The organism is Reyranella sp. CPCC 100927, from assembly GCF_007859315.1.
Lineage (GTDB): Bacteria > Pseudomonadota > Alphaproteobacteria > Reyranellales > Reyranellaceae > Vineibacter.
On sequence record NZ_VOHA01000007.1, the window covers coordinates 224529 to 281747 of the forward strand.

50 protein-coding genes (2 of these 50 running past the window's edge) are annotated in these 57219 nt (G+C 65.4%); 18 read left to right on the top strand and 32 right to left on the bottom strand.

The genetic code is table 11. The annotated features are described in order from the left end of the window. From rseP to fabZ, 3 genes are all read left to right on the top strand, one after another. Window positions 1–494 carry the 3' end of an RIP metalloprotease RseP gene (gene rseP / locus FQU96_RS20730; RefSeq protein ID WP_146543227.1) on the top strand. 907 nt of this gene lie to the left of the window's left edge, so only the last 494 of its 1401 coding nucleotides appear in the window; its start codon lies beyond the left edge, outside the window; its stop codon occupies window positions 492–494. A gap of 149 nt (window positions 495–643) precedes the next feature. Then, window positions 644–2860, top strand: a complete 2217-nt coding sequence (gene bamA / locus FQU96_RS20735) for an outer membrane protein assembly factor BamA (RefSeq protein WP_146543228.1) — start codon at window positions 644–646, stop codon at window positions 2858–2860. 32 nt (window positions 2861–2892) lie between these two features. Then, entirely contained in the window at window positions 2893–3366 is a 474-nt protein-coding gene (fabZ, locus tag FQU96_RS20740; RefSeq protein ID WP_146543229.1) for a 3-hydroxyacyl-ACP dehydratase FabZ, read from the top strand. Between the two features lie 236 nt (window positions 3367–3602). Here fabZ and gltA read toward each other — a convergent pair whose 3' ends face one another. Together gltA and gltX are read right to left on the bottom strand one after the other, a co-directional pair. Beyond that, window positions 3603–4904, bottom strand: coding sequence for a citrate synthase (gene gltA, locus FQU96_RS20745; RefSeq protein ID WP_146543230.1), 1302 nt, complete (start codon window positions 4902–4904; stop codon window positions 3603–3605). Between the two features lie 168 nt (window positions 4905–5072). Beyond that, window positions 5073–6473 (bottom strand): glutamate--tRNA ligase, encoded by a 1401-nt coding sequence (gltX, locus tag FQU96_RS20750; protein ID WP_146543231.1) that lies wholly within the window; start codon window positions 6471–6473, stop codon window positions 5073–5075. Window positions 6474–6603: 130 nt separating this feature from the next. Between gltX and FQU96_RS20755 the strand changes: the two genes are divergently transcribed. Beyond that, window positions 6604–8772, top strand: coding sequence for a ComEC/Rec2 family competence protein (locus FQU96_RS20755; protein WP_146543232.1), 2169 nt, complete (start codon window positions 6604–6606; stop codon window positions 8770–8772). Window positions 8773–8777: 5 nt separating this feature from the next. Here the strand turns inward: FQU96_RS20755 and FQU96_RS20760 are convergent, their stop codons facing one another. The 5 genes from FQU96_RS20760 to trpD form a co-directional block, all read right to left on the bottom strand. Next, window positions 8778–9539 (bottom strand): LexA family transcriptional regulator, encoded by a 762-nt coding sequence (locus FQU96_RS20760; protein WP_146543233.1) that lies wholly within the window; start codon window positions 9537–9539, stop codon window positions 8778–8780. A 181-nt stretch (window positions 9540–9720) separates the two neighbouring features. Further along, the gene (gene glp, locus FQU96_RS20765) at window positions 9721–10938 is read right to left on the bottom strand and encodes a gephyrin-like molybdotransferase Glp (protein ID WP_146543234.1); all 1218 of its coding nucleotides are present in this window, start codon (window positions 10936–10938) and stop codon (window positions 9721–9723) included. Window positions 10939–10953: 15 nt separating this feature from the next. Next, window positions 10954–11430, bottom strand: a complete 477-nt coding sequence (moaC, locus tag FQU96_RS20770; protein WP_146543235.1) for a cyclic pyranopterin monophosphate synthase MoaC — start codon at window positions 11428–11430, stop codon at window positions 10954–10956. Window positions 11431–11440: 10 nt separating this feature from the next. Then, complete coding sequence (gene trpC, locus FQU96_RS20775; protein WP_146543387.1) at window positions 11441–12277, bottom strand: indole-3-glycerol phosphate synthase TrpC; 837 nt, start codon at window positions 12275–12277, stop codon at window positions 11441–11443. 33 nt (window positions 12278–12310) lie between these two features. Beyond that, window positions 12311–13348, bottom strand: coding sequence for an anthranilate phosphoribosyltransferase (trpD, locus tag FQU96_RS20780; protein WP_146543388.1), 1038 nt, complete (start codon window positions 13346–13348; stop codon window positions 12311–12313). A 177-nt stretch (window positions 13349–13525) separates the two neighbouring features. Here trpD and FQU96_RS20785 point away from each other — a divergent pair, with 177 nt between their 5' ends. Beyond that, window positions 13526–15166, top strand: coding sequence for an SEL1-like repeat protein (locus FQU96_RS20785; RefSeq protein WP_178130611.1), 1641 nt, complete (start codon window positions 13526–13528; stop codon window positions 15164–15166). Window positions 15167–15239: 73 nt separating this feature from the next. Here the strand turns inward: FQU96_RS20785 and FQU96_RS20790 are convergent, their stop codons facing one another. From FQU96_RS20790 to FQU96_RS20815, 6 genes are all read right to left on the bottom strand, one after another. After that, window positions 15240–16877 (bottom strand): DEAD/DEAH box helicase, encoded by a 1638-nt coding sequence (locus tag FQU96_RS20790; protein WP_146543237.1) that lies wholly within the window; start codon window positions 16875–16877, stop codon window positions 15240–15242. 339 nt (window positions 16878–17216) lie between these two features. Next, a complete protein-coding gene (locus FQU96_RS20795; RefSeq protein ID WP_146543238.1) occupies window positions 17217–18005 on the bottom strand; it encodes an alpha/beta fold hydrolase in 789 nt (262 codons plus the stop codon). Between the two features lie 9 nt (window positions 18006–18014). Further along, entirely contained in the window at window positions 18015–18953 is a 939-nt protein-coding gene (locus FQU96_RS20800; RefSeq protein ID WP_146543239.1) for a succinylglutamate desuccinylase/aspartoacylase family protein, read from the bottom strand. 31 nt (window positions 18954–18984) lie between these two features. Continuing rightward, on the bottom strand, window positions 18985–20217 hold the full coding sequence (locus FQU96_RS20805) for an LLM class flavin-dependent oxidoreductase (protein ID WP_146543240.1): 1233 nt from the start codon (window positions 20215–20217) through the stop codon (window positions 18985–18987). Between the two features lie 124 nt (window positions 20218–20341). Then, window positions 20342–20662: a quaternary ammonium compound efflux SMR transporter SugE gene (gene sugE, locus FQU96_RS20810; RefSeq protein WP_146543241.1), complete on the bottom strand. Its 321-nt coding sequence runs from the start codon at window positions 20660–20662 to the stop codon at window positions 20342–20344. 103 nt (window positions 20663–20765) lie between these two features. Beyond that, window positions 20766–21632, bottom strand: coding sequence for an alpha/beta hydrolase (locus FQU96_RS20815; protein WP_146543242.1), 867 nt, complete (start codon window positions 21630–21632; stop codon window positions 20766–20768). On the opposite strand from FQU96_RS20815, the gene FQU96_RS20820 reads away from it, so the two are divergent. Further along, entirely contained in the window at window positions 21569–22474 is a 906-nt protein-coding gene (locus FQU96_RS20820) for a FadR/GntR family transcriptional regulator (RefSeq protein ID WP_146543243.1), read from the top strand. The two genes, FQU96_RS20815 and FQU96_RS20820, sit on opposite strands and share 64 nt — an antisense overlap. 38 nt (window positions 22475–22512) lie before the next feature. Here FQU96_RS20820 and FQU96_RS20825 read toward each other — a convergent pair whose 3' ends face one another. The 12 genes from FQU96_RS20825 to FQU96_RS20880 all read right to left on the bottom strand — a co-directional run bounded on the left by FQU96_RS20825 (window position 22513) and on the right by FQU96_RS20880 (window position 33519). Beyond that, window positions 22513–23379, bottom strand: a complete 867-nt coding sequence (locus tag FQU96_RS20825) for an ABC transporter permease (protein ID WP_146543244.1) — start codon at window positions 23377–23379, stop codon at window positions 22513–22515. A 5-nt stretch (window positions 23380–23384) separates the two neighbouring features. Then, on the bottom strand, window positions 23385–24329 hold the full coding sequence (locus FQU96_RS20830) for an ABC transporter permease (RefSeq protein WP_146543245.1): 945 nt from the start codon (window positions 24327–24329) through the stop codon (window positions 23385–23387). A gap of 97 nt (window positions 24330–24426) precedes the next feature. Then, window positions 24427–26022, bottom strand: a complete 1596-nt coding sequence (locus tag FQU96_RS20835; protein WP_146543246.1) for an ABC transporter substrate-binding protein — start codon at window positions 26020–26022, stop codon at window positions 24427–24429. A 23-nt stretch (window positions 26023–26045) separates the two neighbouring features. Further along, window positions 26046–26504 (bottom strand): RidA family protein, encoded by a 459-nt coding sequence (locus tag FQU96_RS20840; RefSeq protein ID WP_146543247.1) that lies wholly within the window; start codon window positions 26502–26504, stop codon window positions 26046–26048. 3 nt (window positions 26505–26507) lie between these two features. Beyond that, on the bottom strand, window positions 26508–27470 hold the full coding sequence (locus tag FQU96_RS20845) for an NAD(P)-dependent oxidoreductase (RefSeq protein ID WP_146543248.1): 963 nt from the start codon (window positions 27468–27470) through the stop codon (window positions 26508–26510). Continuing rightward, complete coding sequence (locus FQU96_RS20850; protein ID WP_146543249.1) at window positions 27451–28413, bottom strand: ABC transporter ATP-binding protein; 963 nt, start codon at window positions 28411–28413, stop codon at window positions 27451–27453. Before FQU96_RS20850 ends, FQU96_RS20845 begins: the two co-directional genes overlap by 20 nt. Further along, window positions 28410–29444 (bottom strand): ABC transporter ATP-binding protein, encoded by a 1035-nt coding sequence (locus tag FQU96_RS20855; RefSeq protein ID WP_146543250.1) that lies wholly within the window; start codon window positions 29442–29444, stop codon window positions 28410–28412. Before FQU96_RS20855 ends, FQU96_RS20850 begins: the two co-directional genes overlap by 4 nt. Before the next feature lie 203 nt (window positions 29445–29647). Continuing rightward, on the bottom strand, window positions 29648–30490 hold the full coding sequence (locus tag FQU96_RS20860) for an SDR family NAD(P)-dependent oxidoreductase (RefSeq protein ID WP_146543251.1): 843 nt from the start codon (window positions 30488–30490) through the stop codon (window positions 29648–29650). A gap of 104 nt (window positions 30491–30594) precedes the next feature. Further along, window positions 30595–31509: a hypothetical protein gene (locus FQU96_RS20865; RefSeq protein WP_146543252.1), complete on the bottom strand. Its 915-nt coding sequence runs from the start codon at window positions 31507–31509 to the stop codon at window positions 30595–30597. 5 nt (window positions 31510–31514) lie between these two features. Further along, the gene (locus FQU96_RS20870; protein ID WP_146543253.1) at window positions 31515–32693 is read right to left on the bottom strand and encodes a PLP-dependent aspartate aminotransferase family protein; all 1179 of its coding nucleotides are present in this window, start codon (window positions 32691–32693) and stop codon (window positions 31515–31517) included. After that, complete coding sequence (locus tag FQU96_RS20875) at window positions 32690–32896, bottom strand: hypothetical protein (RefSeq protein WP_146543254.1); 207 nt, start codon at window positions 32894–32896, stop codon at window positions 32690–32692. Before FQU96_RS20875 ends, FQU96_RS20870 begins: the two co-directional genes overlap by 4 nt. A gap of 20 nt (window positions 32897–32916) precedes the next feature. Continuing rightward, entirely contained in the window at window positions 32917–33519 is a 603-nt protein-coding gene (locus FQU96_RS20880) for an aminodeoxychorismate/anthranilate synthase component II (protein WP_146543255.1), read from the bottom strand. Window positions 33520–33665: 146 nt separating this feature from the next. Between FQU96_RS20880 and FQU96_RS20885 the strand changes: the two genes are divergently transcribed. From FQU96_RS20885 to FQU96_RS20905, 5 genes are all read left to right on the top strand, one after another. Beyond that, window positions 33666–34568 carry an EamA family transporter gene (locus FQU96_RS20885; RefSeq protein ID WP_178130612.1) on the top strand — a complete coding sequence of 301 codons (903 nt, stop codon included), beginning with the start codon at window positions 33666–33668 and terminating at the stop codon, window positions 34566–34568. A gap of 55 nt (window positions 34569–34623) precedes the next feature. Further along, window positions 34624–35808: a divergent polysaccharide deacetylase family protein gene (locus tag FQU96_RS20890; RefSeq protein ID WP_178130613.1), complete on the top strand. Its 1185-nt coding sequence runs from the start codon at window positions 34624–34626 to the stop codon at window positions 35806–35808. A 95-nt stretch (window positions 35809–35903) separates the two neighbouring features. Continuing rightward, on the top strand, window positions 35904–36554 hold the full coding sequence (locus FQU96_RS20895; RefSeq protein WP_146543258.1) for a hemolysin III family protein: 651 nt from the start codon (window positions 35904–35906) through the stop codon (window positions 36552–36554). Between the two features lie 33 nt (window positions 36555–36587). After that, a complete protein-coding gene (locus tag FQU96_RS20900; RefSeq protein ID WP_146543259.1) occupies window positions 36588–38042 on the top strand; it encodes an amidase in 1455 nt (484 codons plus the stop codon). 26 nt (window positions 38043–38068) lie between these two features. After that, window positions 38069–38827, top strand: coding sequence for a GDSL-type esterase/lipase family protein (locus tag FQU96_RS20905; RefSeq protein WP_146543260.1), 759 nt, complete (start codon window positions 38069–38071; stop codon window positions 38825–38827). 18 nt (window positions 38828–38845) lie between these two features. Here the strand turns inward: FQU96_RS20905 and FQU96_RS20910 are convergent, their stop codons facing one another. From FQU96_RS20910 to FQU96_RS20920, 3 genes are read right to left on the bottom strand one after another with little or no spacing between them, the layout of a single operon-like run. Beyond that, on the bottom strand, window positions 38846–39697 hold the full coding sequence (locus tag FQU96_RS20910) for a WcbI family polysaccharide biosynthesis putative acetyltransferase (RefSeq protein ID WP_146543261.1): 852 nt from the start codon (window positions 39695–39697) through the stop codon (window positions 38846–38848). Between the two features lie 12 nt (window positions 39698–39709). Then, entirely contained in the window at window positions 39710–39946 is a 237-nt protein-coding gene (locus tag FQU96_RS20915; RefSeq protein WP_146543262.1) for an acyl carrier protein, read from the bottom strand. Further along, complete coding sequence (locus tag FQU96_RS20920; protein WP_146543263.1) at window positions 39947–41671, bottom strand: AMP-binding protein; 1725 nt, start codon at window positions 41669–41671, stop codon at window positions 39947–39949. A 409-nt stretch (window positions 41672–42080) separates the two neighbouring features. Between FQU96_RS20920 and FQU96_RS20925 the strand changes: the two genes are divergently transcribed. After that, on the top strand, window positions 42081–43691 hold the full coding sequence (locus FQU96_RS20925; RefSeq protein ID WP_146543264.1) for an AMP-binding protein: 1611 nt from the start codon (window positions 42081–42083) through the stop codon (window positions 43689–43691). A 152-nt stretch (window positions 43692–43843) separates the two neighbouring features. On the opposite strand, the gene FQU96_RS20930 is transcribed toward FQU96_RS20925, so the two are convergent. Next, a complete protein-coding gene (locus FQU96_RS20930) occupies window positions 43844–44779 on the bottom strand; it encodes an aldolase/citrate lyase family protein (protein WP_146543265.1) in 936 nt (311 codons plus the stop codon). A 263-nt stretch (window positions 44780–45042) separates the two neighbouring features. Here FQU96_RS20930 and FQU96_RS20935 point away from each other — a divergent pair, with 263 nt between their 5' ends. Next, window positions 45043–49476, top strand: a complete 4434-nt coding sequence (locus tag FQU96_RS20935; RefSeq protein ID WP_146543266.1) for an ATP-binding protein — start codon at window positions 45043–45045, stop codon at window positions 49474–49476. Window positions 49477–49838: 362 nt separating this feature from the next. Here FQU96_RS20935 and FQU96_RS20940 read toward each other — a convergent pair whose 3' ends face one another. Next, the gene (locus tag FQU96_RS20940) at window positions 49839–50273 is read right to left on the bottom strand and encodes a hypothetical protein (RefSeq protein ID WP_146543267.1); all 435 of its coding nucleotides are present in this window, start codon (window positions 50271–50273) and stop codon (window positions 49839–49841) included. Window positions 50274–50458: 185 nt separating this feature from the next. Here FQU96_RS20940 and FQU96_RS20945 point away from each other — a divergent pair, with 185 nt between their 5' ends. The 5 genes from FQU96_RS20945 to FQU96_RS20965 all read left to right on the top strand — a co-directional run bounded on the left by FQU96_RS20945 (window position 50459) and on the right by FQU96_RS20965 (window position 55420). Then, window positions 50459–51664, top strand: coding sequence for an acyl-CoA dehydrogenase family protein (locus tag FQU96_RS20945; protein WP_255468423.1), 1206 nt, complete (start codon window positions 50459–50461; stop codon window positions 51662–51664). Continuing rightward, the gene (locus tag FQU96_RS20950; RefSeq protein ID WP_146543269.1) at window positions 51661–52350 is read left to right on the top strand and encodes a glutathione S-transferase N-terminal domain-containing protein; all 690 of its coding nucleotides are present in this window, start codon (window positions 51661–51663) and stop codon (window positions 52348–52350) included. The genes FQU96_RS20945 and FQU96_RS20950 overlap by 4 nt, the downstream gene beginning before the upstream one ends. An 81-nt stretch (window positions 52351–52431) precedes the next feature. After that, window positions 52432–53931: a PAS domain S-box protein gene (locus FQU96_RS20955; protein ID WP_255468424.1), complete on the top strand. Its 1500-nt coding sequence runs from the start codon at window positions 52432–52434 to the stop codon at window positions 53929–53931. Window positions 53932–54051: 120 nt separating this feature from the next. Beyond that, a complete protein-coding gene (locus FQU96_RS20960) occupies window positions 54052–54234 on the top strand; it encodes a CsbD family protein (protein WP_146543270.1) in 183 nt (60 codons plus the stop codon). 40 nt (window positions 54235–54274) lie between these two features. Continuing rightward, window positions 54275–55420, top strand: a complete 1146-nt coding sequence (locus tag FQU96_RS20965; protein WP_146543271.1) for a sensor histidine kinase — start codon at window positions 54275–54277, stop codon at window positions 55418–55420. A 12-nt stretch (window positions 55421–55432) separates the two neighbouring features. Here FQU96_RS20965 and FQU96_RS20970 read toward each other — a convergent pair whose 3' ends face one another. Continuing rightward, window positions 55433–55747 carry a DUF1971 domain-containing protein gene (locus FQU96_RS20970; RefSeq protein WP_146543272.1) on the bottom strand — a complete coding sequence of 105 codons (315 nt, stop codon included), beginning with the start codon at window positions 55745–55747 and terminating at the stop codon, window positions 55433–55435. Window positions 55748–55758: 11 nt separating this feature from the next. After that, window positions 55759–57219: the 3' portion of a cytochrome c oxidase subunit I gene (gene ctaD / locus FQU96_RS20975; RefSeq protein ID WP_146543273.1), read on the bottom strand. The gene runs 159 nt beyond the window's last position; the window shows 1461 of its 1620 coding nt (coding positions 160–1620); its start codon lies off the right edge, out of view; the stop codon is at window positions 55759–55761.

Below are 57219 nucleotides of genomic sequence, written 5' to 3' on the forward strand. Positions count from 1 at the left end.
AAGTCACGGGTGCCGATGGCAAGCCACGGTTCGAGGGCCGGTTGGGCTTTTCCAGCAGTTCCGCCTCGATCGTGCGGACCATGGGGCCCGTGGACGCGGGGGTCGAAGCGACCGTTCAGGTCTGGCGCATGACGGGCACCATCTACACGGTGATCCGCCAGATCGTGCTCGGTTTGCGGCCGGCCAATGAAATTGGCGGGCCGATCCGCATCGCCAAGACGGCAGGCGAGGTCTCACAGATCGGCTGGAGCGCTGTATTCTACTTCATCATCGGACTGTCGGTGACGCTGGGTGTTTTCAACCTGCTGCCAATTCCCATGCTCGATGGGGGCCACCTGCTGTTCTACGCCATCGAGTGGATTCGCGGCCGTCCGCTGTCGGCCCGGGCCCAGGATATCGGGTTCCGGATCGGCCTGGCCGTCATGGGCAGTCTGATGGTGTTTGCCACCTTCAACGACATCTCGTTGTTGATCGGCCGTATCCTGCCGCTATGAATAGTATGAATCGAGGGTGGCATGAGAGTCCGCTGTCGGTTAAACAAGGAACCTGTCAGTTGGAAAACAACCCCGACAGGGCAGGGGGAGCTTTGCTGCGTCTGAAACGCGTTCTGGGCGTCGCCGCCCTCTGTATTTCGTGCGTGGTCATGACGGTTCCGCCGGCTTCGGCTCAGCGGGGCGGCGTGATCTCGACCATTGTCATCCAGGGCAACAGCCGTGTTGAGCTGGAGACCATCCGTTCCTACATCGCTATTCGCGAAGGGCAGGTTGCCGACCCGGAGGCGATCGACCGATCGCTGAAGGCGCTGGTGTCGACCGGGCTGTTCGCGGACGTCACGGTCCAGCAGGATGGCCCGCGACTGATCGTCAAGGTGGTCGAGAACCCGATCATCAATCGCGTTGCCTTCGAAGGTAACAAGAAGCTCGACGACGACCAGCTGAAGCAGGAGATCCAGACCAAGCCGCGCACGGTCTTTACCCAGGCCAAGGTGCAGTCCGACGTCAGCCGCCTGGTCGAAGTTTACCGTCGTGCCGGCAAGTTCAACGCCCGGATCGAGCCCAAGACGATCCGTCTGGACCAAAACCGCGTCGACCTGGTCTTCGAGATCGACGAAGGCGCCACCACGGGCATCCGTCGCATCACCTTCATCGGTAACGAGCATTTCAGCGACGGCAAGCTGCGCGAGATGATCCGCACCACGGAGTCGGCTTGGTTTCGCGTCTTCTCGTCGGATGATCGCTACGATCCCGACCGGGTGAATTTCGACAAGGAGCTGTTGCGCAAGTTCTATCTGTCGGAGGGCTATGCCGATTTCCGTGTCGTGTCGGCGGTCGCCGAGCTGGCGCCGGATCGGGACGGCTTCTTCGTGACCTTCACGATCTCGGAAGGCGAGCGCTACAAGTTCGGCAAGGTCGACGTCACCACGCGGTTCGAAGGCCTCGACGTGGAGGCGGCGAAGGCGCTGGTCACCACGCGCGAAGGCAGCTGGTACAACGCGGACCAGGTCGAGAAGACGGTCACCGCCATCGCGGAGGCGGTCGGCACTCTGGGTTACGCCTTCGTCGACGTGCGCCCCAACATCAAGCGCAACGCCGATACGAAGACGATCGACATCGAATACGATATCCAGGAAGGGCCGCGCGTCTATGTCGAACGCATCAATATCACCGGCAATACGCGCACCCTGGACAAGGTGATCCGGCGCGAATTCCGCCTGGGTGAGGGTGATGCGTTCAACACCGCCAAGCTGCGCCGCTCGCAGCAGCGGCTGCAGAATCTCGGCTTTTTCGAGAAGGTCGACGTGTCCAATACGCCGGGAACGGCACCGGACAAGACCATCATCGAGGTCAATGTCGTCGAGCAGAGCACCGGTGAGATTTCGATCGGTGCCGGCTATTCGACATCGTCGGGCGTCCTGGGCGACCTGTCGGTGCGCGAGCGCAACCTGCTGGGCCGCGGCCAGGATCTGCGCGTCGGCCTGTCGTTGGGTACGCGCAGCACGCAGATCGACCTCAGTTTCACCGAGCCGTACTTCCTCGATCGCAACGTATCGGCAGGGTTCGATCTCTTCCGCATCACCCGCGACAACCAGAGAACGAGCTCATACGACGAAAGCGAACTCGGTTTTGCGCTGCGCGCCGGCTGGAGCATTTCCGAGAACACCCGGCAGACCGTGCGGTACTCGCTGAAGCGCGATGTCATCAAGAACGTCGGCGACAACGCCTCACCGCTGATCAAGGCTCAGGCGGGCAAGACATGGACCTCCGAACTCGGGACGGTCGTCGCCTGGGATACGCGCGACAATCGCCTCAACCCGACCAAGGGTTGGGTGCTGCGGTACTCGTTCGATATCGGCGGCCTGGGTGGCACCGAGCACTTCTATCGCAACAAGCTCGAAGCCCAGTGGTACTATGAGGTCTTTGACGAGGTCGTGTTCTCGATGTCGGCGCAGGGCGGCATCGTCAAGCCGATCAAGGACGACCTGAAGATCGCCAACCGCTTTTTCCTGGGCGGCGACAACTTCCGAGGCTTCCGAACCGGCGGCGTCGGTCCTCACAGTGGCGGCGACGCGCTGGGCGGCAAGTATTACTACGTTGCTTCTGCCGAGTTGAGTTTCCCGCTCGGCTTGCCGCGCGAGCTGGGAATTCTCGGCAAGGCGTTCGTCGATGCCGGCAGCTTGTGGGGCGCGCAGGAGAAGGACCCCTCCGTGCAGGACTCGAGCTCGATCCGTGCGTCGGCGGGTGTCGGTCTGCAGTGGGTGTCGCCCTTCGGGCCTATCCGGGTCGACTTCGCCGTGCCGATCCGGAAGGAGAAGTTCGACAAGACGGAGAAGTTCCGGTTTAGCTTCGGTACGCGACTGTAGTCCGTGTCCGGCCGAGCCTTTGGACGACGACAATGAGCGCAACAGAAACGACAACGCCCGGGATCATCGAGTCGCTCGATATCCAGCGCATCATGCAGATGATCCCGCATCGCTATCCGATGCTGCTGGTGGATCGCATGATCGACCTGAAGCTGGGAGAAAGCGCGATCGGCATCAAGAACGTCTCGATCAACGAGCCGTTTTTCCAGGGCCATTTCCCGGCCTCGCCGGTCATGCCCGGGGTGCTGATCGTGGAGTCCATGGCGCAGACCGCCGGCATTCTCGTCGTTGCCACCATGGGCGCCGAAGCCGAGGGCAAACTCGTCTACTTCATGTCGATCGACGGCGCGCGGTTCCGCCGCCCAGTCGTGCCTGGCGATCGAATCGAAGTCCACGTCCAGAAGCTGCAGGCCCGGCAGGCCGTGTGGAAATTCTCCGGCAAAGCCATCGTCGACGGCAACGTGGCGGCCGAGGCGACGTTCGCGGCGATGATCCGCGGCATCTGACGCCGCGATCCTACTGTATCAAGGCTACCACAACACCGATCACGGCCAGTACGGCGGCCAGACGGATGAGCCAGCGCGCCGCCCGCGCATAGCTCGGTCCGTTGTCATTCGCCGGGGCGGAGACGCGCACAATCCCCGATTTGCCGCTCCCGGCGGTCCGGCGGCTGTCGCCGCCCGCCGGGCCGAAGGATCGAGGCTTGTGCGCCGTCATGGCGGCCAACTCGGAGCGGCCGACGTTATTTGCGGGCATGGATGGGAACGTAGGGCCGCTCGGTCTGGCCGGTGTAGAGCTGCCGCGGGCGGCCGATCTTGGACTGCGGATCCTCGATCATCTCACGCCACTGGGCGATCCAGCCGGTGGTGCGGGCAACGGCGAACAGCACGGTGAACATGCTGACCGGGATGCCGATGGCCCGGAAGATGATGCCCGAGTAGAAGTCGACGTTCGGGTAGAGCTTCTTGGAGACGAAGTACTCGTCCTTCAGCGCGATCTGCTCCATCTCCATCGCGAGATCGAGCAGTGGGTCGTCCTTGATGCCGAGCGACGCCAGGACCTCGTGGCAGGTCTTGCGCATCACCGTGGCACGCGGATCGTAGTTCTTGTAGACGCGATGCCCGAAGCCCATCAGCCGGGTGTGATCGTTCTTATCCTTCACCCGCGACAGGAACGTTCCGATGTTCTTCCGATCGCCGATGTGCTGCAGCATGTTCAGCACGGCCTCGTTGGCGCCGCCGTGGCTGGGTCCCCAAAGCGAGGCGATGCCGGCGGCAATGCAGGCGAACGGGTTGGCGCCGGACGAGCCGGCGAGCCGCACGGTCGAGGTCGAGGCGTTCTGCTCATGGTCGGCATGCAGCATCAGGATCCGGTCCATCGCCTTCTCGATGACCGGGTTCATCACGTATTCTTCGGCCGGCACGCCGAACAGCATGCGCAGGAAGTTGCCGGCATAGCTGAGGTTGTTCTGCGGATACATGAAGGGCTGGCCGGCGGAATACTTGTAGGCCATGGCCGCGATGGTCGGCATCTTGGCGATCAGCCGGTGCGCCGAGATCATCCGCTGGTGCGGATCGTTGATGTCGAGCGAGTCGTGATAGAAGGCCGACAGGGCACCCACCACGCCGCAACACACTGCCATGGGGTGCGCGTCACGGCGGAAGCCACGGTAGAATGTGGTGATCTGCTCGTGCAGCATCGTGTGGCGGCTGATCGTGTGGATGAAGTCGGCTTTCTCCTCGGCCGTCGGCAACTCACCGTTCAACAGCAGGTAGGCGACCTCCATGAAGTCGCTGCGTTCGGCCAACTCGGCGATGTTGTAGCCACGATGCAGCAGGATGCCCTCGTCGCCGTCGATGTACGTGATCTTCGATTCGCACGAACCGGTCGAGGTGAAACCCGGATCGTAGGTGAACATGCCGGTGTCGCCGTAGAGCTTGCGCACGTCGATGACGTCCGGGCCCGTCGAGCCGGCCAATACCGGGAACTTCCAGGTCTTGCCGTTGCTGTCGTCGGAAAGTGTAACGGACCTGTTGCTGCTCATGGCGTCACCTGCTGTGGAAAGCCGACCGTGACACAGCGCATAGGGCGGCTTCTCCGAACACCGTCGGATCATGTCCGCTTCCACGCGCCGCGCCGGAAATCAGGGGCACCCTAACAAGCCCCTTCGATGGGCGCAATTCTGTCAGCTGTACTGACACGATGTGCCGCGTCAGGCCGCCGCAGCCCGCAGCCGCGACAGCGATTCCTCGCGGCCCAGAATGGCCAGGACTTCGAAAATGCCGGGGGAAACCGTGGAGCCCGTCAGCGCCACGCGCAGCGGCTGGGCGATCTGGCCCAGCTTCATGCCGCGCGTTTCCGCGAACGATTTGATCGCACCCTCGAGGTCGGCTTCCGTCCACGTTGCCGGCTCCAGCGCTTCCGCCGCGCCGCCCAGCACCGCCTTGGCGTCGGCCGTCAGGATCGCCGCGGCCTTGGCATCCGTCGGCGCCGGCATGCCCGTGCGTGCATAGAAGGCCAGGCCCGCCGCGAGTTCGACCAGCGTGCGCGAACGCTGCTTCACGCCGTTGATGCCGCGGGCGATACGGTCGCGTGCCACATCGGACAGCGGACCGCCGGTCGCAGTCTCGACGGCGGGCAGGACGAAGGGCAGCAATTCGGCGTCCGGCGTCTCACGCAGGTAGTGCGCGTTGAGGCTTGTCAGCTTGGTGACATCGAAGCGGGCAGGCGACTGCCCCACATGCTCCAGGTCGAACCAGGCGATCGCCTGTTCGGTCGGGATGATCTCGTCGTCGCCGTGGCTCCAGCCCAGTCGCAGGAGGTAATTGCGGAGCGCGGCGGGCAGGAAGCCCATGTCGCGATAAGCGTCAACGCCCAGCGCGCCGTGGCGTTTGGACAGTTTGGCACCGTCGGGACCGTGGATCAGCGGAATATGGGCGAACGCCGGCACCTGCCAGCCCAGCGCCTCGTAGAGCTGAACCTGGCGGAACGTGTTGGTATGGTGGTCGGCACCGCGGATGACGTGGGTGATGCCCATGTCATGGTCGTCGACGACCACGGACAGCATGTAGACCGGGGTGCCATCGGAGCGCAGCAGAACCATATCGTCGAGCTGGCTGTTCTGGAGGGTCACCGACCCCAGCACGCGATCCACCACCGTCCTTTCACCGGTCTGGGGCGCCTTGAGACGGATGACGGGTTTCACGCCGGCTGGCGCATCTTTGGGATCACGATCCCGCCAGCGCCCGTCGTAGCGCATCGGCCGCCCATCCTTGCGCGCCTGCTCGCGCATCTGCTCGAGCTCCTCGGGCGTGGCGTAGCAGTGGTAGGCCTTGCCCTCGGCCAGCAACTGGTGGGCCACCGCGGCATGCCGTTCGGCGCGGCTGAACTGGTAGACCGCATCGCCGTCCCAATCGAGGCCGAGCCAGGCCAGGTCGCTCAGGATCTTGTCGATCGCCTCCTGGGTCGACCGTTGCCGGTCGGTGTCCTCAATCCGCAGCAGATAGGTGCCGCCGTGGTGACGGGCATAGAGCCAGTTGAACAGCGCCGTGCGAGCGCCGCCGATATGCAGGAAGCCCGTGGGCGAGGGGGCGAAACGTGTAACGACAGTCATCGGTCCAGGTCGGTGCGAGGGGCCAAACAACAGCAGCCGTCACATCGGCCCCGCTTTGGTCACAAAGGGGGGCGTAGCATAAGAGCCGTGGCTGTCAACCCGCAGGGCAGGGCCACGGCCGGGGCGAGGCGTGGGGACCATCGGCATTGCAGCACCGTCTTCCGGGGAGCCTGCCACAGGCCTCCTGCGGCGTACCTGTGCCGATCTGCTGCGGCGTCTGGAAGCCGAACGCGATCGCTGGATCCTGTGGCTGCCGGTAGCCCTCGGGGCGGGCATCGCGCTCTATTTCGAGCTGCCACTGGAGCCGCCGCTGTGGGTTGCATTCGCCATGATCGGCGCCGGCCTCGTGCTGCTCGGCGCCAGCATGGCCGGCTTGCCGGTCCGGCCGATGGCGATCGTCGTCATTGCCGTCGGCGCCGGCTTCGGCGCCGTGACGTGGCGCACCGCCCAGACCACCGCGCCGGTTCTGGCACGAAACTATGGCCCGGCAGCCGTGGAGGGGCGCGTTGTCGAGGTGACGCTATTGCCGGAAGGGCGGCGCCTCGTCCTCGACAATGTCGTGCTGCGCAACCTGCGGCCGGAAGCGACACCGGCGCGCGTGCGCATATCGCTCAAGGGCGGCGCTGGTGATCGGCTGGTCACAGGCGATCGTATCTCCATCGTCGCGACGCTGTCGCCGCCACCAGGTCCCGCCGCGCCCGGTGCCTTCGACTTCCAGCGTTTCGCCTGGTACGCGCGCCTGGGAGCTGTCGGCTACGCCAACGGCACGCCGACCGTTATCGCCGCGGGGCAGCCCTCGGGCATCGTCATGTGGGTCGACGAGCTGCGCCGCCGCCTGTCGGCCCGTCTGGTCGCGGCGTTGCCCGGTGATGCCGGCGCCCTGGCCGCGGCGTTGATCGCCGGCGATCAGAGCGGCATCTCCAAGGATACCATGCAGGCCATGCGCGACTCGGGTCTGGCGCACCTGCTGTCGATCTCGGGCCTGCACATCAGCTTCGCGGCCCTGCTGGTCATGGGACTTGTACGCTACGGGTTGGCGACCGTGCCGCTGCTGGCGCTGCGCTTCCCGATCAAGAAGTGGGCGGCGGTCGCCGGCGTCCTGGGCGCGCTGTTCTACACCGTGCTGGCCGGCGCGCCGGTGCCGGCCCAGCGCTCGTTCCTGATGTTGGCGATCGTGCTGCTGGCCGTGCTGACGGACCGCACGGCCGTGACCATGCGCCTGGTGTGCTGGGCGGCCGTCATCATCCTGCTGGTGCTGCCGGAAAGCCTCGTTGGCGCCAGCTTCCAGCTCTCGTTCGCCGCCGTTGTGGCGCTGGTGGCCGCATGGGAAGCGTGGCAGCCCTGGCGGGCTCGCCATGCCGATCTGGCACCGACCCTTGCCGGCCGGGTCGCCAGGCACGTCGGCGCTTCTCTGTTCACCACGCTGGTTGCCAGCATCGCAACGGCGGGCTTCTCGGCCTACCATTTCAATCGCCTCAGCCTGGTGGGTGTGTTCGCCAATCTCATTGCCGTGCCGCTGACCGGCATCTGGGTCATGCCGTGGGCATTGCTGGCGCTTCCGCTGTTGCCGTTCGGCGGCGAGGCGATCGCTTTGGTTCCGATGGGATGGGGCATCGAGGCGATCATGTGGGTGGCGCGCGAGGCGGCGTCGTGGCCAGCGGCGGCGACGGTCACGCCGGCCCTGCCGGGAGCGTCGCTGTGGCTGCTGACCTTGGGAGGATTGTGGCTCTGCCTGTGGCGTGGACCGTGGCGCTGGTGGGGCGTGGCACCCGCCGTGCTGGCGCTGCTGCTGGGGCCGCTGCAGCGACCGCCGGACATCATGGTCAGCGGTGATGCGCGGTTGGTCGGGGTTCGCACCGCCGACGGCGGCATGCTGCTGTCATCGGGACGCATCGAGCGCTTTACCGCCGACAGCTGGGTACGGCGTGCCGGCGCCGAGCAGGCCGGCCTGTGGCCTGTAGGCACCGAAAGCGCCGATGGCCGCTTGCGGTGCGATGCGCTGGGCTGCGTTTACCGTCGCGCCGGTGGTCGGATCGCCATCGTCAGCAAGGTCGAGGCCTTGGTTGACGATTGCGGTGCCGTCGACATGCTGGTCTCGCTCGTGCCGGTGCGCCGTCGCTGCCCCACCGTCCAGCAGGTCGTCGATCGCTTTGACATCTGGCGCAACGGTGCCTACGCCATCTGGATGGATGATGCGGGTGTCGTACGGATTGAAAACACGCGCCACGCGCGCGGTGATCGTCCGTGGGTCCCCAAGCCGGAAACGCGGCCGCGTGCGGCGGACGTGCGAGCGCCCTAGGGGATTCAGAACTTGCGGTAGAGGCCGACCAGACGTCCCTGGACCTTGACCCGATCCGGCCCGAAGATCCGCGTCTCGTAGCGGGCATTGGCGGGCTCGAGTGCGATCGAGGCGCCCTTGCGCCGCAAACGCTTCAGTGTCGCCTCGGCATCGTCGATCAGGGCCACGACGACGCTGCCGTTGTCGGCCGTATCGCCGCTCTTGATGATCGCGATGTCACCGTCGTTGATGCCGGCTTCGATCATCGAGTCGCCTTCGACCTGCAGGCAGTAGTGGGCGCCTTGGCTCAGCAGCGACACAGGCACGTCGATGGTCGTGGTGTTGTCGCGCAGGGCCTCGATCGGGGTACCGGCCGCGATCTTGCCGTAGAGCGGCAGCGCCAGCGCGGCAGCCTCGTTCGCCGGTACCAGCACGCCCGGCAGGTTGGGGCGGAAGTCGCCCTTGATGACCTGCGGAACGAAGGTCGAACCGGGCTCGCGCATGCCGATATTGGCTGCGGCGCGGCCCGCTGCCGGGGCGAAGCCGGGGTCGGGCAGGTGCGGCACCGCCGCGGCTTCCGGCAGCTTGATGACCTGCAGCGCGCGCGCCCTGTGTGCCAGCCGGCGCAGGAAGCCGCGCTCTTCCAGGCCGGTGATCAGCCGATGGATTCCCGACTTGGAGCGCAGCCGCAGCGCCTCCTTCATCTCGTCGAATGAAGGTGAAACGCCATCCTCATTGAGCCGCTTGTTGATGAACACGAGCAACTCATACTGTTTGCGGGTCAGCACGTCGGCCCTCACTCCTGATGATCAACCTCATCTGGAATAAAACCAGAACAGGCGCCTATGTTCTAGTTTGGTTCGCGGAAAATATCAAGGGCTGAAATAGGGGTATAGAGGCGGCCTCCCTGGAGGCACCCTACCAAGCTACTGTGAATGCTGAATTTCTCGCGGTTTGTTCGCGACAGGATCAGAATGCGGCACCGAAATCGGCGAAATCGATGACCTCGACTGCAGCGCCGGCCTGGCGGGCCGGATCGTGTGCCGGCCGTACCAGCAGGCCGTCGGCGCGGGCCAGGAACGACAGCATCGAACTGTCCTGCACAGAAAACGGTGTCGCCGTCGGCGGCTCGGCGCCGTTGCGTTGCAGCCGGCTGCGCACATAGTCCTGGCGATTGTCGTTGGCGCCCACATCGCTGCCCAGGATGGCGCGGCGGGTCGCCACCGGATCGCCGGGCAGGCCCGACAGGCGCTCGATCGCCGGCTTCAGGAACAGCAACGCACAAACCATGGTCGACACGGGATTACCCGGCAATCCCAGCGCCGTTTGTGTGCCGCGTTCGGCGAACATCAGCGGTTTGCCGGGACGCATGGCGATGCGCCAGAAGTCGAGCGTGAAGCCCTGGGCTTTGAGGACGTCCTGGACGAGGTCGTGATCGCCGACCGAGGCGCCGCCCAGGGTCACCAGCAGTTCCGACGACAGGCCAGCGTCGATGCGCGCGCCGATGTCCTCGCGCGTATCGCGCGCGATGCCCAGCAGGGTCGGCTCGCCACCCCAGGCGCGCACCAGCGCCGCCACGGCCAGGGCCGACGAGGAGAGGATCTGATTGGGGCCGATCGGCTCGCCCGGCATCACCAGCTCGTCGCCCGTGGCCAGGATGGCCACGCGCGGGCGGCGATGGACCGACAGCCACGGCACGTTCATGGCCGCCGCCAGGGCGATGTCGCGCGGTCCCAGCCGCCGCCCGGCGTCCAGGCCCGTGGTGCCGGTCGCGAAGTCGAGGCCGCGTTTGCGGATGTGCCGTGACGGCTGCATGCCTTCGACGATGGTGACCGTGCCCGCTGTCGCGGTCTTGGTGTTTTCCTGGATCACGATGGTGTCGGCGCCGGCGGGCAGGGGACCGCCGGTGAAGATGCGCACGGCTTCGCCGGCACCGAGCGTGCCGGCGTAAGCGCCACCGGCGGGTGCTTGCCCCACCACGGTGAGGGTGACCGGCAGCGTGGCGCAGTCGGCAGCGCGAACGGCATAGCCATCCATGGCCGACAGGTCGGCGAACGGCTGGTCGAGGCGCGCCACGACGGGGGCGGCCAGCACGCGTGTGGCGGCATCGGCGATCGATACCGTCTCGGCCGGCAGGGCCGCATGCCGCGCCACGATCCGGGCCAGTGCCGCGTCTACGGTGAGCATGTAACGATCCTCGTACTACGGTGCTTCGTAGGTGCCGGATTTACCGCCCGACTTGCGCACCAGGCGCACGTCGCCGATGGTCATGCCGCGATCGACCGCCTTGCACATGTCGTACACGGTGAGCGCCGCGACCGAGGCGGCGGTCAGCGCCTCCATTTCCACGCCGGTCTTCCCGGTGAGTTTGCAGGTCGCTTCGATGTCGACGGCGGCACGCGCCGCATCGCAGCTCAACGTCACCTGAACCGACGTCAGCGCCAGCGGGTGACAGAGCGGGATGAGATCGGGCGTGCGCTTGGCGGCCATGATGCCGGCGAGCTGGGCGACGGCCAGCACGTCGCCCTTCTTGACCGCCTTGTCCTGGATCAGCCGCAGCGTTTCCGGGCGCATGGTGATGGTGGCACGGGCGACGGCAATGCGCTCGGTCGCGGCCTTGTCGCCGACATCGACCATGCGTGCATTGCCTTCGGAGTCGAAATGGGTGAAGTCGGCCATGGGGCCTCCGTCAGCCGGCAACGGGCGGCAGCGGATCGGCCAGCATCGCGCGCACGGCCGCGGCGACGTCGGGCTTGCGCATGAAACTCTCGCCGATCAGGAAGGTGCGCGCGCCGACGCGGGCCATGCGCGCGAGATCGGCCGGGCTGTCCAGCCCGCTTTCGCAGATCAACAGGCGATCATGCGGCACGGCGCGCGCCAGCGCTTCGGTCGTGCCGAGATCGACCTGCAGGGTCTTGAGGTTGCGGTTGTTGACCCCGATCAGCGGCGTGTCGAGCCGCAGCGCACGCTCCAGCTCGGCGCCGTCGTGGATTTCGGCCAGCACGTCCATGTCCCAGCGGCGCGCCAGCGTGCACAGCTCGGCGGCCTGCGCATCATCGAGGCAGGCCAGGATCAGCAGGATGCAGTCGGCGCCCAGCGCGCGGCTTTCGACGATCTGGTAGGGATCGATCATGAAATCCTTGCGCAATGCCGGCAGTGACGGTGCTGCGGTGCGCGCCGCCACCAGGTAGGTGTCGTCGCCCTGGAAGTAGGGCGTGTCCGTCAGAACCGACAGGCAGGTGGCACCGCCGGCGGCATAGGCTGCCGCCAGGCTGGGCGGATCGAAGTCGGCCCGGATCAATCCCTTGGATGGGGAGGCCTTCTTGATTTCCGCGATCAGGCCATAGCGGCCGTCGGCGACCGCCGCACGCAGCGCCGCCGTAAAACCGCGCGGCATGTCGGCCCGGCGGGCATCGGCCTCGACCTGATCCAGCGGCCGCGCCGCCTTGCGCTGGGCCACCAGCGCAGCCTTGTCGGCATTGATGCGGTCAAGCGCCGTGCCGGTAGCGGCAAAGCCGGCGATCATCTCGAGAGTGCGGGCATCGGCCATGGTTCGACCTCACGCCTTGACGCCGCAGATCGCGACCAGCTTGTCGAGCGCGGCCATCGCCTTGCCCGAGGCGATGGCCTGGGCAGCCATGGCGGCGCCTTCCTTCAGGGTGACGACCTTGCCGGCCACGGTGAGGGCGGCGCCGGCATTGAGCAGCACGATGTCGCGGAAAGGACTGCGTTCGCCGGCCAGCACGCTGCGGATGGCGGCGGCATTGTAGGCGGGGTCCCGGCCCTTGAGCTGGTCGAGCGTCGCACGTGGCAGATCGGCGTCTTCCGGCGCGATCTCGAACTCGCGCACGGAAACCTGGCCGCCATCGCCGGCCACCATCTCGGCCGCGTAGGTCGTGGTGGTGGTGGTGATCTCGTCCATGCCGTCGGCGCCGTGCACCACCAGGGCGCGCTCCAGGCCGATTTGCCCGAGCGCCTCGGCAACAGGCCGCACCCATTTGCGATCATACACGCCCACCAGCTGGCGGCGGACCAGCGCCGGGTTCGACAGCGGCCCCAGCATGTTGAAGATGGTACGCGTCGGCGCCAGTTCGACGCGGGGGCCGGCCACGTTTCGCATGGCGCTGTGGTGGCGCGGCGCCATCAGGAAGCAGATGCCGGCCTCGCGCAGCGACCGCTCGAGCGTCTCCACCGATAGTTCGAGGCCCACGCCCAGCGCACCCAGGACATCGCCGGCACCGGATTTGGATGTGAAGGCGCGATTGCCGTGCTTGGCCACCGGCACGCCGCAGCCGGCAACGACGAAGGCCGAGGCGCTCGATACGTTGTAGGTGCCATGGTGGTCGCCGCCGGTCCCGACAATGTCGATAGCGCCGACAGGAGCCTCGACCTTCAGTACCTTGGCACGCATGACGGCTGCGCCGCCGGCCAGTTCCTCCGCCGTCTCGCCGCGTACCCGCAAGGCCATCAGGAAGGCACCCATTTGCGCTGGCGTCGCGTTGCCCGCCGTCATGATGTCGAACGCACGCTCGGCCTCCGGCCGCGTCAGGCCGGCGCCCGTGCCAACCTTGGCCAGAAGCTGCCGGAACTCGTCGATATCGCCACTCACCGCGCCATCCTCGAAAAACCGATCGCGGCAGCTATAGCCATTGCGCCGGGGCAAGTCGACTCGGCGTGTCCGGCCCAAGCGCAGGAATGCAATCTACAACTGTAGATTAGTATAAATATACAAATACTATACTAATATGAGAGAATTCTCTCTTGGCAGGATATGATGACCCGGCAACCGATTCATCGCGCCACCATCGTGGCAGCCGCAGGCTTTTTGGCCATGACCGTACTGTCGTGGGCGTCGGGGCCAGCCGCGGCCGGCCCGTATGAAGACGGGATTGCGGCCTATCGGCGGGGTGATGGCGCGACCGGCAATCGTCTGCTCCGTCCCATGGCAGAGCGCGGTGACATGCAGGCCCAGCTGATCGTCGCGTGGGCATATCACCTCGGCAAAGGTGTCGAGAAAGATAGCGAGGAGGCGATCAAGTGGTATCGACGTGTGGCCGAGCAAGGTCACGCGAGCGCTCAGGAGGCTCTCGGTTTCATCTATGCGGAGCGGCTCGATGGTGAGCCGGATTTCGTCGAAGCGGCCACCTGGTTCCGCAAGGCAGCGACGCAGGGCAACGTCGGCGCCCAATATTACCTCGGCGTTCTCTACTTCGCGGGACGTGGCGTGCCGCCCGATCCCGTGCGTGCCTATCTCTGGTTCGAAAGTGCCGCGCGGCGGCTGGCCAGCGACCCCGAGCTCCGCACTGCGGCGCAGCGACTGCGCAACCTGGCTGCGCGGAGCATGAACCCGGCTGAGATCGCCGTGGCACGAATGGTGGTTGATGCGGCGCCAGCAGGTCTCGCTTTGCTGCCGGGGCGACCTTCCATGCAGGATGCCATCGCCGCTTTTCGCCATGATGATGACGTCACGGCAGTCGAGCGCCTGCGGCCGCTCGCGGAACAAGGCGTCGCCGACGCTCAAATCTGGTTGGCGATGGCCTATCTGCGTGGGCGGGGCATTCCGCGCGACAGCGTCCTGGCCGCCGCCTGGTTTCGCAGGGCTGCCGAGCAGGGAGACGCCCGTGCTCAATGCGAACTTGGGTTCCTGTACCACCGTGGCAACGGCGTACCACAGGACATGGTTTTGGCGGCGGCATGGTATCGCAAGGCGGCCGAGCAGGGGCTCGTCGAAGGCCAGCTGTGGCTCGGCAACATGTATGCCGGCGGTCATGGCGTGGAAAAGGACCCGGCCGAGGGCGCGCGGTGGCTTCGTCGGGCCGCTGAACAAGGCTATGCCAACGCCCAGTACTATCTCGGCACAATCCACGAGTCCGGCCGTGGCGTTGAGCGCAGTGATACGATGGCGGCGAACTGGTATCGCAAAGCGGCTCAGCAGCACTATCCCGAGGCCCAGTACAACCTCGGCATCTTGCACCAGGCTGGCCGTGGCGTGGTTCAGGACAACAAGGCTGCCGCTGACTGGTACCGTCAAGCGGCGGAGCAAGGTGACGCCAGAGCGCAGGCCCACTTGGGTTGGATGCTGAGCAGGGGCACCGGCGTGCTCCAGAACGATCAAATCGCGGCTTACTGGTACAGCCGCGCCGCCCGTCAGGGCCATCCGGTCGCCCAACATAGCCTCGGCCAAGCGTACACCGATGGTCGAGGCGTCGTGCAGGACTTTGTTCAGGCGTACCAATGGTTGGAGCTGGCGGCAGCGTCACAGGCGGTGGCCAACGACCTGATGCTGCAACACCGGACGCGCCAAGCGCGTTCGGAAGCGGCGAGTCGGATGACCGCCGATCAAATCGAGGAGGGACGACGCTTGGCTGCCGACTTCAAGCCGGCATTGGAACTGCAAGCGTGGCCATCACCATAGGACACAGCGAGGCATCTTTCCGGAGGGTATTCGCGGTCGAGAAGAAACCCCGCTGCGTTTAGCGGACGTTGGTCTACCGACCATCGCTCCCGCGGCCGCTCAGGGACCGCATCCAGGAACCGCCATGTGATCGCGACGGGCTGCGCGAGGCTCCGGGCGTCCGCGATGCGCCGTCAGCACCCGCATGTCCTTTGCCGGGACCGTTGCCACGGCCCTGATGTCGCTCGCTACGCTGTCCGTGTGCGCGCGCACCATCGTCATGGTGGCGGCTGCCCTCACGCCGGCTGTCGCCGTGGGCGGGGCGCTCCCGCTTGTGTCCGGGCTGATTGCGGCCGGCGTGGTCGGCACCACCGCGCACGCCGTCACCGGCGCGATGGGGATGGCGCGACGGCCGGTCCTCATGCCGTGGTGCATCGCCGCGTCCGCCCGCGCCGTGACCCCGGGGGCCGCGACCGTGACCATGACGCTCGCCGCTGTGCTGCTCGCGTCGCCCGCCATGACCACCACCGCCGTGGCTGCGGCGGCCCTGCATGCTGGCCGGCGGCGGCGCCGTGACGGTGCCGTCGGCGATGCCCGCGTGATGGAACGGGTGATCGATCAAGACCGGGATCTTCTGGCGCGTGGTGCGCTCGATGTCGCGCAGATAGCCTCTCTCGCCGGCATCGCAGAACGCGATCGCGGCGCCATCGGCGCCGGCACGCGCCGTGCGGCCGATACGGTGCACGTAGCTCTCCGGCTCATTGGGCAGGTCGAGATTGAAAACGTGGGTCACGTCGTCGATGTCGATGCCGCGGGCGGCGATGTCGGTCGCCACCAGGACGCGCAGCCGACCATCCTTGAACTGGGCCAGCGCCTTCTGACGCGCGCCCTGCGACTTGTTGCCGTGAATGGCGGCCGACGGAATCTCGGCCTTGTCCAGCGCGTCGGACACCTTGTTGGCGCCGTTCTTGGTGCGGGTGAAGACCAGGGCACGCCGGATCGTCGGATCCTGCAGCAGATGGACCAGCAGCTCGCGCTTGCGGGTGCTGTCGACGAACAGGACCTGTTGTGTGATGCGTTCGACCGTGGTGGCCGGCGGTGTCACTTCGATCTTCACGGGTTCGCGCAGCAGATCGCGCGCCAGCGTGGCGATATCGGCCGGCATGGTGGCCGACAGCAGCGCCGTCTGGCGCTCGGCCGGCAGCAGTCGCACGATGCGGCGCACGTCATGGATGAAGCCCATGTCCAGCATCCGGTCGGCTTCGTCGAGAACGAAGACCTCGAGGCTGTCGAGCGACAGCGCCCGCTGTCCGATGAGGTCGAGCAGGCGGCCCGGCGTGGCGACCAGGATATCGACGCCACGCTGCAACGTCTGGATCTGCGGCCGCTCGCTGACGCCGCCGAACACGCAGGCCGTGCGCAGCGGCAGGAAGCGGCCGTAACGGCTGAAGCTCTCGCCGATCTGCACCGCCAGTTCGCGCGTCGGCGCCAGGATCAGGGCGCGGCACGTGCGTGATGCCGGGCGGCGGTGGTTGCTTGCCAGCCGATGCAGGATCGGCAGCGCGAAGGCGGCCGTCTTGCCGGTACCGGTCTGGGCGATGCCGAGCAGGTCGCGGCTGGCGAGCAGCGGCGGGATGGCCTTCTGCTGGATCGGGGTGGGGGTCTCGTAGCCATCGGCTGCCAGCGCGCGCGCGAGGGGTTCGGCGAGCTGGAGGTCGGTGAACGTTGTCATTTTCTGAAGATGTCTTTCAAACAGACGCGCCCCGCCCGATTGTGAGCATGCAGGCGCACGCAGACATCCCTCGCGCCCAACGCAGTCAGGCGCATGCGGAACGTCCGCAACTCAAACCCTGGCTCGCGACGGCGGGTTCTGGGGGGTGTCTCAGCAGCGCGTTGATAAGCCAGCTTGAAAGCGGCAGGCACGCGTTACCGCGAGAAGAGACCAAACGTCTAACGTTTGATGACGAACGATATGTGCGTTTTGCCGGCCAAAGTCAACCACGCTGATGACGCAGGGCGGGAGGCTGTGTTGTCCTCCCGAGCGCAGCGGGGCGCTCGGGAGGACGAGATCTCAGTTCAACGTCGCCAGCGCCCGCAGGACGGCGTCGGGCTTTTCGTGACCGACCAGATGTCCGGCTTCCGGAATGGTCACGACGCGGGCGTCGGCGATGCCGGCGCGGAAGGCCTCGGCGTAGGGCAGCGGGATGAGCTTGTCGTTCTCGCCCCAGACGATCAGCGTGCGCGCCTTGATGCGGTAGAGCCGGTCCGACAGGCCGCGGTCGGGAATCGGGAACAGCATCTTGCCGGCCATGCCCAGGCGTCGGGCGTTCATCACCATGAAGTCGGCGAGGAACTTGATGTCGTTGAGGTCGCCGCCCGGCGCCATCAGCTTGCTGCCGCGCTCGACATCGTGGAAGAGATAGCCGGGGAACTCTTGCGGCAACATCGCGAACAGATCGGGCAGGGGATGCTGGTCCAGCCAGAGGCCGGCCGAGGCGACCAGGCACAGCCGTTCGATCTCGTTGGGCGCCAGCGCCGCCATTTCAGCCGCGATCATGCCGCCCATCGACAGCCCGCAGACCAGCGGCTTGGACAGATCAAGCGCGTCCCAGACGTCATAGGTGTGCAGCGCGATGTCGAGCATCGTGCGCAGCCGGTCTTCGCCCGTCGAGTCCTCGTAGCCGGGCAGCAACGGCGCATGCACGCGGTAGCGTGTCGCCAATGCCGCCAGGAACGGATCCTCGCGCATCAGCCCGCCGGCACCGTGCAGGAACAACAGCGGTGGGCCATCGCCGCCTTCATGCACGCGGATCCTGGCGCGGCCGCCGGCAACGTCGATCAGGCGGGAGGTGAGGGGCATGGTGTGTTCCTAGGGTTGCGGGAAACGCGCGCTGGCGATGCCGAAATAATAGAATTCAACCAGAGGCTTCGGCTTGGCTTGCGGGAAGATCACGAAGCCGTCGCGCGCCGCCGTCAGGATCTCGCCGTCGGCGCGGCGTGCGATGATGTCGCCGTGCTTGACGGCATCACCCGATACGAACGGCCGCTCCAGACGGTCGTCGGCGGCAAGCGCATAGACCGCGTCGATCACCTCGATGGCGCGCCGCGCACTGCGCGCGGGAGCCGGCACGTCGATCAATCCCAGATGCGCCATCGCATTGTCGATCGCGCGGCGCGCCACGTGCGGCGCCTGGCTGTCGCGGTGCTGGCCGCACTCGATGGTGACGCCGTAGCCGCCGGACTGGCGCATGTATTCGGTGGTGCCGACGCCCTTGGCCCACGACGTGCCCGGCAAACCGCGCTGCGCGAGGCCCTGCTGGGCGCGCACATGGGCGGCAAGAAAGCCATGCATCAGCAATGATGGTCCCAGGCAGGCGGCGAACGCCCCTTCCTCGGCAGCCCAGCGAAAGGGTTCGATCGGGCCCGCGTTGTTCGAGGGGCCGACGAAGACGAACGGCTCGCCGGTGCCGCTGAAGGAGTGGATGTCGAGCAGGACGTCGTGCTCGCGCAACAGCGGACAGAGGACGTTGGCGACCCGATCCTCGTAGCATTGGGGCGGGATGTATTCGTGCAGATCGCGATTGAGGTTGCGATCGCCTTCGCGCGTGCCCTGATCATAGGCCTTGCGGTTGGCGATCGGCACGAACGTGACGTGGCCGCGTTGAACGGCCAGCCTGCCATCGCGGCAGTCGGCGATCGTCGTGCGGATCGCTTCGGTGCCGCAGGTTTCGTTGCCGTGCACGGCACCCAGGACAAGAAGCTTCGGGCCGGGTTCCAGGCCAGCGAAACGCACGATCTCCACGGTCATCGGCGAGGTCCTGCCGGTTTGCGCTACACGATCACTCGGCAGCCTGCCGGCGTTCGGTGTCGTGCATCGGCTTGATCCAGAAGCGGTCCTCGTTGCGCCATTCCGGGAACATCTCGGCCTTCAGGCGCGGCATCACCTTCTCGGCGAAGAGCTGCGTGGAGTGCCGCACCTTGTCGCCCGGCATGTCGCCGACCTGGAACAGGGCGAAGATGTTGCCCACGCGCAGCGTCTTGGCGAGGTCGACCATGCGGTCGTAGACCGTCTGCGGCGAGCCCGCGATGACATAGCCCTGATCAACCAGGTCCTTCCAGGTGAGCGTCGGATAGTTGCGCAGCTGTGCCTGGGTCAGCTGCGTGATCATGTTGGCCTGCAGGGTCTTGATGGTGCGATAGCCGGGCGCGTCGGCGAAGCCCGGATACACGTGCAGGCAGCGATTGTAGAAATAGTGGACGTGCGGCGCGTAGAGGCGTTCGGCCTCGGCATCGGTTTCGGCAACGCAGATCACCTGCGCGAAGCCGCCGCGATAGGGGCTGTCATCCTTGCCGCTCTTGGCGACGCGCTCCCAGTAGCCGTCCATCAGCTGCTTGGCGCGCAAATAGCCCGAGTAGCTGAGGTAGCAATAGGTGTAGTCGAACTCGAGGCAGAAATCGTAGGTCTCCAGCGACCCGCCGCCGGGAATGAAGATCGGCGGCCGCGGCCGCTGGATCGGCTTGGGCCAGCAGTTGACGTAGCGCAGCTGGGTGTAGCGGCCGTTGAAGGCAAACGGCTCGTCCTCGCGCCACGCCCTCATGATCAACTCGTGCGCCTCGGCGTACTTCTCGCGCGTCAGCGCCGGGATCTGGCCATAGGCATAGTTGGTGTCCATCGACGTGCCGACCGGGAAGCCGGCCACCAGCCGTCCGCCGGTGATCACGTCGAGCATGGCGAATTCCTCGGCCACGCGAATCGGCGGGTTGTAGAGCGCGATCGAATCGCCCAGCACCATGATCGCCGCTTTCGACGTGCGTCGCGACAATGCCGCCGCCATCAGGTTGGGCGACGGCATCAGGCCATAGGCGTTGGCGTGATGCTCGTTCACACCCAGCGCATCGAAGCCCATCTTTTCGGCGAACTCGAGCTGGTCCAGGTACTCGTGATAGACGTGATGGCCGCGCTTGGCGTCGTACAGCGTTGAGGGGATGTCGACCCAGACCGATCGATGCTTCTCGCGAAAGTCGTCCGGCAGATGCGGCCACGGCATCAGGTGGAACCAGGTGAACTTCATCCCGTCCTCCGGCGGTCCATGATTTTTCGCCGGCAGCCTAATGGCTGCCGGCGATCATGAACAACTGTTCATCCGGTGCTATCCGCGCTGCGGAACAACGCAGCCGCGCGATAAAAGCGGGGCTCTAGGTCGGCGTCAGCAGCTTCAGGCCGGCAATGCCGGCGACGATGAGTCCGATGCAGGCCAGTCGCAGGACGGCCGCCGACTCACCCAGCAGCAGCATGCCGATGATCACCGTGCCGACCGTTCCGATGCCGGTCCATACGGCATAGGCCGTGCCCAGCGGCAGGGTACGCACCGCCAGCCCCAGCAAGGCGATGCTGGCGACCATGCTGACGACCGTTAAAGCCGTCGGCAGGGGACGCGTGAAACCATCGGTGTATTTGAGGCCGACGGCCCAGCCGATTTCCAGCAGGCCGGCCAAAAGAAGCATGCCCCAAGCCATGGTGACCTCCTCAGGTCCATGACAGGGCCGTCCCCGTCGGCGAAAAAAGAAAACGCCAGGTCGTCCTGGCGTCTAGTGCAGATGGGAACGCTGCGGCCTCGTTTCAAGAGCCCTGGTGGTGATTCCGGATCGCCCGGACCACGGTCGAGTCGGGTGCCAGGTATTCATTCATGATGTCGAAGTGGTTGTAGCCGGGTAGCACGTGGACGATCGGGTCGTACTGGTGGCGCCGCAGATGGTGCGAATAGCGGAATGACAGGTCGATCCAGCGCCACGGTTCCCGGCCGCCGGCGAAGATGGCGACGGGACACGCGACCATCGGCGTCCGCTGTTCCATGTTGTGCCGGGCCGCGATGTCGGGCGTCAGGTGCAGGTCGGCGTTGACCGTCGTCTCGATCGCTGGCGTGGGATCGAAGATGCCGCTGGTCAGTGCGGCGCCGCGGATGAAGGCGGGATCGATGCCGCGGGCGCGCCAGTCGGTGGCCAGCGCTTCGGCCCCCAGGTGAGCGCCGGCGGAATGCCCCGACACGGTCAGCCGCATCGGATCGCCGCCGAAACGGGCGATGTTGCGGTGTGTCCATTCGACCGCGGCGATGGCGGACGTCGCGACGCCGTCGAGCGTCGATGCCGGGCAAAGCTCGTAGTTGATGACAACAGTCGTGATGCCCAGCGCGACCAATGTGCCGGCGACGAAGGCGAAGTTCTCCTTGTCTTGCGCCCGCCAGTAGCCGCCGTGAATAAAGACGTGCACCGGCGCGTTGCCGCCGGCGCCCGATGGTGCCGGGAAGATGTCGAGCTTATGCAGGGCATGCGTGCCGTAGGCCACATCCAGCGTCGCCGTCGGCTGGGCGCGCGCGGCACGGTTGATGTCGGCACGCTGCGCGCCATAGGTCTGGAAGTGCGGGAATGCGCGCTGCGGGTTGTAATGGAACTCGTATTCCTCGTTCGAGAGGGTCGGCTCGCGCGTCATCGCGATCGTTCTCCAGCCAGTTGATCCAATCTCGACCCACTTATGGATCAATTGCGCGCCATGGGGCAATAAGGCAAGCTGGACGCTGTCGTCCCTCCTTGCCAGGCACCATTTGCGCCGTGCGCACCGCTGCCACTTCAGAGCTCGCTTCGCAACCACCGACCCCGAACATCCGTGCGCGGTCGGAGGCGGAAGGAGGGGCGCTCTACGCCCGCATCAAGTCGGCGATCGCGGAGGGGCGCTTTATTCCTGGCGCGCGCCTTCCCACCGAACGGGCTTTGTCCGCACAGTATCGCGTGGCGCGCAACACGGTGCGCAAGACCATGGTCAAGCTGGTGAGCGAAGGCCTGATCGTGCGCGAGATCGGGCGCGGCACCTTCGTGGCCAAGCGGCGTCAGCCGGCACCGTCGCGCGAGGCCGAGTTCAGTCTGCCGGAACTGCTGGAGGCGCGGTTGCTGTTCGAGCCGGCCCTGGTCGAACTCGTCATCGATCGCGCCGGCGAGCAGGACTGGGTGGCGTTCGATTCGGCGCTGGAAGCCATGCGCGCTGCCGACACGTGGGTCGCTTTCAAGGAGGCGAAGTACGCGCTGCATTTTGCGATCGCGCACGCCTCGCGCAATCGCTTTGTCGTGCGCATGTTCGAGCAGATCATCGCGTCTCGCCGCGCCGCCGGCTGGGGACGGCCGGGCGGCCATCCTGCGCCGCTGGCCCTGGTGCGCGAAACCGCCTGTCGCGACAATGCCGCCATCGTCGCGGCGCTGCGGGCGCGCGATGTCCCGCGTGCCCGCGCCCTGATGCACGATCATCTGGTACACACGCTGTCGTCGGTCAGCGGCGCTTGAAAGACTGTCATCCCTCGCTACGCTCGGGGTGACAGTCGTCACCGACGATCGACGCTGCGCTGCAGTGCGCGGCCGGTCAGCATCAGGGCGAAGGCCGTGATCAGCACGGCCAGCCCCGGGAACAGCGAGATCCACGGCGCCAGCAGGATGGCATCCTTGCCCTGCTGGAGGATGGCGCCCCAGTCCGGCGTCGGCGGCTGCACGCCCAGCCCGAGGAAGCCCAGCGCGGCCTGGATCTGCAGCACCAGCGGGAACTGCACGATGTACTGCATCAGGACCAGCGGCAGCACGTTGCGCAGCACATGGCGGCGCAGGATGGTCGCTTCGGGTAGGCCCAGGCAGCGCGCGGCCTCGACATAGGTTTTGCCGACTTCGCCCACCGCGCCCGAGCGCGCGATGCGGAAGAAGACCGGCAGGTAGATCACACTCAAGGCCAGGATGAGGTTGGATGTCTCCGGACCCAGCACGCCGGTCACGATCACGCCCAGGATGATGGGCGGGAAGCTCAGGACGACGTCGATGAGGCGCCCCAGGCCCTGATCGATCCAGCCGCCGAAGAAGCCCGAGACAGTGCCGCCGATACCGCCGATGACGGCGGCGATCAGCAGCGCGCTGGCACAGATCGCAAGCGTCATGCGCGTGCCATGGATGACGCGCGCGAAGATGTCCCGTCCGGTGTCGTCGGTGCCGAAAAGGTGAGCCGCGGACGGCGGCTGCAGCGCGTTGGCGACGTCGATCGCATAGGGTGACTGGCCGGCGAACAGGCCGGGGACCGCCGCTACCAGGCACAGCAGCGCCAGGACCAGCACGCCGCCCGCCATGGCGGGTTCGCGGCGGGCGGTGCGCACCAGCCGATGCCACGGCGGGAGTGCTTGGGGCAGGGACGCGGTGTCGGCTTGGGCCATGACCGTCACGCCAGCCGCACGCGCGGATCGATGACGCGATAGAGCAGATCGACGCCCAGGTTGACCAGCATCGCCGCGATCACGACCACCAGCAGGGCACCCTGCAGGACCGGATAGTCGCGGGTCTGGATCGCCGTCAGCAGCAGCCGCCCGAGGCCGGGAATGGCGAACAGCGACTCCACGATCACGACGCCGCCCAGGATCTGGGTCAGCATCAGCCCCATGAAGGTGACCAGCGGAATGGCGATGTTGCGCAGGATGTGCTTGAAAAAGACGATGCGTGCCGGCACGCCCTTGGCGATCGCGGTGCGCACATAGTCCTGGTGCAGAGCCGACACCACGTTCTGGCGCACGAACTGGCTGTAGGCCGCCGCCTGCAGCAGGCCGAGCGCCAGGATCGGCAGGAAGAGAATGGCGAGGTTGTCGGCAAGCGATTCACCGGGCGCGGCGTAGACCAGCGGCGGCGACCAGCCCAGGGCGGATGACACCAGTACCAGCAGCATCAAGCCCGTCCAGAAGACGGGCGCCGCCAGGCCGAGCAGGTTGAAGGTCTGGATCAGCGTGTCCGGCCACGTGCCCTCGTAGATGCCCGAGAGCAGGCCCAGCGGCACGCCGACCACGGTGGCCAGCACCAGCGTCAGCAGCGCGATCTCGAGCGTCACCAGGAAGGCGTCCACCACCATCATGGATACCGGACGGCCGCCGGTCCAGCTGATGCCGAAGTCACCCTGCAGCGCCGCACCGATCCAGCGGCCGTATTGCGTCCACACCGGTTGATCCAGGCCGAAGAACGCCCGCAGCGACTGGGTCGAGGCCGGATCGCTGGTCTGCCCCAGCATCTGGGCCACCACGTCGCCCGGCACCGCTCGCACGATCAGGAAGACAACGATCGATGCCAGCACCGCCGTGATGATGGAGGCTGCGAAGCGTCTGGCGAGGTAACGACCCATGGGCGACTCTTGCGATTGTCATCCCGAGCCGAAAGCGAGGGATCTAGGCCATCCGTCGTTCACCTAGATCCCTCGCTACGCTCGGGATGACAGACCTTCACTTCTTCAAATACGTGCGCGCGAGGCCGTAGAACCAGCCGGTCGGGTGCTGCTGGTAGTTCTGCACCGCCTCGTTGCGCACGCTGACATGGTCGGCGCTGAACAGCATCACGGTCGGCACCGTCTCGGCGAGAGCCTTCTGGAACTGCGCATACGCCTCCTTGCGCTTGGCGCTGTCGGTCTCGGCAAGGCCGCGATCGAGCAGGGCGCTGGCATCGGCGTTGGCCCAGTTGCGGAAGTCGGCGCCTTCGGGTGCCTTGTGGAAGTGGCGATAGAACAGCAGGTGCGGATCGGGCTGCGTCGCCCAGTCGTTGAACGTCAGCCCCATCTGCTTGGACTGGAAGTTCTTGATCCAGACGCCGAGGTCGACGCGGCGGATGGCGAGATCGATGCCGGCCCGCGCCAGCTGCTGCTTCATCGTGACGGCGGCCGGATCCATCCAGTCGTAGCCGTTGATGGTGGTGAGCGTGAGGCTGAGCCCGTTGCCATGCCCTGCCGCGGCCAGCAGCGCCTTGGCTTTCTCGATGTCGGCCTTCTGGTTGGGCAGGCTGTCGAGCGGTACCCCCCAGCGGTCCTGCATGGCGGCCACCATGGTGCCGATGACCTTGCCGTAGCCGCCGACGGCGGCGCGCATGATCTCCTCGCGGTCGATGGCGAGCGCCACGGCCTGGCGCACGCGCACGTCGCCCAGTGGCGACAGCTCCGAGCCCAGGTCGAGCGCCTTCTGGTTCAGCGACGGCCAGCGCTCCAGCACCAGGCCGGGCGCCTTCTCGACCTGCTGGATGTCCTGCGGCCGGGTCAGCAGGGCAAGATCGGCGCGCTTGTTGCGCAGCGCCACGATGAGGCCGGCGCTGTTGGGCACGAACAGGATGTTGATGCGATCGAGATAGGGTGCATCCGGCTCCCAGTAGTGCTCGTTGCGCACCAGTGCGAGGTGGCTGTTGGGCTTGAACTCGGCCAGCTTGAACGGACCCGTGCCGACGCTCTTCTGGTTCAGCGCCTGCTTGGCATCCGGCGCATCGAAATAGCCTGCCGGTACGACGCCGCCATACTTGTTGCCCAGGGTCATGGGCAGTGCCGCGTTCGGCTTCGACAGCGTGATGCGCACCGTAGTGTCGTCCACCGCATCGATGGCGGCGATCAGCGCCAGGTCGCCGGCGCCGGGCGAGCCGTTCTTGGGATCGCGCAGGTAGTTGTAGCTGTACGCCACATCCTTGGCGGTCATCGGCTGGCCGCTGTGGAACTTCACGCCGGACCGCAGCTTCACGGTGTAGACCAGGCCATCGGACGACACGGTATGGCTTTGCGCCAGCAGCGGCAGCGCTTCACCCGATGCGGCCTCATAGAAGAGGCCCTGATACATCAGCACCGTGAAGCGGATGCGTGCGTCCGCCGCCTGATGGTAGGGATCGAGTGCCGGCGGTTCGACCAGCGAGCCGAAGGTGAGCGCGCCGCCCTTGGTGGCCTGCGCTGCCTTGGGGCCGTAGAGGTCTTGCGCCGCCGCCGGCACAGCCATGCCGGCGAGGCCAACGACGGCCGCCGCCGTCAGCGCCCAGCGCCGCCAGCGTGCCCATGGGTTCGATCCGGGCCTCATGATCTTCTCTCCCTTGTCCTGGTTCATTCACGATAGGCGACGACGAACTCGATCTCGACCGCGGTGTTGCGCGGCAGTTCGGCGACACCGACGGCGGACCGCGCGTGCCGGCCCTTGTCGTCGAGCAGTTTCACCAGCAGGTCCGAGGCGGCATCGATCACCTTGGGTTGGTCGTTGAAACCGGGTGCCGAGGCCACGAAGCCGGTGACCTTCAGCACGCGCTCGATGCGCGCGAGGTCGCCCAGCGCCGCGGCAAGACAGGCCAGGCCCTGCAACACGCAAATGCGGGCCTCCTCGCGGGCCGTCTCGAGCGACACCTCGCCCCCGACCTTGCCGAAGACGCGCACCTCGCCGTCCACCTTGGGCAGCTGGCCGCTGACATAGGCGACACCGCGATGCAGCGTGACGGGCGTGTAGTTGAACGTGGGCTGCGCCGCGGTCGGCAGCGTCAGGCCCAGGCTCTTCAGTCGTTCGGCGATCATGCATCACTCCTTGGCCGAGGCGATATCGTCGATCAGGCCGGCCAGATCGATGGCCGGCGCAAATCCTGTGTCACGCCGGAAGTGGGCGTCGCTGATCAGCGGGAAGAGATCACCCGATGGCGCGATCGTATGCGTGACGTGCAGGCTGGGTTGGCGCACGGCGAGCAGCTTCACCATGTCGCTCACCGACGCCGTAAAGCCGTTGATATTGTAGATCCCGCCGAGCGGCGCGTTGTGCCTCAGCGCCATCAGGCACGCGGCCGCGACATCGCGCACGTGCATGAGGTCGATCGGGTCGTTGTGGAAGCTGACGTGATGATTGCCGGCGGTGCGGGTCGCACGCAACAGGGTCATCAGCGCCGCCGCGGCGCCTTCGTACCAAAGTCCCGGTCCCAGCACGAGCGGCAGGCGCAGGCCGACAACCTCGATGCCATGCCGCCGCATGGCGAAGGCCGCCACTTCTTCCGCCAGATGCTTGGTAAGCCCGTAGATCGTGCGCGGCCGCTTGATCGCAGCCTCATCGACAGGCGACGCGCCATAGTCCGTCGCCGGGCCGTAGACGACCGTCGAGCTGGTCCAGACGACGCGCCGCACGCCAGCCGCCGCCGCGGCCTCCAGCAGATGGCGGAAGCCATCGACGTTGATGGCGAAGGCACGATCGGCGTCGCGTTCGCCCGAGCGCATCAATCCGTCACGTCCGGCACCGAAGGCGGCGCAGGAGATGACGGCGGCGGGTTTCGCTCGTGCCAGCACGTCGCGCACCAGGGCTGGATCCTCGACGCTGCCTGTCGTCTCGCCGATCGCGCCGGCGACGTCCGCCAGCAGATCGCAGTCCATTGCCGGACCCAGCAGGTGCGGGTGGTATCCGGCGTCCAGCAAGGCGCGCGTGATGTGCGAGCCGACGAAGCCGCGCCCGCCGACGACGAGGATGGTCTGGTGTGCGCCGTCAGAGGGTGAGGTCGTCACGGATACAAGCCTTCAGTTGGCCGGGTCGGACGGTTGTGAGGGGCGGCACATCGCGGGCGCAGTCGGCAATCGCAAAGGGACAGCGGGTGCGGAACACGCAACCCGATGGCGGCGCCGATGGACTGGGAATTTCGCCCTTCAGCAGCAGGCGATCGCCGCCGCGCTTGCCGCCGCCGGGCGCGGCCTGCAGCAGGGCGACGGTGTAGGGATGCGCCGGGCGGCTGTAGAGGTCGTCGATCGGCGCGATCTCCATAATGCGGCCGAGATAGAGCACCATCGCGCGGTCGGAGATCACCTCGACCACCGAGAGGTCGTGGCTGATGAACATCAGCGCCAGCCCGAATTCCTCCTGCAGGCTCTTGAGCAGGTTGACGACCTCGGCCTGGATCGAGACGTCGAGCGCCGACACGGCTTCGTCCGCTACAAGGAACCGCGGCGATGGTGCCAGGGCACGCGCGATGGCGATGCGCTGTCGCTGGCCGCCGGAAAAGGCGCGGGGATAGCGATCGAGATGTTCGGCGCTGAGCCCGACCTGCCTCAGCAGGGCGGCCGCGCGATCGCGCGCCTCGGTCTTGCCGAGGCGATCATGGAAACGCACGGCCTCGATCAACGCATCGCCGATGGTCATGCGCGGATTGAGGCTGGCGAAGGGATCCTGGAAGACCATCTGCATGTGACGCCGGAACCGTCGCAAGGCCTGTGGCGCCATCGTCGTCAGTTCGGTGCCGTCGAACGCCACCGTGCCGGTGGTCGGTTCGATCAGGCGCAGGGCGAGCCGGCCGAGGGTGGACTTGCCGCAACCCGACTCGCCCACGACGCCCAGCACCTCGCCACGCTGGATGTCGAACGAGACATCCTCGACCGCGCGGACCGGCGGCCCCTTGGCGGCGAAGTGCCGGGTGATGCCGCGCACAGCCAGCAGCGGTGCCGCGGCTTCCGTCACGACCAGATCTCCCGCCAGCGTATACAACGCGCCGTCCGTTGCGGCGCGATCGATTCGAGCGAGGGAAGAGCGGCGGCGCAGCGATCTTCGGCGAAGGCGCAGCGCGGATGGAAGCGGCAGCCGTGCGGCGTGGCCAGCGCGCTGGGCATCGTCCCCGGAATAGGCGTCATGCGCCGGCGCGGCTGTCCGTGCTGCTGGCGCGGGATGCAGGAGAGCAGGGCGCGGGTGTAAGGATGCGCTGGTCGTGACAGCACATCGGCGACCGGTCCCTCCTCGACGACCTGGCTGGCGTACATCACGGCGACACGGTCGGCGACGTCGCCCACCAGGTGCAGGTCGTGGGTCACGAAGATCATCGCCATGCGCCGGCGGGTCTGTAGCTCGCGCAGCAAGGCAATGATCTGCGCCTGGACGGTCACATCGAGTGCCGTCGTCGGCTCGTCGGCGATCAACAGGCGCGGCTCGCACGCCAGCGCGATGGCGATCATGATCCGCTGCCGCATGCCGCCTGACAGCTGGTGCGGAAAGGTATCGACCCGCTGCGCCGGATCGGAGATGCCGACCAGCTCGAGCAGCTCGATCGCCGCCGCGCGTGCGGCGCGGCGCGACAGGCCCTTGTGCAGCCGCAGTGGCTCGGCGATCTGGTCGCCCACCGGGAACACCGGGTTCAGGCTCGACATCGGGTCCTGGAAGATCATGGCGATCTCGCTGCCGCGCAGGCGCTCCATCGCCGCTTCCGGCTGCCGGGCCAAGTCGACCCGCTGGCCATCGCCGCGCGTGAGCCAGATCTCGCCCCCGGCGATCTCGGCACCGGTGCGGCCCAGCAGACGCATGATGGTCAGGCCGGTCACCGACTTGCCCGAACCCGACTCACCGACAATGGCTAGTGTCTCGCCTTCGCGTACGACGAAACTGACGCCGTTCACCGCCCGAACCGTGCCGGCATCGGTCGGAAAGAAGGTCTTGAGATCCCTGACGTCGAGGACCGGTCGCTGGCTGTCGCGTTCAGGCAAGGGCGCGCCTTTCGCCATGAGCCTTGCCGCACGGTACGCGCTGCGGCAGCAAGACGAAACGGATGTCACGGGGGCGCGACATGCACTCTTGAACCAATTTCAAACCAATTCCGGATATCCCGTGAGCCAACTTTGCGGCTTTCACGGGGCCCGTCAAGCCTGGGAGCGCGGGCCTCCGGCCCGCTCATATCTTGTTGCGGACGGACGCCCGCGCTCCCAGGTCAGCGCCGTCCCGTAGAGCCGTAGTTGACGCCGGGTGCGCGCAGCAGTGGATTGTCGGCGCCGGCGCCCCACAGTGTGAGACCTTGCGCCAGCAAACCGCCATCGACCTTGACCGTCTCGCCGGTGATGAAGCGCGCGTCGTCGGAGCACAGGAAGGCGGCCACCGCGGCGATGTGCTTGCCGTCGCCGCGCTCCGGCCACGGCTGGCGCGTGAATTGCGCCTCGTACTTCTCGGGCTTGCCGCGATGGAACAGCGGTGTCGAGATGATGCCGGGCGCGATCGCGTTGACCCGGATGCGGTGCGGTGCCAGTTCGGCAGCGACGTTCTCGGTCAGGCTGATGACGGCAGCCTTGGCGGCGGAGTAGGCGTGCGAGCCGGCACCGCCGATCATGCCGGCAATCGAGGCCGTGCTCAGCAGCGCACCGCCGCGATCATGACGGCGGATGGCGAGAGAGGCATGCTTCATGCCCAGGAACACGCTGCGCACCAGCACGGCAAACGTGTAGTCCCAGCCCTCCACCGCGGTCTCGCCGATCGGCCCGAAAGCGCCGCCGACGCCGGCGTTCATGTAGGCGATGTCGAGCGTGCCGAAGGTCGCTTCCGCGGTGGCAACCATCGCGGCCACATCGCGCTCCTCGGCCACGTCGCAGCGCGTGAACGCCACGTGATCGCCGTGTCCCTGCGCCTTGCCCAGCGCGACGGTTTCACGGCCATTGTCCTCGTTGATGTCGGCGACCAGGACGCGAGCGCCGTCCTCGAGAAACCGTAACACGGTGTCGCGACCCATGCCGCTGCCGCCACCGGTGATGATCGCGACCTTGTCCTGCAGGCGCCCCGCCATGGCTTTCTCCTCCAATTCGTGCCGCATATGAACGGCCGTTCATATGGAACGTCGCGCATGACGGCGCAGGAGGCAAGCGGTAAGCGCAGCGGCGGCGGTGCTCCCTAAAATGGCCGACCAGCGGGTCGGCGCGAGAGACGCAGAAGGATGAAGGGGATCAGCAAGAAAAATGCGAAGTAATAGGCGGTGCCGATGCGCAAGAAGATGAGATCTGTACCGTCAGGACCATGAAAGCCAAGAAACACAAGCACCAGCAATGTTATCGCTAACACGGTGCACGACAGTCGCCACGCCCAGCGCATTGAACTCGTGCGCAAGATGTCTGCGCGAACCCAGGGCCAGATCAGCGGCACGAGCATCGCGGCGAACACTCCGGTGACGCCCGCCAGCGCGCCAGGTAGGGCTCGCGCGATGCCGAAGAAGGGCAGCCAGTGGAGCGGCGGGATGAGGTGAGGCGCGTAGAATGGCCTTTCGGCGCCTGCGGGTGGGGGCGGCCCCGACAGCAGCCAAACCAGGGTGACGGTGAAGAAGCCAGCGCCGGCGATCATGAGGGCGAAGAGCCAGAACGACCGCCGGCGCCACGCAGGATAGTGCATGACGGCGAGATCGAACCCGAGCAGCACGATCACCGGGATGGACGAGGGCCAGGTGCCCAGCAGCCACGAGAGGTTGCTGGCGGAATGCCAGTCAACCCTGGTGCCGATGCCCGGGATACTGGCCTGCCAGATAATGCTCCAGGGCGAGACGTAGCCGGCAAACTGGATCAATTCAGATCCGGCCCAGGTCGCGATCAGTAACAGCCAGGTCGCGGTGCGCAGGGAACCAACAATCCCGAGATAGAGCGACACCCCGATATGGATAAAGAACGCCAAAGTGAGCATAAATTCCGCTGGAGGCGGCTGCCATGGGAACGGGCCGAAGCTCCTGATCAGAATCACAAGAACGATGAACAGGCTGACGTCCTGCGCCGCTGGCGTGAGGGGAGACGTGGTTGCCGAAGCGGGTTGGCCGGTCGGCATCCGACTCAAGGTGTGTTGCGGCGATGCGCGATCGCCAGTGCCTGCTCGAGATCGGCGAGCAGGTCCTCCTTGGCTTCGATGCCGACGCTCAGGCGCAACAGGTCGGACGGGGCGGGCGTGCCGTCACCCTCGACGCTGGCGCGGTGTTCGATCAGGCTCTCGACGCCGCCGAGCGAGGTCGCCCGCTTCCACAGGTTCGTATGGGCGGCCGTGGCGATGGCGGCGTGTTCGCCGCTGATGTCGGCATCGCCCCTGACCCGGATCGACATCATGGCGCCGAAGCCGCCCCGCATCTGCTTGGCGGCGACGGCGCGGCCGGCGAACGTCGCCAGGCCGGGATAGAGAACGGCAGCGACGTGGGGATGCGCCACCAGCCGCTCGGCCAGCCACTGCGCGTTGGCGCTGGCCGTGCGCACGCGCGGGAACAGCGTGCGCATGCCGCGCAACAGCAGGTAGGACTCCAATGCCCCCAGAACCGTGCCGAGCTGGCCCCGGATCATCCGGACGCGCTGCCAGTAATCATCCTTGCGCGCGCTCACCAGGGCCCCGGCGATGACGTCGCTGTGGCCATTGAGGTACTTGGTGGCGGCGTGCATGACGATGTCGGCGCCCAGCTCGATCGGGCGGGTGAACACCGGCGTGGCGCACGTCGAATCGACGCCGAGGCGGGCGCCGGCGCGATAGGCGAGGTCGGACAGCGCCGCGATGTCGCTGATGGTCCACAGCGGGTTGGCCGGCGTTTCGATCCAGATCAGTTTGGTCTGGCCGGGCTGGATCGCATCCCTGACGGCGTCGATACGATCGGTGTCGACGAACTGGACTTTCAATCCCCAGTGCGTTGCGAAGTTCATCAGCCAGTTGCGCAGCGACCAGTACATGACCTTGGAGACGATGACATGGTCGCCGGGCGCCAATGCCAGGAAGCAGGCGCTGGCCGCACTCATGCCGGACGAGAACACCAGCGCATCGGCGCCGTTCTCCAGCTTGGCGAGCAGTTCCTCGGGCTGGTTGTAGTTGGGTGAATCGGCGCGGCTGTAGACACGGCCGGAGCGGTACTGGTTGTCGGGGTCTCGCAGGTACGTCGTCGATACATGGATCGGCGGCACGACGGCACGCGTCGTTTCGTCGACCCAGCCCAGCGCTTGCGCTGCCAGCGACTCGGGAGAAAGAGACTTGGATGTCATGAAAGTGCTGCCGTCAAGCCGGCCATGGGTGATGACCGCGCATGGCGCTGAGATTGCCATTTCCCGTCGTCCTGGGCGCAGCGAAGGACCTTGCGGTGTTTGATCACAGATTGTCGGTGCGGAGGATCGCCCGCGCCAGCGTTCTTCGGCAGCAACACCGCAGGATCCTTCGCTTCGCTCAGGATGACGGTAAGATCGTCCATGCCAAGGCGCGGCTGCCAGTCTAGGCCGCGCGCTTTTGCTGGCTGGGGTGATCGCCGCAGATCTTCAGGAAGTTCTCCAGGATCTTGTGGCCATGCTGCGAGGCGATGCTTTCCGGATGGAACTGCACGCCATGGATCGGCAGCGTCTTGTGCCGCATGCCCATGATGATGCCGTCCGGCAGGCGGGCGGTGATCTCCAAGCAGTCGGGCAGGCTGTCGCGCTCGACGATCAGCGAGTGGTAGCGCGTGGCCGAGAAGGGTGAGGGCACATCCTCGAAGACACCCTTGCCGGTGTTCGTGACCTGCGACAGCTTGCCGTGCATGGGCACCGGCGCGCGCACGACCTTGCCGCCGAACGACTGGCCGATCGCCTGGTGGCCCAGGCAGACGCCGAACAAAGGCATTTGCGCCTTGGCCGACGCCGCGATCAGGTCGAGGCAGATGCCAGCCTCGTTGGGCGTGCAGGGACCGGGCGACAGGACGATCCCGGCCGGCTTCAACGCCAGCGCCTCGTCGACCGAGATCTGGTCGTTGCGCCGCACGATGCAGCGCCCGCCGACGTCACCGATGAAGTGGACGAGGTTGTAGGTGAAACTGTCGTAGTTATCGATGACGAGAAGCATGGCCGAACTCCTGTGGGCCGGCACCCTAGACGGTGTTTTGCGGGTTGTCACGGCCTCTACAACCGGGGCACCTGTTGTTCATGACGCTTGGGGCGGCAGGACGTAAATTGGCTGCCCAAAATAGAAGCGACGCACCATTCCCCTCGATGTCCACCGTCCTTGATCCGCTGGTGATCGGCTTGCTGCTGGCGGCCGGCCTGATGCACGCATCGTGGAACGCCATCCTCAAGTCGGACGCCACCGACCGCATCACCACCTTCGGCATCATCATGATGAGCGGCATGGTGATGGGCGTCCTGCTGGCGCCGTTCCTGCCCTGGATCGAAGCGCCGGCCTGGAAGTGGTTGCTCGCCTCGGCCGTCATCCATCTTTTCTATTATTTCTTCCTGCTGCAGGCCTATGCCCACGGCGATCTCAGCCACACCTATCCGATCGCGCGCGGCATGGGGCCGCTGCTGGTCGCCCTGGTCTCGGGTCGGCTGTTGGGCGAGGCTCTGCGGCTGCAGGACGTCGCCGGCGTGCTGCTGCTCAGCGTCGGCGTGATCACCTTGGCACTGCCCACCCGGCGCGCGCCAGGCAAGGCGACGCTCGACGCCGTGCGCCGCCATCGTCTGGCGACGCTGTTTGCCGTCCTGACCGGGTTCAGCATTGCCGGCTACATCATTGCCGATGGACTGGGCGTGCGCGCTGCCGGGCCGACCCTGGAGCACAAGATCGCCTACATCGCGTGGCAGAACATTCTCGAGGGGCCGTGGCTGTTGCTCTTCGCGCTGGCCACGCGCCGCGAATCGGTAAGCCGCTATCTGCGGGGCGGGTGGTGGCGTGGTGCGGCGGGCGGTGCCATTGCCGCCGTCGGATACGGCATCGCCATTTGGGCGATGTCGCAGGGGCCCATGGCCCACGTGGCGGCGCTGCGCGAGACTTCGGTTCTTTTCGGCGCGCTGATGGGCACGCTGCTGTTGGGCGAACCGTTCGGCCCGCGCCGCGTCGCCGCAGCGTGTGTGATCGTTGCGGGCCTGGTGTTGATGAATGGTCCACGACTCTTCTGAGGCCCGGCCGCGGCGTGCTATAGTCGCCGCAACGATAACGGATATTCCCCCTCTGATGACGCAAGGCGCGAAGCGGGCCGCCAAGACGGGCCGCAAGACGACACGTTCCAGGAAAGGCACGCGCGGCCGTGGCAGCAAAGCGCCGGCCACCGCCGGCGCTCGTCTCGATGCCGTCCTGGCATGGGGCGTCGTGCGCTGGCAGCGCCTGCGCCAGGCGGCGGCCTCGCGTCGCATGTCGGTCGGACTGGCTGGCCTGACCGTGCTGATGATCGTGGGCGTCGGCGGCGGCTACTATCTGGCGCAGCTTTTCGTCGGCAACCCGCAACCGCGCGTGGCGGCGACGACGCGGCCGACCCCGCCGGCGGGCACCAAGAGCACGCCGCCGCCGGCACCGAAATATGCCAGCATCGACGAGCTGCCCGACCTGCCGCGCTATACCGAATCGGAAGGTCGGCCGCGGCCGGTCTTCGAGGAGCGCCCGCCGACCACCGTGGCCTCACGGCGGGCGCCGCCCGACGCCACATGGGCGCGCAACGCCATTGCCTTTCAGGACGATCGATCGCGACCGCTGATCGTGATCGTCATCGACGACATGGGGTTGGACCGGCCACGGTCGCGCCGCGTGCTCGACCTGCCGGCGCCGCTGACGGTGTCGTTCTTGCCCTATGCACGTGATCTGCAGGATCAGGCCCGGGCAGCGCGTGGCCGCGGGCACGAGTTGATGCTGCATCTGCCGATGGAACCGATGTCGAGCGGCATGGATCCCGGGCCCAATGCGCTGCTGACGACGCTGGCGGAGGATGCCATCCGGCGGCGGACGGTGGCGGCGCTGGAAAGTTTCAGCGGCTATGTCGCGGTGAACAACCACATGGGCAGCCGCTTCACCACTTGGCGGCCCGGCGTCGAGACGGCTTTGAAGCAGATGCATACGCGTGGCTACGCGTGGCTCGATTCGCGCACCCACGCGCAGAGCGTGGGCGGCCTGGTGGCCGAGGAACTCGGCATGCCGCATGTCGATCGCCACGTATTCCTGGATGACGTCGACAGCTCCGACAACGTGCGCCAGCAACTCGCCGAGACCGAGCGGGTCGCGCGTCGCCAGGGCATCGCCATCGCCATCGGCCACCCGCACGATGCGACCATCAAGGAGCTCGCCGAGTGGCTGCCCGGCCTGCGCGCCAAGGGCTTCATCCAGGGTCCCATCAGCATCGCCATCAAACGCCGCGGCCGCTGGGAATAGGGGGCTATCACCCAGGGCTCGGCCATGATCTTGTGCCCGCAAAGCACCGTTTCATGGTTCGACAAGCCCGGCATGAAGTCGTCATACTGCCGCGCATGAGCTCTACCCTCGCGCGCCCCTATCGTCCGGCCGAGCGTTTGGCCGACAACATCATCCACATCGTCGGTGTTGCGTCGGGACTGATCGCCTGCGTCGTGCTGGCGGTGTTGGCGCTGCCGTCGGCCGGCGCGCGCATGGCGGTCAGCGTCAGCCTCTATGCCAGCGGCCTGATGAGCATGCTGTCGTGCTCGGCGCTGTACAACATGGCGCGCGACGGCACGTTCAAGCGCGTTCTGCGCCGCCTCGATCATTCGGCGATCTTCGTCATGATTGCCGGCACCTATACGCCCTTTGCGCTGCAGGTGATCGGCGGCACCTGGGGATTCGGTCTGCTGGCATTCGTGTGGACAGTCGCCGTGGGCGGCGTGGTGATGAAGCTGGTGTGGCCACACCGGTTCGAGCGGCTGTCGATCGTCGCCTATCTGCTGCTGGGCTGGTGCATCGTGGCGGCGCTTGAACCGTTGCTGGCCGGCATTTCGATCCCGGGCTTCGTGTTGCTGATCGCCGGCGGGGCGCTCTACAGCCTGGGCGTCGTCTTCCACCTGTGGACGCGGTTGCCATTCCAGAATGCGATCTGGCATGGCTTCGTCCTGGCGGCGGCCGGCTGCCACTATGCAGCCATCGTGTACGAGGTCGTGCCCGGCTGAAACCGCGACGGCCAGAAACCCGGAGGAACCGCGATGGATCTCGGCTATCGGACGGCGACGGCGCTGCTGTCGGACCTTGAGGCGCGCCGTGTCGGCTCGCTCGAACTGCTCGACCACCTGCTCGCCAGGACCGACCGCCATAACCCGCCGCTCAACGCCGTCGTCGTGCGTGACACCGAGCAGGCACGCGAGCGCGCCCGGCAGGCCGACGATGCACGCCGGCGCGGCCAATCGTGGGGCCCTCTGCACGGGCTGCCGATGACGGTGAAGGAATGCTTCGATGTCGCCGGCCTGCCCACGACGGCGGGCTCGCCGGGGCTCAAGGCCAATGCCGCGCAGCGTCATGCCGATGCCGTGCAGCGCCTGGTCGACGCCGGCGCCATCATCTTCGGCAAGACCAACGTGCCGTTGTTCGCCGGCGACCTGCAGACCTACAACGAAGTCTACGGCACCACCAACAATCCCTGGAACACGGCATGCGGTCCCGGCGGTTCGTCCGGTGGATCGGCGGCGGCGCTGGCCGCCGGGTTGACGCCGTTGGAACTGGGCAGCGACATCGGCGGCTCGATCCGCAATCCGGCGCATTTCTGCGGCGTCTATGGCCACAAGCCGAGCTACGGACTGGTCTCGATGCGCGGCCACGTGCCGGGTCCGCCCAACTCGCTGCTGCAGGTCGATATCGCCGTCGTCGGTCCGATGGCGCGCTCGGCCGATGATCTCGATCTGGCGCTGTCGATCGTTGCCGGACCGGACGAGTTCAATGCGCCGGCTTGGCGGGTCGACCTGCCGCCGCCGCGGCAGGTGCGACGGCAGGACTACCGGATCGCGGTCTGCGCCGACGATCCGTTCTGTCCGGTCGACAATGAAATCACCGATCTGATCCGGGCTGCCGCGCAGGCGCTGTCCAAGGCGGGCGCCAAGGTCGCCGACGCCAAGCCGGCCCTCGATTTCGGTCAGAGTTTCCGCACCTACTACCAGATGCTCGCGGCGACGATGTCGGCTGATTTTCCGGAGCCGGTGATGCAGGGCCTGGAGGCGAAGGCCGTCGCGGCGGGGGACTCGACGGCCTATCGCGACCTTTTTGCGCGCGGCGCCACCATGCGTCATGCGACCTACATCAAGGCCAGTGCCGTGCGGCAGAAAGAGCGGGCGATCTGGGGCACCTTCTTCCGCGACTGGGATGTCTTTCTGTGCCCGGTGCTGATGACCGCTGCATTCCCGCATGATCATGCGCCCGACATGCTGTCGCGGCGGCTCACGGTCAACGGTCAGGCCCGGCCTTATGTAGACGCGATGCGCTGGGCTGGGTTGATCGGTAACGTGCGGCTGCCGGTGGCAACCGTGCCGGTCGGCCGCACCAAGGCCGGCCTTCCGGTCGGCATGCAGATCGTCGGACCCTACCTGGAAGATCGCACGGCGATCGATGTCGCCAAGTGGCTCGCCGACCTCATCGGGGGCTTCACGCCGCCACCGGGTTATGGCGACTGATACGCCAACACGCGAGGAGTAGAGTCATGGTGTGGCGTTCCTGTCTCGCATGGGCAGCACTGGCTTTGTCGGCCGCCGGCGTTGTCGTGCCGGCGGGCTACGCCCAGGAGCGGGCGCCCCTTTGTCCGGCACCGGCGGGCCCCGTGGTCACCACGACGCCCGCGCCGCGATCGGGCGATGCCAAAGGCATCGGCGACTGGCGCCGGCACGTGGAGCGTCAGCGCGAGACCATGGCGAAGGCGCCTTTCGACACCTACCTCGTGGGCGATTCGCAGGCCTACAATTGGCCCCTGGATATCCTGCAGCGCCGGCTGCCGGGGCGTACCTTCAATTTCGGCGTCAACGGCGACCGCGCCGAAAACGTGCTGTGGCGGCTTCAGCAGGTCGACTTTCCGGCCGACCTGCGGGCCGACATCATCAATCTCATCGGCACCAACAATCTCGACCGGCCGGCCTGCGAAGTGGTTTGGGGCATTGCGGCCGTGCTGGCCGAAGAGCGACGCCGCGCGCCCGCGGCCCGGCTGGTCGTCATTTCAATGCTGCCGCGCGGTGAACGCCTCGCCAGCTTCGTCGACAAGATCAAGACGGTGAACCACGACCTGGCTCTGCTGTCGGCGGCGCAGGGCTATACCTTCGTGCCGGTTCACGACAAGCTGCTCTGCGAGGCATACGACAAGGCGCGGTGCCACTACTACACCGGCGACCACCTGCACTTGCGCCGCGAGGGCTACGAAGTGGTCACGGACACGCTGGCAGCGACCCTGTCGCGCGGCGGCAAGCGCTGATGCGGATGCGGCGTTAGCTCATGCCGTGACGGTTGCCGGCTGAGCGGCCTGCGCCTGGCGCTGCAGCAGCCAGTCGATGTACTCAGAGCACAACTCGCGCTCGCTCACCTGCGTGCCCGCGCGCGACAGGTAGGTGGTGTCCGGATGGATGAACTTGACGCCGAAGAACGCCGCGACGCTGCGGTGAATCGGCAGTTCGGCGTCGCGCAGCAGATTGCCCTGGGGTAGCTCGTCGTCCTGCAGCGTGCGAAGCCCGAGCGCGGCGAACATGCGATTGGAGATTGCGTTCACGATGTAGTTGGCGGCGTGGTAGGGCGAAAAAAACGTCTGCCGCTCGAAGATGTTCTGCGCGTAGATGTCGGAAATGGCGACGTCGCATTCGGTCTCGAGCTGCTGCATGCCACCCAGCGCCAATCGATAGAGGCCCTTGAGGTCGAACTTCTCCGCCAGATTGGCGGCGAGGTACTGCTCCAGTATCGCCGCCTTGGATCCGCCCTGGCGCACAAGATTGATCAGCAGCTTGTCGCCCCAGGGAAAGCGCCCGTGCTTGTAGCCGGGTTCCGGTTTGACCGTGTAGTCCTGGAAGAACTGGGGCCACAAGTGGCTGGCGTGCATCGCGGGGAAGCGTACGGTTCTCGCATCCGGCGGCAGCGCCGAGACAATGGCGGCGAACCTCTTGCGGAATTTCTCGCCGTGGACCATCTGCGCCAGCACCAGATCGCAACTGGCGGCAACCTCCTGGACGGCCGGATCATCCTTATAGTTCTCGACGATCCGGATGTCCGTGGTGGCCAGGTCCGGGTGAGCGCGCACGGCTTTTGCCACCACCAGGCCCTGGCAATTGGCGTAGATGAGGATCCGCTTGGCCATGTCGGCGCCCTGTCACAGCGATTGCAGCAACTCGACGAGTGCGCCGACATTGGGCACATCGAAGGCGCGGTCGATGGGAATCGTCTTGCCGAAGATGCCCTCCAATCCGACGATCAGCGAGGCATGCGCGACCGAATCCCAGCCGTTGACATCCTCCGCCGATGTCTCCGACGTGATGGTTGCCGGGTCGACACCGAAGGTGTCGGCAATCACATCGCGGACGCGTTCGAAAGTGAGGTCCTGAGACATTCAGCGAGATTCCCGATTGAGGTAGCGCAGGCGGTTGAGTTCGCGGCTGATCTTGCCGCTCGTCGTCTTGGTCAGCGTACCCGGCGTCTCCACCACGACCGCGTTGATGACCAGTCCCATGGCGGCGGCGACGCGGGTTTTGACCTGACGCGGCAGGGTTTGCACAGCGCCTTCATCGCGCGTTTCCAGCATGACGACGATCTGGTTCGTGCCGAGTTCAGCTGCCGGGACGTCGATGGCGACGCTACGGCCGGGAATGACTCCGGGGACGTCGTTCACGGCGTCCTCGATCTCGTGCGCATAATAGTTCCGGCCGTAGACGGTGATGAGATCGTCCGTGCGACCGGTGACGTAGAGGTGGTCCTGCCACAGGAACCCGAGATCGCCGGTGTGGTACCAGCCGTCGCGCAGTTTGCGTGCCGTCTGTTCGGGCAGGCGATGGTAGCCGGCGAACAATGACGTGCCGCGGATGACGATCTCGCCGACAGCGCCGTCGTCGAGTTTGGCGCCGTCCTTGCCGACGATCCGTATCTGGGTGTTGGCGATCGCCGGACCGCAGGACAGGAACTCGATGGCATCGCCCTGTCCCGACACTTCCTCGATACGGTCGTGTTGGGCAAACGCGGCACGATCGGCCCGCAGGGGCTTGAAGGGCTGGGAGAGATCGGTCTGCGTCACGGCGAACACGTTCTCCGCCATGGCGTAGGAAACCTGCAATGCGTGCTCGTGTACGCCAGCGGCATGAAAGCGCTGCAGGAATGTACGGAAAGTGTTGGCCTTGCACGGTTCCGAGCAGTTGATGAACGCGCGCATCGACGACAGATCGAAGGTGCGGGTAGGGGGCACGACGCGGGCGAGATGACTGAAGGCGAAATTCGGCAGCCAGCAGAACGTGGCACGATTGGTCTCGATGACATCCAGCAGAGACTCGGGCCGTACGACCCACTCGAAGGGATCGAGGAACACCACGCGCGAACCCACGATGAGCGGCATCATGAGCGTCGCGATGAGACCCATGTCGTGGTAGAGCGGCAGCCACGAGGCCACGACGTCATCCGGCCCGAAGTCGAGCTTCTGCGCATACGTGGTGACCTGATCGAGGATGGTGTGATGTGTCAGCATCACGCCTTTCTTCAGCGATGTGGTCCCCGAACTGTGCTGCAGCAGGGCGACCTGATCGGGGTCGATCTCCTCCATGGCAGCGGCGGTCGCTGGGTCTGTGACGGCTTCCGTCAGCAGCAGTCGATCGAGGTACTCCGGGCAATGCGCGGCGAACTTGTCGCGATTGGCGGGAAACGTGATGATCAGCTTCGGTTCGATGCGATCGAACAGTTTCTTGTGCGACGTCCAGTAGTACGCGGCGTCCTGCTTCGGCGTCGCGTAGGGCATGAAGGAGGGGATGGCGCCCAGTTCCATCACGCCGCAAAAACTTGTGGCGAGGTCGGGGCCGTGGTCGAGGATGATGATGACGACGTCACCGGGACCAACACCATGGCGCGCGCAATGCGTTGCGTACCGGCCTGAACCCGCGAGCAGATCGGCGAACGTGAGCTGATGCGATGCGCCGCGCGCGCGAAAATCGGCAAAGACATCGTGCGGACGCTGAGCAGCGTGCTGCCGCATGGCATCATTGATCGTGCGAATGGGCCTGCCGCCTGCTGCGATCACGTCGTGGGCGCTGCGATCAACCGTCGGGCGCGTGCGCTCGATATTTTCATACGCCATGGTCGACTGTGGAACTCCGGCGCTGCTGCGAATATCGCAGCTCAATTACTGGACGAAGATTATGACTGTTTTCTTGAAATGCCGGCGTTTTCCATGATCCGGAAGTATATTTATTGATGTTTCAAAATAGTGATAAAACTTTATTGTAGCCGGTTCTGTTGACACTTTAGGTAACGTGCACGCTGGTGTCAACGCGCGGGCGTGCGATCACGCTGCCGTCGATCGACTCACACTGGTGCACGCAAGTTCTGAAATTGCAGATGCGGTTTGCGAGCGTGTACGGCGCGGCGCCTCGGTTTTTTGTTTAGCGGAAATATCGAGCGTTGGCGCGGCCGCTCATGTGGAAGTGCTGATGCAGATGGTTATGATGCAGTGTTCTGAGGAAACACCACGGACGAAAGTGTCGCTCATGTCTTCGTTTACACCCGCCGATTCGCGCGGTCGCATCGTGAATCCTTTTTCTGGCCGCGATGTCAGTTGGCTGCTCGATTTCCGTGCCGAGACGCGGCGCGATCACCCTTATCTGGTCTGGGAGCCGTTCGACGGCGAGCGCCAGGTGTGGACCTATGGCCAGTTCCGCGACCGCGTGCTGCGTGTCGCGGCCGGCCTGCACAAGCGCGGCATCAAGGCCGGCGACTCCGTGCTGGTGCACCTCGACAACTCGCCCGAGATGGAATTCCTGTGGTTCGCGTGCGCCCGGCTGGGTGCTGTCGTGGTGACCACCAACACGCGCTCGGCCGGTGCCGAGCTGGAATATTTTACCGAGCATTGCGGCGCCGTCGCCGCCATCACGCAGCCCGAGCTGGCCGAGGTCGTGGCCAAGAATGCCAGGAACATCCGCTGGCTGGCCGTGACGGAGCACCTGGTCGAGGGTGGCGCGCCGCCGGCTGGCCTGGCGCCCGATCGCGCCAGCGCGTTCTCGTCGCTCGATGGCGATCCGGCCGACCTGCCGGCACTGGCCGCCGATCCCTGGCGGCCGGGCTCGGTGCAGTACACGTCGGGCACCACGTCGCGGCCCAAGGGCGTGTTGTGGACGCAGGGCAACGCGCTGTGGGGCGCCCGCACGACGGCGGCGCACCAGATGCTGACCCAGGACGACGTTCATCACGTCGTGATGCCGTCATTTCACACCAACGCGCGTACCTATTCGATCCTGCCCACGATGTGGGCCGGTGGCACCGTGGTGATGCAGCCGAAGTTCTCGGCCCGGCGCTGGTGGGACGTGGCGCTGCGCAACAAATGCACCTGGGCCTCGACCTTGCCGTTCTTCCTCAAGGCGCTGATGCAGAACGGGATCCCGAAGCATCATTTCCGCATGTTCGGCAACGCCGTCAACGAGCCGCCCTTTGACCAGGTCTTCGGCGTGCGCACCATCGGCTGGTGGGGCATGACCGAGACCGTGAGCCAGGGCATCATCGGCGACGCGCTGCTGCGCAATCGGCCGATGTCGACCGGGCGGCCGGCGTCGGGTTACGGCATCCGCATCCTGCGCGATGACATGCAGACGCCGGTGGCGCCGGGCGAGACCGGGCATCTGCAATGCCACGGCGTGCGCGGCATCCAGATCTTCCTGGAGTACCTCAACAACCCGCAGGCCACGCAGGACAGCTTCACCGACGACGGCTGGTTCATCACCGGCGATCGCGTGACGCTCGATGCCGATGGCGCGATCACCTTCGCCGACCGCGACAAGGACATGCTGAAGGTCGGCGGCGAGAACGTCGCAGCGTCCGAGATCGAGCGCGTAATCGCCCTGGTGCCGGGTGTCGGCGAATGCGCCGTGGTGGCGCAGAAGCACCGCATGCTCGACGAGGTGCCGGTGGCCTTCGTCATCCCGATCGAGGGCACGCCAGTCGAGGGCAACAACGAGCTACCCGAGCGGATCATGGCCGAATGCACCGCGAAGCTCGCCGACTTCAAGCGGCCACGCCAGGTGTTCCTGGTCGCCGACATGCCGCGCAGCACCTTGGAGAAGGTACACAAGGTCGAACTGCGCAAGCGCCTGCCGGTGGTGGGTTGAATCTCCTCTCCCGCGAGCGGGAGAGGAAGGGGCCCATCGTGCGCAGCACGATGGGAAGGTGAGGGATCAAGGACAGGGTGCCTCGTGTGTAGCCCCTCACCCGCCGGGCGCTCGCGCGCCCGTCGACCTCTCCCGCCAGCGGGAGAGGTTAATCACACCGCCATCGTGCGTTTCTGGTGGGCGCGGCCGATCTTGGCGGTGTCCTCACGATGGCCGGCGATCACGCGCACGCCTTCGTCGATCCGGGCGACGATGTTTTCCGGCGCACATCCCTCGAGGAACGCCAGCCCACGCCGGCGGCAGGCGGCGAGAATGCGATCGCGCGCGTCTTGCATCTCGGGCGGGTAGGGATCGCGCGGGATCGTGGTGTAGCCCAGCGACAGGCTGAGATCGCCGGGTCCCATCTCGGCGAAGCCGAGCCCCGGCACGTCGAGGATCGCCTCGCAGTTGGCGACGCCCTCCGGGCTTTCCAGCTTCACGCCCAGCAGCAGTTCTCCCTGCGGGTTGAGCGGCCAGGGATCGCAGCGCTGCATGTAGTCATCCGGCGCCAGGCCCCAGACCGGCGCCGCTGTCGGCTCCGAGCCGCGCCCGCGCGTGCCGACTCCGAGTCGCGCATGGTCATCCGGACGGCGCGCACCCCGGAGGCGTTCCAGCGGCGAGGGCAGGGCGGGATCGACGCCCGCCAGCTGGAACGGGTAGCGGCACGACTCGACGAACGCGCGCACCGCATCGGCCGTTTCGGCCTGGCACAGCAGGATGCCATGCACGCCGCGGCCCAGGATCTGGCGGAACTGCCAGGCGTTGAACCGCACATTGGCGGCGTCGGTGCCGTTGACCGGTGCCTCGACGATCACGCCGGGCGTGCGGTGCCCCGACCGCGTCGGCCCGCCGTCGACCAGGCCACGCATGTATTCGGCCAGCCCCGCCATGTCGAAGGCGCCATGCTCCATGCCGACATTGATGTAGTCGGCCCAGGTACCGGCGTCGTGCCGGCCCTGGGCGTAAGTCAGCACATGGCCACTGTGCGGGCCGTCGTAGTAGATCGCCTGGCCCTGGGCCAGCAGCTCGATCGCGCGGTTGATTCGCATGGAGCGTCCCCGGTTGGTATTTTGACCACATGGTTGTCGCTCTGGCCATCTTCTGCAAGCTTCTGGATCCCACAGACCGTATTGCTGCTCGGGCCTTCTCTCACTTTGACATCCAATGAAGCGGTAGGCGGCAAGTGCTGGTCGATATCGGCCCATATACACTCGCAAGTTGCTCAAATTTTTGTCTTCAAGTATCACTGACCAGTGAGATTCTGATATGATGAGGAAATACTACTCGCGAGACAGCAAGATCGGCAAAAATAATGGTAGCGCTGGGTGAACTCCTCGCCGGAAAGTTGACCAATCTGCTGATCGACAGTGTCAGCAAAGGGCTACTGAAGCGAGTAAAAGATCGCAAAGCGTGCGCCGAACTTGGTGCCATCTGTGCTTCCGCGATTGAACACGCAGCCCGGCGAGCACCGCCTCTTGCCGAAGGATTGAGGTCCGCGAGCTTTTTGGATGGCATTATCCTGCCTGTCATGCGGTCTGCTCTTGAAGATCCTTCGCAGTTGATTCAACCAGAAGACCTTGCCAATCGTTACATCGATATGTTCGTTTTGCGCTTTGCCAAGGACGGAAATGTCGATGGGACACTTTTGCGTGTATTCCAGACTGATCGCTCTACACTGATCTTGGCCTTTGAGGCGTTCTTCGTTTCATTGAAATCGGAACTGTACTGCTCAAAGCACTGGCGTGAAGTTGTGCATCACCAAACGACCGAAGCTCTGTTCGCCGATGTCAGTCGCGTGCGTGAGATACTTGAAGGTGAGCGCGCGGATGCCAGGATCACAGTGATCGATTTGAATCGTGCGCAGATTGATGCTGCTAAAGCCTCAGCGGATTTGCAGAACTGGCCGAAGGACATTTTGGGTGTGACACTCGAACGGCCATTGCTGCAGAGCCTCCTTAATCATATTGAGAAAACTCCTGCTGGAACGTCGCTCCTCATTGGTGAGGCTGGCTCGGGGAAATCTGCTCTGCTCGCTGAGATGATTGAACGGCTCGTTGAGCGCGGAATCATACCCTTCGCCATCAAGGCCGACATGATCCCAGCAACAGTGACGGCACTCGACGAGGTGGGGTGCGCACTTGGCATGGTCGGCGACCTGGAGGATCAGATCGCCGCACTGGCGATGCATCGTCCGGTGGCACTGCTGATCGACCAACTGGACGCCGTGAGTAATGTCATGGACCGTCGATCGGAGCGCATGAGACTGCTGCTACGCTTGGTCCGCAATCTCCGTGAGCGCTCCTCAGGCGGTGGGATTGCGCTACGTGTTCATGCCCTGATCTCATCGAGACCGTTTGAGGCTGCCCACGATGCCCGCTTCCGTCGCCTTGGTGCTCAAGAATTTCGTCTAGATTTATTCAGCGCCGAGCAAGTGGTCGAATTGCTTGGCGTATTGGGTATCGACCAGAGCGGCATCGATCCTGGCCTACGTCAAACATTACGCAGGCCGTTTGCGCTCAAGCTCTATGCGGACCTCGTCAAACGTGGTGTCGACGTTTCGTCCCTCGGCTCCGCTTATCTGTTGGAGCGCTGGCTGGATACAGTAGATCTGGGTGCGCCCGACGAGCGGCGTGACTGCGTTGCCTTCATGGTTCAACTGGCGTCAGAGATGATTGAAACCGAGTCGTTGTGGCGCCCCTCCGATCGATTCGAACTGGAATTCCGAGACGCCATACGATGTTGCGAGGCGTGCGGTTTGATCCGCCGGAACGGAAACACGATCGGCTTTTCACATCAGACCTGGCTCGACGATTTTCAGGCCAAAGCCTTTCGGATTGGGACCGATCTCGCCGAATATGTGTGGCAAAATCAGGACAGTCTTTTCATCAGAGCGACCGTGGCCAGGGGCCTCCAACGCCTGCGCGCATATGATCAGCAATCCTTCGTGAGGGCACTGCATGCGCTGTTTCGTGCCAAGCGGACACGCCGTCACATCCACCACCTGATAGTTGACTTGATTGCCACCAATCCAACGCCCTTATCTGCCGAGGGCGGTTGGGTCGAGACGTGGGTCAGGACCGATTTCCCTCTGGCGAGCCGGGCGCTGCGCCAAATCGCCCAACGCTGGGAGGGATGGCGAGGCGCCCTGCGCGATGCACTGCCGGCAGTGATGATGCAGCATGACCTGCGCTGGCAGGCCGTTCAACTCCTGGCCGCAGAGGCATGCGTCGACTCTGATCATGTTTGGGGGTTGGTCAATCTGCACTGGGACGCAGAGCAATTTGATCTAATCGTATTTCAGCTTCTTGATTTGACCGGCCTTATAGGTAGGGGGGCCGCCGACCGGCTCGACACAATCTTCGGCCGAACCACGGTTGATCAGCATAACGTTAGCAGACTTGTGAGCAGGCTAAGATCTGGCGGCCGTTACGAGGAGGCGATCAAAGTCGTCCAGCTCTGGCTCTCTCGCCAAGCGATCAATCGCGATCATCATCCCAAGCTCTATGAACTGGAAAAGCTCGCCGATGCAGCGCCGTTCGGCCTAGCTCGCACACTCGTCCCTTGGTTTCTGAAGTTGGCAACGGCGGAGGTCGAAGATCCGCACCGAGTGCGCGACGAGTTTCCCAGATCACGGTCGTTGCCGTGGGACTGGGACCATCCTCATGAACTCGGAAGTGTGTTTGGAGCCTTTCTCTCTGCGCTGGAGAAGTCGGTTGTTGATCATGCCGAAGAGGCGTGGTTCCTACTCGAACCGTTGTGCGAAGTCGAAGTCGATGAAATACAACAGGTGATCGCTGCGACCCTTATCGCTGCTGGACCTAAACTTGCCCCGAAATCGGTGAGATTCTTGCTGGATGATCCTCGCCGCTTCAACATAGGCAGTGTGCACGTTGATGATGAGAACAACGTAGGTCATCTCATTCAAGGTTGGCATTCTCATGAGCTTGTTGGAGTGATAGCCCCAGAACTCGATCGGAACGTTTTGTGCGAGCTTCGTGATAGCATAGAGCGCTGGGTACAGTATGGTCCGGAGGCGTTTGAGGCAGATGCCGAACTGAAGCGGTGCCGATTGCAATGGGCAGAGGAGGCACGGCTACCTCTCCTCGAACGGCTCCCGCGGCATGTCCTCAGTGCTCGCCGGCACCGCCAAATAAGCGAGTGGCGCGCGAAACAACCGAAGATCAAAGGGCCGCCGAATGCTCGTCGCATGGCCTCGTTGGTCGGATCGCCGATGACTGCCGCGGAGATGGAGCGCGCGCATGATGATGCGATCGTGGGAATGCTCAACAAAATTGACGATCAGACGAGCGACCGAAGGTTTCACAGGCCGGCCAGTCGCGGTGGTGGTGTACGGCAGCTGGCCGATGCGTTCGGAGCATTTGGAAAGGTGCATCCGGCACGCGCTTGTCGAATCGCGCGCGAGCGCATGATTGTTGGCAAACACGAAAGGGCGGCGGGCGACTTAGTGCGCGAACTCGCTGGCGTGAACACGATTGATCCATCGGAAGTACTAACTTTGATACTCGATTTGTGTGGGCGAGGATTTTCATCTGAATCCTGGCGGCAGGATGCAGCCCACGCACTTGAGGCATTGGCCGATCGCCTCAGAGGGCTGAATGATGAGGTCATCGAGGTTCTCGAGTCCTGGCTCGAGGGCGATGCTGACAAAATTGCCCAGCAAGTCTCATCTCGTCGAGACTTTGAAGCAAAGAATCGCAACTCGCGAAGCGAGAAACTCGAAAGCAGCTCGAATCCTATCATGTTTGGGCGGAGGGATCGGCTCGATATCCTCCCGCACCACAACTTCACGATCTTATCGGCAATTGCTGCTGGCCTTCTTTCGCGAAATGAGTCGGACTGTGACGGTTGGCTCACAGCCTTGGAGCGACACGCGAAGCGTCATGAGGATCCCGAAATATGGGCGGCTACGTTCATTTGGCGAGGTAGGGCGCTCGCATGGACAGACAAGGCAAGGTTTGGGGCCTTGATCAGACATCTTTGGATCAAGGATCCACTCATATTCACCGATCTTCGTTTGGCGCATTTTCTGTGGCGAATGAGGGCTGCTGTACCCAAGGAGGTTCTCGGCGGCATCCTGGCAAAGTGGTTTTCATGCAGCGACGATGATGGTCGGGCTGTACAAGCGGCCGCTGAATTCGTTTATGCGGGCCACATCGTTGAACCTGAGAACGCCCTGTACTCCGTCTTGTGGACTGGCATCGATCGTTCGATCGACGCTGTTGAACTAGGTTTGCTGTTCAGCGCAGCCGCAGCTTGGCGAGAGAACGCCCCGACACTCAGGTTGCCGGCCCATGCGACTCTAATGGAAGCCGCGCGAGCAGATAAGGGCGCGCATGCGCGTGCGATCTCAACTGCATTCAGTTGGTCGTCAAAGCTTCCGGCCGACGAACAAACTGCGGAGCTGATTCAGGCTGCAGCTGCTAGCACGCACTTCCTTCGAGCAGCACTTAGTGATCGCTTCATCGATAGCCTTCAAGGACTGCTTCTGTATCCTGGCTTCGATGAGGTTGTTCTCAGCGTTGCTGAGAAAGCCGTTGCGCTGGTTACCAAGGCGGAGCGGCACTCTGGGATGTGGATGGTCGGGCAAGATCTCGTTCACGTCACTGTGGCGCTTCAACGGAGCGGAGGTCCTCTTCGTGCGCGCGCCATGGATCTCTATGAAGACCTACTCGACGCGGAAGTCTACGGTGCCGAGGAAGCTGCGAGAGGCAGCTTGTCTCGATAGTGGATCTGCACGCTATTGCGACTATGATCTGGTGTCGAAAGCGAACGACATCGCGAAAATTTCACGAATAGCATCGATCCAGCGCCTGGCTATGAACAACTGACTTACATAAGCTTGGATGTGCTTGGGACGATTTCGGTAGGCTGCTGGAGACGGCGATGCGAGCAGTTACTCGCGATGGCCGGCAGTAACGCGGATACCTTCGCCGATAAGCGCGATATCCTCCGAGGAACGCCAACGCCTACTGTCCCTGGGCGCAGGTCAGGACGTGGCTGCTGTGCGGGCCGTCGGTAGTAGATCACCTGGTCCTGGCGCCAGCGGCTCGATGGCGCGGTTGAGACGAGTTGGCGGCGTGGATGGTCTCAGGCGTCATCCTCGTCGTACGTCAGGTTACCCAGCATGGCGCGCCACACCAGGGCCATCAGGTCGATGGCGGCCGACAGCCATTGGTTGTTGTCCCAGTAGGCCGCCATGCGCATCATCCGGGCGCCGGCGTGCGAGGGTGTCAGGCGGATCGTGGTCGACAGGTCGGCGATCGCGGTCGGGAACTCGTCGCGAAAATACCGCCCCATGCCGCGATAGTAGTGGACCTGTGCCAGATCGGCCGGCGCCAGGGTGCCGGCCTGGATCAGGCGGGTGCAGGCCGGCTCGGACTCGTCATTGATCAGGAAGTCGGCGCAGTTCTTCCAGTCGGGCGTATCGGGCGGCACCGCCGGGGCAGGCGTTGCCACGGCCATCAGCGCCGCCAGGAGCGCCAGCACGACAAAACGCACGCGGTACACTGCCAATCCTGTCATTCGAGGATCGCCCCTGCGGGTGGGAGGGTGTCGTAGGGCCGTTGGACCGGGCCGTCAATGCAGCGCTCCAGGCCTTGGGTTTCCGCGCCACGAAACGCCATCTCGCCACCATTGATGGCGCTGTCGGCGGAGGATACCGTGTCGGCCAACCAAGGCACTGCCGCCCGCGAGGACCGCCCATGCACATGAACTTCACCGAGGCCGACGTTGCGTTCCAGAACGAGGTGCGCGACTGGCTGAAAGAGAACCTGACGCCGGAGATCGTTGCCGAGACCAAGGTGTCGCGCAACGCCTTCATGAGCCGCGAGCGGCTGGTCGACTGGCAGAAGCGGCTGGCGAAGAAGGGCTGGCTGTGCACCAACTGGCCCAAGGAGTTCGGCGGGCCCGGCTGGTCGCCGACCCAGAAGTACATCTTCGAGATGGAAATGGCGCGGGTCGGCGCGCCAGGCACGTCGCCGTTCGGGCCGCGCATGTGCGCGCCGGTGATCATGAAGTACGGCAACCAGGCGCAGAAGGACAAATACCTGCCGCCGATGCGCAACTCCGATGTGATCTGGTGCCAGGGCTACTCCGAGCCGGGCTCGGGCTCCGACCTGGCGTCGCTGAAGACCAAGGCCGTGCGCGAGGGCGATTTCTATATCGTCAACGGCACCAAGATCTGGACCACGACAGCGCATATCGCCGACTGGATCTTCTGCCTGGTGCGCACCTCCAGCACCGGCAAGCCGCAGGACGGCATCTCGTTCCTGCTGATCGACATGACGACGCCGGGCATCAAGGTCGAGCCGATCATCACATCGGACGGCAACCGTGCCGGCACGCATGAAGTCAACCAGGTGTTCTTCACCGACGTGAAGGTGCCGGCCGAGAACCGGGTCGGCGAGGAGAACGTCGCCTGGACCTACGCCAAGTACCTGCTGGAGTTCGAGCGCGGTGGCGGCGCCTACAGCCCGCGCCTGCGCAGCTCGTTCGACCGGCTGAAGCGGCTGGTGTCGGCCACGGCGGACGGCGACAAGACCCTGCTGGGCGACACGGCCTGGAAGGAGAAGCTGGCGCGCACCGACATCGAGATCGCCGGCCTCGAGATGTTCGAGCTGGAATTCTATTCCCGCCTGACCAGCGGCCAGAATCCGGGGCCGATGTCGTCGATGATCAAGCTGCGCGGCACCGAGGTGATGCAGCAGGTCCAGGAATACGCCGTCGAGGCGGCGTCGCACTATGCCATGCCGTTTCCCACCCAGCGCGTGCCGGGCGCCAATGACGAGCCGATCGGGCCGGAAGGCTCCGACGTGCTGGCGCCGCGCTACTTCAACGGCCGCAAGATGACGATCTATGGCGGCTCGTCGGAAGTGCAGCGCGGCATCATGGCCAAGGCGATGCTGGGCCTGTGATCTCCCTCTACGATCTGGAGTTCACCGACGGCCGGCGACCCAGCCCGTTCTGCTGGCGCGCCAAGTTCGCCCTGGCGCACAAGGGGCTGGCCTGGCAGGAGGTGCCGGTCGGCTTCACCGAGAAGGACAAGATCGCCTTCTCGGGCCAGAAGCTGCTGCCGGTGATCGTCGATCACGCGCAGGGCGATGCCGTCGTGCCTGACAGTGGCGCGATCGCGGCCTATCTCGACCGCACATACCCGCAGAAGCCGCAGCTGATCGCCGATCCGGCATCCGTGCGCTTCGTCAGCAACTGGACCGGTCCGGTCGTGCACGCCGCGATATTCGCCATGATGGTCGCCGACATGTACGCGCGGGTGCGCCCGCAGGACCGCGATTATTTCCGCCAGAGTCGCGCCCGGTGGATCGGCACCGAGGATTTCGAGGCCTTCCAGGCCGCCGCCCGCACCGATCGCCTGGCGTCGTTCCGCCACAGCCTGGAGCCGCTGCGCCTGCAGCTCAAAGCCGGTCCGTTCCTGAGCGGGGAGACGCCGTCCTATCTGGACTATATCGTCGCCAGCGCCTTTCTGTGGGCGCGCAGCGTGACGTCGTTCGCCCTGCTCGACGCTGGCGATCCGATCATCCCGTGGCGCGATCGGATGATCGACCTCTACGGTTTCGGACAAAAAGCGGTGGTCGTGACCTAGGCGCCGGCACCGCGGCACGAATCCTCCGTTGTTGCCATGAGGCGGGCCTCATATGCCGAGATGCGCCGACGGAGGACGGCTTTGAAGCGACCCAGCAGCGATCACCGACAACTTCAGCAGATCATCGTCGGCCTGAGCGACGGCATCGTCCTTGTCGGCACCAACCGGAAGATTCTCTGGGCCAACGACGCGGCATTGGCGATGCATGGCGTCAAGCGTAGCAGCGACCTCGGCGCCACCGCGCGAGAATATTGTCGTCGCTTCCGGTTGCGCTATCGCAACCAGCGGCCGGTGGAGCGCGGGAAGTACCCGATCGAGCGGGTCGCCGCCGGTGAGACCTTCAGCGACGTGATCGTCGAGGTGCGCCGGCCGCGCGATCCCGACTCGTTGTGGTTTCACTCCATCCGCAGCCTGGTAATCGGCGATGATGGCGATACGCCCGACTACGGCGTGCTGGTGATCAAGGACGAGACCGAGCGGTTCCTGGCCGAAGAGCGGTTCGAGAGCACGTTCAACGCCAATCCGGCGCCGGCCATCATCTGCCGGCTGTCGGATCGCTGCTACGTCAAGGTCAATGCCGGTTTTCTGGAGCTGACGGGCTACACCCGCAAGGCCGTGATCGGTGCGTCCTTCGAACGGATCGACGTGCTGTCGGACGCAGCGCAGCGCGACCTGGCGCTGGAGCGGTTCAAGGAGGGCCGCACCGTGCCGCAGATGGAAGGGTGCCTGCCGCTGCCGGGCGGCGGCTACAGGTTCGTGATCGTTGCCGGCGAGCCCCTCACGATCGCGGACGAGGCCTGCCTTCTCTTCACTTTCGCCGACCTTGATCCGCGCAGAAAGGCCGAGACGGCGCTGCGTCAGAGCGAGGAGCGGTTCGCCACGTCCTTCCGGCTCTCGCCCGTGCCGGCCGTGATCTACCGGCTGGAGGGACTGAAGCTGCTGGATGTCAACGAGGCCTTCAAGGCCATGTCCGGATACCAGGAGGCGGAGGCCGTCGGCCGCAGCGCGGCCGACTTGCGGCTGTGGGCCGACCGCAGCGCGCAACGCCAGTTCGAACAGGCGCTGGAGCAGACCGGCAGCGTCCGCATGGTCGATCTGCAGATGCGCACCAAGGACGAGGCGCTGGTCGATTGCCTGGTGTCGGCCGACACCGTCACGATCAACGACGAGACGTGCGTGCTGTGTGTCATCCAGGACATCACGGACCGCAAGCGCTCCGAAGACGAGCTGATCAAGGCGATCGAGACCGTCATGGCCGACACGTCGTGGTTCAGCCGCAGCATCGTCGAAAAGCTGGCGTCGCTGCGCCAGACCTCCCGACCGCGCGCGCACGGTGCCGACCTCGATGAGCTGACATCGCGCGAGCGCGACGTGCTGGGGCTCATCTGTCAGGGCCTGAGCGATGCCGACATGAGCGAGACGCTGCGGCTGTCGCGCAACACGATCCGCAATCACATTTCGTCGCTCTATCAGAAGATCGGCGTCAATCGCCGCGGCGCCGCCATCATCTGGGCTCGCGAACGGGGCATCACCGGCAAGGATTCGCTGGGACCCGCGCGACGCTCGCGGCGCACGCGCTGAGATAAAACTACTAGATCGACTGGTATTTCCCTCTCTTGGTCGGCCACCCGGTGGTTCCTACGTTCCCGTGTGTCAGCAGCACCACCGTCACGGCGGTGCCAGACAGCACAGGAGCCAGCGATGAACAAGGATCGGATCGACGGCGCGGGCAAGCAGGTGAAGGGCGCCGTGAAGGCGGCGGTCGGCAAAGTCACCGGCGACAGGCAGACCCAGGCCGAAGGTGAGGCAGAGAAGGCTGTCGGCAAGGTGCAAAGCAAGATCGGCAAGGCCAAGGACGCCGTACGCGACGCGATCAGGAAGTAGCCGCTTGGCCAGCGTCGCCCCCTTTGTGCGCAGGTTGCGCATGACCGACCCCACGATGGATCGAGAGCCGGATCGCCTGGCGGCGCTGCGGCGCTACGAGATCCTCGACACGCCGCCGGACCGGACTTTCGATCGCATCGTCGCGTTGACGGCCCGGCTCTTCGCAGCGCCGATCGCGATGATCAGCTTCGTCGACGCCGACCGGATCTGGTTCAAGGCGCGTCATGGCCTTGATCTCACGGAGATTGACCGCGACCCGGGTCTTTGCGCATCGACGATCCTGCAGGAGGAGCCCTGGGTCGTCCCCAACGCCCGGCAGGATGCCCGGTCGCGGTTCAACCCACTGGTCACGGGTCAGGCCGGCATACGGTTCTACGCCGGTGCGCCGCTGCGCACGCACGACGGGTTCAACCTGGGAACGCTCTGCATCATGGACACCGAACCGCGCGTGATGAGTCGCCTGCAGCTTGACCATCTTGCTGGTCTCGCGATGATCACCATGGACCACCTCGAGCAGCGGATCCTGGCCCGTCACGCCATCTCCGGCGTCTTGGCGGAAAAAGACAAGGCGCTGCGGCGCACGAAGATGCGGGCACGGGAGCTCGAGCATCGCGTAATGAACGGCCTGCACCTGGTGTCAACGACACTGCAGCTCCAGAGCCGGGCCCAGCCCGACGCGAGCGCGGCGCGGCACCTGATGGAGGCTGCCGATCGGGTGGCCACGATCGCCCGGGTGCATCGCCATATTCACTCCCAGGAGGCGGTCGGGCGCGTCGATTGCCGCGCATTCCTGGAGCAGTTGTGCGGCGAGCTCTCCAGTCTGGTCTCCGTCGACGACGGGCGGGTGCTCTTTCACGGCGTCGACGCCGGCGTGGCGGCCGAGCGCGTGGCGCCGCTCGGCGTGATCGTGAGCGAGCTTGTCACCAACGCCGCCAAGCATGGCGATGGCCGTATCACCGTGTCGCTGCGCCGGCCGGCGGCGGGCCGGCTGTCGCTCGAGGTCAGCGACGAGGGCTCGGGTTTGGCTGCCGACTTCGATCCGGCAGCACACAGCGGCTTCGGCATGAAGCTCGTTTGCACGCTGGCACAAAGCATCGGTGGGACATTGACGTATGGCACGGCGGCAGGCCGCCCCGGCGTGTGCTTCACCGTCACGTTCGATGAGGCCACTGCTGGCATCACGTGAGACCGCGGCGTCTCATGTGTGCGGTGGAGCCTGTTCAGCTGAGTGCTGCCGTTCGGCTGCATAGAACGCCACGAACAGTCGCACCGGGCCTAGAGGCTCGACCGCGTGCGGCTGTTCGGGCTGTACGATCCCCGGCGTCCCGGGGCACAGGATCTCTTCGCTCGCCGGATCGAGGATGCGGTAGCGCAGCCGGCCCTCGACGACGTGGATCAACGCCCAGACGCCGGCTTTGGTGCGGTGCTCGCGGCGCAAACCGGCCGGCAGGCTGTCCTGATCGAAGAGGGGCGTGCGCTTGTATGCGACGAGGCCCGCCGGCAGCTGCGGCATTGCTCACGCACTCACGGGTGCGGGTTCGACGTCACCTGCGGCAGGTCGTCGAAGGTGTGGAAGGGGGGCGGCGATGACACCGTCCATTCCAAGGTCGTGGCACCGTCGCCCCAGTAGTTGGCGCCCACGCGCCGTCCGGCGGTGATGGTGTAGAGGGCGACGCCAACGAACCACAGCGTCGCGGCGAAGGAGATGAAGGCGCCGATCGACGAGATCATGTTCCACAGGTGGAAGGCGTCGGGATAGTCGATGTAGTGGCGCGGCATGCCGGCCAAGCCCGAGAAGTGCATGGGAAAGAACGTCAGGTTCACCCCGATGAACGTCGTCCAGAAATGGACCTTGCCGGCCCATTCTGGATACTGGCGGCCCGACATCTTGCCGATCCAGTAGTAGAAGCCGGCGAAGATGCCGAATACGGCGCCCAGCGACAGCACGTAGTGGAAGTGCGCGATGACGTAGTAGGTGTTGTGCAGGGCAATATCGATGCCGGCGTTGGCCAGCACGACGCCGGTGACGCCGCCGACGGTGAACAGGAAGATCAGTCCCAGGACCCACAGCATCGGCGTCGGGAACCGCAGGGCGCCGCCCCACATGGTGGCGATCCAGCTGAAGATCTTCACACCCGTCGGCACGGCGATCACCATGCTCGCGGCCATGAAGTAGGCGCGGGTGTCGACGTCCATGCCGACCGTGAACATGTGGTGCGCCCACACCACGAACCCGATGATTCCGATCGCGACCACGGCGTAGGCCATGCCGAGATAGCCGAAGATCGGCTTGCGCGAGAAGGTCGACACGATGTGGCTCACGATCCCGAACGCCGGCAGGATCATGATGTAGACTTCGGGGTGGCCGAAGAACCAGAACAGGTGCAGGAAGAGGATCGGATCGCCACCACCGGCCGGGTTGAAGAAGCTGGTGCCGAAGTTGCGGTCGGTCAGCAGCATGGTGATGGCGCCGGCCAGGACCGGCAGCGAGAACAGCAGCATGACCGCGGTCATCAGCATCGCCCAGGCCATCAGCGGCATGCGGTGCAGGGTCATGCCCGGTGCGCGCATGTTGAAGATGGTGGCGATGAAGTTGGCGGCACCCAGGATCGAGCCGGCGCCGGCGAGGTGCAGGGAGAAGATCACGAAGTCCACCGACGGGCCGGGATGCCCCGACGCGCTCAGCGGCGCATAGATCGTCCAGCCGGTGCCGGCGCCGCCACCGAACAGCAGCGAGCAGCACAGCATCACGAACCCGGCCACCAGGAGCCAGAACGAGATGTTGTTCATGCGCGGGAACGCCATGTCGGGCGCACCGATCATGATCGGCACGAACCAGTTGCCGAAGCCGCCGATCAGCGCCGGCATCAGCACGAAGAACACCATGACCAGGCCGTGTGCGGTCACGATGGTGTTCCACAGATGGCCGCTGGGCTGGCCGTCGGCGCCAATCATGTACTGCACGCCGGGATCCATCAGCTCCAG

What these genes read in the sequence shown, in the direction of transcription:
- glp (WP_146543234.1), bottom strand. Translation starts at nt 10,938, where the DNA reads ATGCTCACCGTAGACGCGGCACTGGCCCGGATCGTGGCGCGGCATGCG.
- FQU96_RS20915 (WP_146543262.1), bottom strand. Translation starts at nt 39,946, where the DNA reads ATGTCTCAGGACCTCACTTTCGAACGCGTCCGCGATGTGATTGCCGAC.
- FQU96_RS20885 (WP_178130612.1), top strand. Translation starts at nt 33,666, where the DNA reads ATGTCCACCGTCCTTGATCCGCTGGTGATCGGCTTGCTGCTGGCGGCC.
- FQU96_RS20930 (WP_146543265.1), bottom strand. Translation starts at nt 44,779, where the DNA reads ATGCGAATCAACCGCGCGATCGAGCTGCTGGCCCAGGGCCAGGCGATC.
- FQU96_RS20890 (WP_178130613.1), top strand. Translation starts at nt 34,624, where the DNA reads ATGACGCAAGGCGCGAAGCGGGCCGCCAAGACGGGCCGCAAGACGACA.
- FQU96_RS20815 (WP_146543242.1), bottom strand. Translation starts at nt 21,632, where the DNA reads ATGACGCGCGAGCCGACCCTCTCGAACGAGGAATACGAGTTCCATTAC.
- fabZ (WP_146543229.1), top strand. Translation starts at nt 2,893, where the DNA reads ATGAGCGCAACAGAAACGACAACGCCCGGGATCATCGAGTCGCTCGAT.
- FQU96_RS20945 (WP_255468423.1), top strand. Translation starts at nt 50,459, where the DNA reads ATGAACTTCACCGAGGCCGACGTTGCGTTCCAGAACGAGGTGCGCGAC.
- FQU96_RS20805 (WP_146543240.1), bottom strand. Translation starts at nt 20,217, where the DNA reads ATGAAGTTCACCTGGTTCCACCTGATGCCGTGGCCGCATCTGCCGGAC.
- FQU96_RS20880 (WP_146543255.1), bottom strand. Translation starts at nt 33,519, where the DNA reads ATGCTTCTCGTCATCGATAACTACGACAGTTTCACCTACAACCTCGTC.
- FQU96_RS20870 (WP_146543253.1), bottom strand. Translation starts at nt 32,693, where the DNA reads ATGACATCCAAGTCTCTTTCTCCCGAGTCGCTGGCAGCGCAAGCGCTG.
- sugE (WP_146543241.1), bottom strand. Translation starts at nt 20,662, where the DNA reads ATGGCTTGGGGCATGCTTCTTTTGGCCGGCCTGCTGGAAATCGGCTGG.
- moaC (WP_146543235.1), bottom strand. Translation starts at nt 11,430, where the DNA reads ATGGCCGACTTCACCCATTTCGACTCCGAAGGCAATGCACGCATGGTC.
- gltA (WP_146543230.1), bottom strand. Translation starts at nt 4,904, where the DNA reads ATGAGCAGCAACAGGTCCGTTACACTTTCCGACGACAGCAACGGCAAG.
- trpC (WP_146543387.1), bottom strand. Translation starts at nt 12,277, where the DNA reads ATGATCGCCGGCTTTGCCGCTACCGGCACGGCGCTTGACCGCATCAAT.
- FQU96_RS20825 (WP_146543244.1), bottom strand. Translation starts at nt 23,379, where the DNA reads ATGGCCCAAGCCGACACCGCGTCCCTGCCCCAAGCACTCCCGCCGTGG.
- FQU96_RS20910 (WP_146543261.1), bottom strand. Translation starts at nt 39,697, where the DNA reads ATGGCCAAGCGGATCCTCATCTACGCCAATTGCCAGGGCCTGGTGGTG.
- FQU96_RS20895 (WP_146543258.1), top strand. Translation starts at nt 35,904, where the DNA reads ATGAGCTCTACCCTCGCGCGCCCCTATCGTCCGGCCGAGCGTTTGGCC.
- FQU96_RS20860 (WP_146543251.1), bottom strand. Translation starts at nt 30,490, where the DNA reads ATGGCGGGGCGCCTGCAGGACAAGGTCGCGATCATCACCGGTGGCGGC.
- FQU96_RS20935 (WP_146543266.1), top strand. Translation starts at nt 45,043, where the DNA reads ATGGTAGCGCTGGGTGAACTCCTCGCCGGAAAGTTGACCAATCTGCTG.
- FQU96_RS20865 (WP_146543252.1), bottom strand. Translation starts at nt 31,509, where the DNA reads ATGCCGACCGGCCAACCCGCTTCGGCAACCACGTCTCCCCTCACGCCA.
- FQU96_RS20940 (WP_146543267.1), bottom strand. Translation starts at nt 50,273, where the DNA reads ATGACAGGATTGGCAGTGTACCGCGTGCGTTTTGTCGTGCTGGCGCTC.
- FQU96_RS20920 (WP_146543263.1), bottom strand. Translation starts at nt 41,671, where the DNA reads ATGGCGTATGAAAATATCGAGCGCACGCGCCCGACGGTTGATCGCAGC.
- FQU96_RS20840 (WP_146543247.1), bottom strand. Translation starts at nt 26,504, where the DNA reads ATGATCGCCGAACGACTGAAGAGCCTGGGCCTGACGCTGCCGACCGCG.
- gltX (WP_146543231.1), bottom strand. Translation starts at nt 6,473, where the DNA reads ATGACTGTCGTTACACGTTTCGCCCCCTCGCCCACGGGCTTCCTGCAT.
- FQU96_RS20795 (WP_146543238.1), bottom strand. Translation starts at nt 18,005, where the DNA reads ATGCCCCTCACCTCCCGCCTGATCGACGTTGCCGGCGGCCGCGCCAGG.
- FQU96_RS20785 (WP_178130611.1), top strand. Translation starts at nt 13,526, where the DNA reads ATGACCCGGCAACCGATTCATCGCGCCACCATCGTGGCAGCCGCAGGC.
- bamA (WP_146543228.1), top strand. Translation starts at nt 644, where the DNA reads ATGACGGTTCCGCCGGCTTCGGCTCAGCGGGGCGGCGTGATCTCGACC.
- FQU96_RS20790 (WP_146543237.1), bottom strand. Translation starts at nt 16,877, where the DNA reads ATGACAACGTTCACCGACCTCCAGCTCGCCGAACCCCTCGCGCGCGCG.
- FQU96_RS20970 (WP_146543272.1), bottom strand. Translation starts at nt 55,747, where the DNA reads ATGCCGCAGCTGCCGGCGGGCCTCGTCGCATACAAGCGCACGCCCCTC.
- FQU96_RS20925 (WP_146543264.1), top strand. Translation starts at nt 42,081, where the DNA reads ATGTCTTCGTTTACACCCGCCGATTCGCGCGGTCGCATCGTGAATCCT.
- FQU96_RS20855 (WP_146543250.1), bottom strand. Translation starts at nt 29,444, where the DNA reads ATGGCGAAAGGCGCGCCCTTGCCTGAACGCGACAGCCAGCGACCGGTC.
- FQU96_RS20835 (WP_146543246.1), bottom strand. Translation starts at nt 26,022, where the DNA reads ATGAGGCCCGGATCGAACCCATGGGCACGCTGGCGGCGCTGGGCGCTG.
- FQU96_RS20900 (WP_146543259.1), top strand. Translation starts at nt 36,588, where the DNA reads ATGGATCTCGGCTATCGGACGGCGACGGCGCTGCTGTCGGACCTTGAG.
- FQU96_RS20820 (WP_146543243.1), top strand. Translation starts at nt 21,569, where the DNA reads ATGCGCGCTGCGGGTTGTAATGGAACTCGTATTCCTCGTTCGAGAGGG.
- FQU96_RS20800 (WP_146543239.1), bottom strand. Translation starts at nt 18,953, where the DNA reads ATGACCGTGGAGATCGTGCGTTTCGCTGGCCTGGAACCCGGCCCGAAG.
- FQU96_RS20905 (WP_146543260.1), top strand. Translation starts at nt 38,069, where the DNA reads ATGGTGTGGCGTTCCTGTCTCGCATGGGCAGCACTGGCTTTGTCGGCC.
- FQU96_RS20960 (WP_146543270.1), top strand. Translation starts at nt 54,052, where the DNA reads ATGAACAAGGATCGGATCGACGGCGCGGGCAAGCAGGTGAAGGGCGCC.
- FQU96_RS20830 (WP_146543245.1), bottom strand. Translation starts at nt 24,329, where the DNA reads ATGGGTCGTTACCTCGCCAGACGCTTCGCAGCCTCCATCATCACGGCG.
- FQU96_RS20875 (WP_146543254.1), bottom strand. Translation starts at nt 32,896, where the DNA reads ATGGACGATCTTACCGTCATCCTGAGCGAAGCGAAGGATCCTGCGGTG.
- FQU96_RS20965 (WP_146543271.1), top strand. Translation starts at nt 54,275, where the DNA reads ATGACCGACCCCACGATGGATCGAGAGCCGGATCGCCTGGCGGCGCTG.